General features: G+C 70.7%; 45 protein-coding genes and 1 riboswitch. Of the genes, 26 read left to right on the top strand and 19 right to left on the bottom strand.

Annotated features, from left to right (window positions below):
- Positions 1 to 198 precede the first annotated feature (198 nt).
- A complete protein-coding gene (locus tag ACFVW8_RS18585) occupies positions 199 to 876 on the top strand; it encodes a TNT domain-containing protein (protein WP_389691213.1) in 678 nt (225 codons plus the stop codon).
- Between the two features lie 7 nt (positions 877 to 883).
- Entirely contained in the window at positions 884 to 1,120 is a 237-nt protein-coding gene (locus ACFVW8_RS18590) for a hypothetical protein (protein ID WP_389691215.1), read from the top strand.
- Between the two features lie 63 nt (positions 1,121 to 1,183).
- On the opposite strand, the gene ACFVW8_RS18595 is transcribed toward ACFVW8_RS18590, so the two are convergent.
- The 6 genes from ACFVW8_RS18595 to ACFVW8_RS18620 form a co-directional block, all read right to left on the bottom strand.
- The gene (locus ACFVW8_RS18595; protein WP_389691217.1) at positions 1,184 to 2,149 is read right to left on the bottom strand and encodes an ABC transporter substrate-binding protein; all 966 of its coding nucleotides are present in this window, start codon (positions 2,147 to 2,149) and stop codon (positions 1,184 to 1,186) included.
- A 1-nt stretch (position 2,150) separates the two neighbouring features.
- Entirely contained in the window at positions 2,151 to 4,115 is a 1,965-nt protein-coding gene (locus tag ACFVW8_RS18600; RefSeq protein WP_389691293.1) for an ABC transporter permease subunit, read from the bottom strand.
- Between the two features lie 88 nt (positions 4,116 to 4,203).
- Complete coding sequence (locus ACFVW8_RS18605) at positions 4,204 to 5,253, bottom strand: glycine betaine/L-proline ABC transporter ATP-binding protein (RefSeq protein WP_389691219.1); 1,050 nt, start codon at positions 5,251 to 5,253, stop codon at positions 4,204 to 4,206.
- Positions 5,250 to 6,788, bottom strand: coding sequence for a GMC family oxidoreductase (locus ACFVW8_RS18610; RefSeq protein ID WP_389691221.1), 1,539 nt, complete (start codon positions 6,786 to 6,788; stop codon positions 5,250 to 5,252). The genes ACFVW8_RS18605 and ACFVW8_RS18610 overlap by 4 nt, the downstream gene beginning before the upstream one ends.
- A gap of 15 nt (positions 6,789 to 6,803) precedes the next feature.
- Entirely contained in the window at positions 6,804 to 8,288 is a 1,485-nt protein-coding gene (locus ACFVW8_RS18615; RefSeq protein WP_389691223.1) for an aldehyde dehydrogenase family protein, read from the bottom strand.
- 222 nt (positions 8,289 to 8,510) lie between these two features.
- Positions 8,511 to 8,918, bottom strand: coding sequence for a hypothetical protein (locus ACFVW8_RS18620; RefSeq protein WP_389691225.1), 408 nt, complete (start codon positions 8,916 to 8,918; stop codon positions 8,511 to 8,513).
- Positions 8,919 to 9,141: 223 nt separating this feature from the next.
- On the opposite strand from ACFVW8_RS18620, the gene ACFVW8_RS18625 reads away from it, so the two are divergent.
- The gene (locus ACFVW8_RS18625) at positions 9,142 to 9,879 is read left to right on the top strand and encodes an SAM-dependent methyltransferase (protein ID WP_389691227.1); all 738 of its coding nucleotides are present in this window, start codon (positions 9,142 to 9,144) and stop codon (positions 9,877 to 9,879) included.
- A gap of 22 nt (positions 9,880 to 9,901) precedes the next feature.
- Here ACFVW8_RS18625 and ACFVW8_RS18630 read toward each other — a convergent pair whose 3' ends face one another.
- Positions 9,902 to 10,585 (bottom strand): TetR/AcrR family transcriptional regulator, encoded by a 684-nt coding sequence (locus tag ACFVW8_RS18630; RefSeq protein WP_389691229.1) that lies wholly within the window; start codon positions 10,583 to 10,585, stop codon positions 9,902 to 9,904.
- 137 nt (positions 10,586 to 10,722) lie between these two features.
- Here ACFVW8_RS18630 and ACFVW8_RS18635 point away from each other — a divergent pair, with 137 nt between their 5' ends.
- Both ACFVW8_RS18635 and ACFVW8_RS18640 read left to right on the top strand, forming a co-directional pair.
- The gene (locus ACFVW8_RS18635) at positions 10,723 to 12,228 is read left to right on the top strand and encodes a DHA2 family efflux MFS transporter permease subunit (protein ID WP_389691231.1); all 1,506 of its coding nucleotides are present in this window, start codon (positions 10,723 to 10,725) and stop codon (positions 12,226 to 12,228) included.
- On the top strand, positions 12,225 to 13,052 hold the full coding sequence (locus ACFVW8_RS18640; protein WP_389691233.1) for an SDR family NAD(P)-dependent oxidoreductase: 828 nt from the start codon (positions 12,225 to 12,227) through the stop codon (positions 13,050 to 13,052). Before ACFVW8_RS18635 ends, ACFVW8_RS18640 begins: the two co-directional genes overlap by 4 nt.
- Before the next feature lie 67 nt (positions 13,053 to 13,119).
- Here the strand turns inward: ACFVW8_RS18640 and ACFVW8_RS18645 are convergent, their stop codons facing one another.
- A complete protein-coding gene (locus ACFVW8_RS18645) occupies positions 13,120 to 14,307 on the bottom strand; it encodes an MFS transporter (protein ID WP_389691235.1) in 1,188 nt (395 codons plus the stop codon).
- Positions 14,308 to 14,408: 101 nt separating this feature from the next.
- On the opposite strand from ACFVW8_RS18645, the gene ACFVW8_RS18650 reads away from it, so the two are divergent.
- Complete coding sequence (locus ACFVW8_RS18650) at positions 14,409 to 14,624, top strand: hypothetical protein (RefSeq protein ID WP_389691237.1); 216 nt, start codon at positions 14,409 to 14,411, stop codon at positions 14,622 to 14,624.
- Between the two features lie 115 nt (positions 14,625 to 14,739).
- On the opposite strand, the gene ACFVW8_RS18655 is transcribed toward ACFVW8_RS18650, so the two are convergent.
- Both ACFVW8_RS18655 and ACFVW8_RS18660 read right to left on the bottom strand, forming a co-directional pair.
- On the bottom strand, positions 14,740 to 16,533 hold the full coding sequence (locus tag ACFVW8_RS18655) for an ABC transporter ATP-binding protein (protein ID WP_389691239.1): 1,794 nt from the start codon (positions 16,531 to 16,533) through the stop codon (positions 14,740 to 14,742).
- A gap of 91 nt (positions 16,534 to 16,624) precedes the next feature.
- Entirely contained in the window at positions 16,625 to 17,866 is a 1,242-nt protein-coding gene (locus ACFVW8_RS18660; RefSeq protein WP_389691241.1) for a benzoate/H(+) symporter BenE family transporter, read from the bottom strand.
- Positions 17,867 to 18,024: 158 nt separating this feature from the next.
- Here ACFVW8_RS18660 and ACFVW8_RS18665 point away from each other — a divergent pair, with 158 nt between their 5' ends.
- Positions 18,025 to 18,594 (top strand): helix-turn-helix domain-containing protein, encoded by a 570-nt coding sequence (locus ACFVW8_RS18665; RefSeq protein ID WP_389691243.1) that lies wholly within the window; start codon positions 18,025 to 18,027, stop codon positions 18,592 to 18,594.
- Positions 18,595 to 18,680: 86 nt separating this feature from the next.
- On the opposite strand, the gene ACFVW8_RS18670 is transcribed toward ACFVW8_RS18665, so the two are convergent.
- From ACFVW8_RS18670 to ACFVW8_RS18685, 4 genes are all read right to left on the bottom strand, one after another.
- Positions 18,681 to 19,961 carry a VWA-like domain-containing protein gene (locus tag ACFVW8_RS18670; protein WP_389691245.1) on the bottom strand — a complete coding sequence of 427 codons (1,281 nt, stop codon included), beginning with the start codon at positions 19,959 to 19,961 and terminating at the stop codon, positions 18,681 to 18,683.
- Positions 19,958 to 21,223, bottom strand: a complete 1,266-nt coding sequence (locus tag ACFVW8_RS18675) for an AAA family ATPase (protein ID WP_389691247.1) — start codon at positions 21,221 to 21,223, stop codon at positions 19,958 to 19,960. The genes ACFVW8_RS18670 and ACFVW8_RS18675 overlap by 4 nt, the downstream gene beginning before the upstream one ends.
- Positions 21,224 to 21,395: 172 nt before the next feature.
- Positions 21,396 to 22,814 (bottom strand): hypothetical protein, encoded by a 1,419-nt coding sequence (locus tag ACFVW8_RS18680; protein WP_389691249.1) that lies wholly within the window; start codon positions 22,812 to 22,814, stop codon positions 21,396 to 21,398.
- A gap of 124 nt (positions 22,815 to 22,938) precedes the next feature.
- Positions 22,939 to 23,697: an IclR family transcriptional regulator gene (locus tag ACFVW8_RS18685; protein ID WP_389691251.1), complete on the bottom strand. Its 759-nt coding sequence runs from the start codon at positions 23,695 to 23,697 to the stop codon at positions 22,939 to 22,941.
- A 244-nt stretch (positions 23,698 to 23,941) separates the two neighbouring features.
- On the opposite strand from ACFVW8_RS18685, the gene ACFVW8_RS18690 reads away from it, so the two are divergent.
- Both ACFVW8_RS18690 and ACFVW8_RS18695 read left to right on the top strand, forming a co-directional pair.
- Positions 23,942 to 24,298, top strand: a complete 357-nt coding sequence (locus tag ACFVW8_RS18690; RefSeq protein ID WP_389691253.1) for a VOC family protein — start codon at positions 23,942 to 23,944, stop codon at positions 24,296 to 24,298.
- A 152-nt stretch (positions 24,299 to 24,450) separates the two neighbouring features.
- A complete protein-coding gene (locus tag ACFVW8_RS18695; RefSeq protein ID WP_389691255.1) occupies positions 24,451 to 26,835 on the top strand; it encodes an ATP-binding cassette domain-containing protein in 2,385 nt (794 codons plus the stop codon).
- Between the two features lie 56 nt (positions 26,836 to 26,891).
- Here the strand turns inward: ACFVW8_RS18695 and ACFVW8_RS18700 are convergent, their stop codons facing one another.
- Positions 26,892 to 27,599 carry a glutathione S-transferase family protein gene (locus ACFVW8_RS18700; RefSeq protein WP_389691257.1) on the bottom strand — a complete coding sequence of 236 codons (708 nt, stop codon included), beginning with the start codon at positions 27,597 to 27,599 and terminating at the stop codon, positions 26,892 to 26,894.
- 351 nt (positions 27,600 to 27,950) lie between these two features.
- Positions 27,951 to 28,096, bottom strand: a riboswitch (SAM riboswitch).
- 558 nt (positions 28,097 to 28,654) lie between these two features.
- Here ACFVW8_RS18700 and ACFVW8_RS18705 point away from each other — a divergent pair.
- The 9 genes from ACFVW8_RS18705 (at position 28,655) to ACFVW8_RS18745 (ending at position 37,680) form a co-directional block, all read left to right on the top strand.
- Positions 28,655 to 29,659 (top strand): amino acid ABC transporter permease, encoded by a 1,005-nt coding sequence (locus ACFVW8_RS18705; protein WP_389691259.1) that lies wholly within the window; start codon positions 28,655 to 28,657, stop codon positions 29,657 to 29,659.
- A 98-nt stretch (positions 29,660 to 29,757) separates the two neighbouring features.
- Positions 29,758 to 30,522: an amino acid ABC transporter ATP-binding protein gene (locus ACFVW8_RS18710; protein WP_389691295.1), complete on the top strand. Its 765-nt coding sequence runs from the start codon at positions 29,758 to 29,760 to the stop codon at positions 30,520 to 30,522.
- A 101-nt stretch (positions 30,523 to 30,623) separates the two neighbouring features.
- The gene (locus tag ACFVW8_RS18715) at positions 30,624 to 31,649 is read left to right on the top strand and encodes an ABC transporter substrate-binding protein (RefSeq protein WP_389691261.1); all 1,026 of its coding nucleotides are present in this window, start codon (positions 30,624 to 30,626) and stop codon (positions 31,647 to 31,649) included.
- An 85-nt stretch (positions 31,650 to 31,734) separates the two neighbouring features.
- On the top strand, positions 31,735 to 32,541 hold the full coding sequence (locus ACFVW8_RS18720; protein ID WP_389691263.1) for a GNAT family N-acetyltransferase: 807 nt from the start codon (positions 31,735 to 31,737) through the stop codon (positions 32,539 to 32,541).
- A 149-nt stretch (positions 32,542 to 32,690) separates the two neighbouring features.
- Positions 32,691 to 32,768 (top strand): putative leader peptide, encoded by a 78-nt coding sequence (locus ACFVW8_RS18725; protein ID WP_389691297.1) that lies wholly within the window; start codon positions 32,691 to 32,693, stop codon positions 32,766 to 32,768.
- A gap of 74 nt (positions 32,769 to 32,842) precedes the next feature.
- Entirely contained in the window at positions 32,843 to 34,057 is a 1,215-nt protein-coding gene (locus ACFVW8_RS18730; protein WP_389691265.1) for an LLM class flavin-dependent oxidoreductase, read from the top strand.
- Between the two features lie 19 nt (positions 34,058 to 34,076).
- A complete protein-coding gene (locus ACFVW8_RS18735; RefSeq protein WP_389691267.1) occupies positions 34,077 to 35,450 on the top strand; it encodes an NtaA/DmoA family FMN-dependent monooxygenase in 1,374 nt (457 codons plus the stop codon).
- On the top strand, positions 35,447 to 36,538 hold the full coding sequence (locus tag ACFVW8_RS18740) for an LLM class flavin-dependent oxidoreductase (RefSeq protein ID WP_389691269.1): 1,092 nt from the start codon (positions 35,447 to 35,449) through the stop codon (positions 36,536 to 36,538). The genes ACFVW8_RS18735 and ACFVW8_RS18740 overlap by 4 nt, the downstream gene beginning before the upstream one ends.
- Before the next feature lie 14 nt (positions 36,539 to 36,552).
- Complete coding sequence (locus ACFVW8_RS18745) at positions 36,553 to 37,680, top strand: LLM class flavin-dependent oxidoreductase (protein WP_389691271.1); 1,128 nt, start codon at positions 36,553 to 36,555, stop codon at positions 37,678 to 37,680.
- Between the two features lie 58 nt (positions 37,681 to 37,738).
- Here the strand turns inward: ACFVW8_RS18745 and ACFVW8_RS18750 are convergent, their stop codons facing one another.
- The gene (locus ACFVW8_RS18750; protein WP_389691273.1) at positions 37,739 to 38,338 is read right to left on the bottom strand and encodes a TIGR03086 family metal-binding protein; all 600 of its coding nucleotides are present in this window, start codon (positions 38,336 to 38,338) and stop codon (positions 37,739 to 37,741) included.
- A 14-nt stretch (positions 38,339 to 38,352) separates the two neighbouring features.
- The gene (locus ACFVW8_RS18755) at positions 38,353 to 39,180 is read right to left on the bottom strand and encodes a helix-turn-helix domain-containing protein (RefSeq protein ID WP_389691275.1); all 828 of its coding nucleotides are present in this window, start codon (positions 39,178 to 39,180) and stop codon (positions 38,353 to 38,355) included.
- Between the two features lie 88 nt (positions 39,181 to 39,268).
- On the opposite strand from ACFVW8_RS18755, the gene ACFVW8_RS18760 reads away from it, so the two are divergent.
- A complete protein-coding gene (locus ACFVW8_RS18760) occupies positions 39,269 to 39,637 on the top strand; it encodes a nuclear transport factor 2 family protein (protein WP_389691277.1) in 369 nt (122 codons plus the stop codon).
- A gap of 34 nt (positions 39,638 to 39,671) precedes the next feature.
- Here ACFVW8_RS18760 and ACFVW8_RS18765 read toward each other — a convergent pair whose 3' ends face one another.
- Positions 39,672 to 40,586, bottom strand: a complete 915-nt coding sequence (locus ACFVW8_RS18765) for a serine hydrolase (RefSeq protein WP_389691279.1) — start codon at positions 40,584 to 40,586, stop codon at positions 39,672 to 39,674.
- A complete protein-coding gene (locus ACFVW8_RS18770; RefSeq protein ID WP_389691281.1) occupies positions 40,583 to 41,455 on the bottom strand; it encodes a LysR family transcriptional regulator in 873 nt (290 codons plus the stop codon). Before ACFVW8_RS18770 ends, ACFVW8_RS18765 begins: the two co-directional genes overlap by 4 nt.
- Before the next feature lie 244 nt (positions 41,456 to 41,699).
- Between ACFVW8_RS18770 and bla the strand changes: the two genes are divergently transcribed.
- The 7 genes from bla to ACFVW8_RS18805 all read left to right on the top strand — a co-directional run bounded on the left by bla (position 41,700) and on the right by ACFVW8_RS18805 (position 48,974).
- Positions 41,700 to 42,617 carry a class A beta-lactamase gene (gene bla / locus ACFVW8_RS18775; protein WP_389691299.1) on the top strand — a complete coding sequence of 306 codons (918 nt, stop codon included), beginning with the start codon at positions 41,700 to 41,702 and terminating at the stop codon, positions 42,615 to 42,617.
- Positions 42,618 to 42,710: 93 nt separating this feature from the next.
- The gene (locus ACFVW8_RS18780) at positions 42,711 to 43,586 is read left to right on the top strand and encodes a glycosyltransferase family 2 protein (RefSeq protein ID WP_389691283.1); all 876 of its coding nucleotides are present in this window, start codon (positions 42,711 to 42,713) and stop codon (positions 43,584 to 43,586) included.
- A gap of 287 nt (positions 43,587 to 43,873) precedes the next feature.
- Positions 43,874 to 44,635 carry a DeoR/GlpR family DNA-binding transcription regulator gene (locus ACFVW8_RS18785; protein ID WP_389691285.1) on the top strand — a complete coding sequence of 254 codons (762 nt, stop codon included), beginning with the start codon at positions 43,874 to 43,876 and terminating at the stop codon, positions 44,633 to 44,635.
- A gap of 121 nt (positions 44,636 to 44,756) precedes the next feature.
- A complete protein-coding gene (locus ACFVW8_RS18790; RefSeq protein WP_389691301.1) occupies positions 44,757 to 46,121 on the top strand; it encodes an ABC transporter substrate-binding protein in 1,365 nt (454 codons plus the stop codon).
- Entirely contained in the window at positions 46,118 to 47,101 is a 984-nt protein-coding gene (locus ACFVW8_RS18795) for a carbohydrate ABC transporter permease (RefSeq protein ID WP_389691287.1), read from the top strand. The genes ACFVW8_RS18790 and ACFVW8_RS18795 overlap by 4 nt, the downstream gene beginning before the upstream one ends.
- Positions 47,098 to 47,988: a carbohydrate ABC transporter permease gene (locus ACFVW8_RS18800; protein WP_389691289.1), complete on the top strand. Its 891-nt coding sequence runs from the start codon at positions 47,098 to 47,100 to the stop codon at positions 47,986 to 47,988. The genes ACFVW8_RS18795 and ACFVW8_RS18800 overlap by 4 nt, the downstream gene beginning before the upstream one ends.
- Complete coding sequence (locus ACFVW8_RS18805; protein WP_389691291.1) at positions 47,985 to 48,974, top strand: zinc-dependent alcohol dehydrogenase family protein; 990 nt, start codon at positions 47,985 to 47,987, stop codon at positions 48,972 to 48,974. The genes ACFVW8_RS18800 and ACFVW8_RS18805 overlap by 4 nt, the downstream gene beginning before the upstream one ends.
- The last annotated feature ends 86 nt before the right edge of the window (positions 48,975 to 49,060 follow it).

Here is a 49,060-nt window from a genome sequence, read left to right on the forward strand (position 1 = left end):
CCGTAATCCCTGGTGGATCAGCGCGCGGCGTCAGATGCGGTGCATCGCAAGGCGCCGTAGCTGTCGTCGCGCGCCCGCCAGGGGTTACGGGACAGCCCTCAGGTACGCGGAACGGCATGGTGTCGAAACCGACGGTGGTCGTGCGGATACTCTTTGTCACCTCACTGATAGATCATCAGTACTTGAGGGGACATCTGAATGCACCGCATGCGCACCGTACTTGCCGCTCTCGGTATCACGGCCGGACTGATCACGGCCCCCGCTGCGAGCGCCGCGGCGAAGCCGCAGAACCGGCCGGCCGACGCCACGGTCCGGCACGAGCCCTGCACCGGCGAGTTCCACGACGACGCGCGGCTCGGCCCCCAGTGGCTGCCGAACAAGAACCAGGCCCCGGTGGGTCCGCTCCTGAAGGGCTACAAGCGCACCGGGGGACTGTCCCCGCAGGCCTTCCTGAAGAAGTACTGGGAGGGGCCCGCCGACTCCGGCAGCTGGAAGTACCCGCCCAACGACGGCTTCGGCGAGGTCAACGGCCAGATCGACAAGGAGCCGACGAAGCTGCGTCCCGGCCAGCGTCTGGACCGCTTCGGCTCGGAGTACGGCGGGTACCTGGCCCCCGCCGGTGACTCGTACGCCGAGCGGGCGCTGCCGCCGCAGAACCTCAACACCCGTGAAGCGGCCTTCCCCTGCGACTACCGGGTGTACAAGGTCGCCAAGCCCTTCTGGGTCTGGCAGGGCAGCATCGCCCCCTGGTTCGAGCAGTCGGGCGGCGGCCGGCAGATCAAGCTCGACGCGGTCTTCCTCGACCCGGGCCAGGGCGAGCGGCTGAACGTCAAGTGGCTGCTGGAGCACGACTATCTCGCTCCGGCCGGCGCGTAGGACCGGCGTGGAACGCCGGGAGCTGCGGGCAGCGCTGAGCGCGGCGGGAGTGGCCGACGGCTACTACCGCATCGAGGGAGTCCATGAGCCGGCTCCGACCCCGCCCGACTTCCTGTTCCTCCGGCAGGCATCCGACGGGGCCTGGGAGACCGGGGCGTACGAACGCGGCAGCTACGAGGTGATCGCCCGTCACCCGAGCGAACCGGCCGCCTGCGCCCACCTGTTCCACCTGCTCGTTCCGTAGCGCGCCGGCACCCGCGACGCACAGGCCGGCCGGACGGATCCCGTCCGGCCGGCCTGTGCGTCGTCAGCGGGGAATCCAGGCCCGCCACGTCTTCTCGTTCTCGGCCACCCACTTCTTCGCCGCGTCCTGGGGCGACATCTTCTGGTCGGCGATCATCATGGCCACCTTGTTCTGTTCCTCGGTGTCCCAGGAGAACTTCTTGAGGAACCGGGCCGCCTTCCCGCCGCTGCCCGCGAAGCGGGAGTTGAGGTACTTCTTCAGCGGCGTCTGCGGGTAGGCGCACGCGACCTTCTTCGCGTCGGCGTCGCAGCCGTCCTTGTACGCCGGCAGCTTCACCTCCGTCATCGGCACCTTCTCGAACAGCCACTGCGGCTTGTACCAGTAGGAGAGGAAGGGCTTCTTCTCCTTGGCGAACTGCTGGATCTGCGTGATCTGCGCAGCCTCCGAACCGGAGAACACGACCTGGTAGTCGAGGTCGAGGTTCTGCACCAGGGCCTTGTCGTTGGTGACGTACGACGGCGACCCGTCGAGCAACTGGCCCTTCCCGCCGCTCTCCGCCGTGCGGAACTCTTTGGCGTATTTGTTGAGGTTGTGCCAGTCGGTCACGTCGGGATGCTGCTTGGCGAAGTACGTCGGGACGAACCAGCCGATGTGGCCGGTGACCCCGAGCTCGCCGCCGGGGCTGATCGTCTTCTTGTCCTTGACGTACCTGGCCTCCTGGTCCGGATGACCCCAGTCCTCCAGGATCGCGTCCACCCGGCCCTGGCTGAGGGCGTCCCAGGCAGGCACCTCGTCGATCTGGACGGTGTCGACCCGGTAGCCCATCTCGTGTTCGAGGAGGTACTGGGCCACGGCGACGTTCGCCTGGGCGCCGACCCACGACTGCACGGACAGGGTCACGGTCTTCGCGCCCTGCACGTTGGCGAACGGCGAGGACTGCTGGGTCATGTCCGCAGCCCCGCAACCGGCCACGGCGACCAGCGCGGTGGCGGAGGCGAGGGCGATGAGTGGAGTGCGCGGACGAGCCATGTCAGGCCCCCTTTCCGAAGTGGCGTGCCGTCGGCTGGGTGACGCGGTCGAGCATCAGGCCGAGAAGGACGATCGCTGCGCCGGCGACCAGACCGGTCGCCAGGTCGCCCTGCGCGAGTCCGAACACCGCGGAGTAGCCGAGCGCACCGCCCCCGACGAGGCCGCCGATGACCACGACGGCGAGCACCAGGACGACGCCCTGGTTGACGGCGAGGAGCAGCGCGGGCCGTGCCAGTGGCAGCTGGACCTTCAGCAGCTGCTGGAAGCCCGTCGCGCCGAGGGAGCGCGAGGACTCCATCGTGACCGCGTCGACGCCGTTCAGGCCCTGGGTGGTGATGCGGACGACGGCGGGCAGCGCGTAGACGACCGCGGCGGCCACCGCGGGTGCACGGCCGACGCCGAACAGGGCGACGACGGGGATGAGATAGACGAACTGCGGCATCGTCTGGAAGACATCCAGCACCGGACGCAGCATCCGTTCCACCCGTTCGCTGCGGGAAGCGGCGACACCGACGGCGAAACCGACGACCAGGGTCACCACGACACCGGCCAGCACCTGCGAGAGCGTGTCGAGCGCCGGGTCCCAGACATCGAGCACTCCGACGGCGGCCATCGCGAGTACGGCGGTCACGGTGGTGCGCCAGGTGCCGATCAGCATGGCGAGCACGGCGACCAGCAGGAGCACGGCCCACCAGGGCAGCCACTGCAGTCCGTCACGCACCGGGTCAAGGATCCAGGTGGTGAAGTGTCCGGCCCAGTCCGCCGTGCCGCCGACGACCGGCACGCCGGAGTACAGGTGGTCGGTCATCCAGTCGACGGCCCGGTTGACGGGCTCGGCGACAGCCACCGTCCCGCCGTCCGGCCAGGTCGTCCCGGAGACGAGGCGCGCCACGACGGCGACGATCACGGTACCGGCCGCCGCGACGGCCCAGCCCAGCCGGGCGGAACCGGCCCGCGGCGCGGAGCCGATGTTGTTGCCGGCCGCGCCGGTGACCCGGTCGAGGACCACGGCGAGCAGCACGATCGGGATGCCGGCCGCGAGCGCGGCGCCGACATCGACGGAGGCGAGCGCCTGGTAGACGCGGTCACCGAGTCCGCCCGCACCGATCACGGAGGCGATCACGGCCATCGAGAGGGCCATCATGATCGTCTGGTTGAGGCCGAGCAGCAGTTCCCTGCGGGCCAGCGGGAGCCGGGCCGTCAGCAGCCGCTGCCGGCCGGTGGCACCGAGCGAGGCCGCGGCCTCCATGACGCCCGCGTCGGCGTTGCGCAGGCCGAGCGCGGTCAGCCGGGCCATCGGAGGCGCGGCGTAGACGACGGTCGCCAGCACGGCGGCCGGCACCCCGATCCCGAAGACGAGCACCACCGGCAGCAGATACGCGAAGGCCGGCATCACCTGCATGGTGTCGAGCACCGGCCGCAGCAGGCGGAAGATCCGGTCCGAAAGCCCTGCGGCCAGGCCGAGGAGCGCTCCGAGCACCACCGAGACCAGGACCGCGACGACCATCAGCGCGAGGGTCTGCATGGTGGGCACCCACATGCCGAGCAGCCCGCAGAGCAGGAACGCGACGACGCCGGACAGTGCGAGCCGGACGCCCGCCACCCGCCAGGCGACCAGTCCGACGGCTGCCGTGACCCCGGCCCAGCCGGCGGCGAGCAGGACCAGGTAGACGCCGCGTACCGAGAGCACGACGGCGTTGCTGATGTGGCCGAAGAAGTAGAGGAACAGCGGGTGCGTGTCGCGGTTGTCGATGATCCAGTCGCTGACGCTGCCGAGCGGACCGGTGAGGTCGACGGTCAGGCCGCCGGGCCACTCGCCTCCGCCGACGACGAACGTGCCGAGCACCAGCAGCACGGCCGCTGCAGCGAGCAGGAGGCCGGTGCGGTGCCGTGCGAGGGAGGCGAAGGCCCCGGAGCTTGTGAGCCCGGTGGGACGCGCGGTGGTGGTGGCGGTCATCGCGGCCACCTCCCGCTCGGGAGGGCGGGTGTCACGGCCGGCTGCGGACACGGTGCGACGGGGCGGCCCGGCGGGGCCGGTGAACGGGTTATTCGCATCACGCCGCCTCCTTCACAGCGGGGACCCCGGCCACGACACCGAGCAGACACGCGTGGTCGACCACGCCCAGGCAGCGGCCCTCGTCGACCACTCGTGCGGTCTCGCCGCTGCGGACGACCGCCTCGATCGCCTCCGAGACGGTGGTGCCGGGCGTCAGCGCCGGACCCGATTCGCTCTCCGCGCCGTCTGCGGGGCGCATGGCCGCGCGTACCGTCATGACCTGTTCGCGCGGAACGTCACGCACGAAGTCCCGGACGTAGTCGTCGGCCGGCGATCCCACGATCTCCTCCGGCGTGCCCAGCTGCACGATCATCCCGTCCCGCATCAGCGCGATCCGGTCGCCCAGCTTCAGCGCCTCGTTGAGGTCATGGGTGATGAAGACCATCGTGCGGCCCTCCTCGCGGTGCAGGCGCACGACCTCCTCCTGCATGTCCCGCCGGATGAGCGGGTCCAGTGCGCTGAACGGCTCGTCGAACAGCAGTACTTCGGGATCGACGGCAAGCGCCCGGGCCAGCCCGACGCGCTGCTGCTGACCACCGGAGAGCTGGCCGGGACGGCGGTTCTCCAGTCCGTCCAGTCCGACCTTGCCGATGAACTCCGCGGCCCGCGTGCGCCGTTCGGCCCGGCCCATGCCCTGGATCTCCAGTCCGTACGCGACGTTGTCGAGGACCGAACGGTGCGGCAGCAGGCCGAAGTGCTGGAAGACCATCGCGGCGCGGTGGCGGCGCAGTTCACGCAGCCGCGCCGCGTTCATGGACAGCACGTCCTCGCCGTCCATGGTGATCTCGCCGGAGGTCGGCTCGATCAGCCGGGTGAGGCAGCGCACGAGGGTGGACTTGCCGGACCCGGACAGCCCCATCACGACGAACGCCTCGCCCTTGCGGACGTCGAACGAGACATCACGCACGGCGGCGGTGCACCCGGTGCGCCTGCGGAGTTCGGCGGAGTCCAGCGCGGCGAGTTCGGGATCGCCGGACACGCGCTCGGCCCGGGGGCCGAAGACCTTCCAGAGGTTGTTCACGGAGAAGACGTGCGGCGGTGTACTCATCGGTCTTGACCCCCAGTAGTGGCGCGGAGCAGATCTGCGCATTTCTCCCCGACCATCAGCACCCCGATCATCGGGTTGACGGTCGGCATGGTCGGGAAGACCGACGCGTCGGCGATCCGGACGGCGTCGAGACCGCGGATCCGGAGATCGGGTGCGACCACGGCGAGCGCGTCGTCGGCCGCGCCCATCCGGCATGTTCCGGCCGGGTGGTAGACGGTGTGCGCGACCTTGCGCGCGTACTCGCTCAGGTCCTCGTCCGAGGTGATCTCGGGCCCCGGGCAGACCTCCCGCTTCAGCCAGCCGGCCAGCGGTTCCTGTGCGGCGATCTCACGGGCGATCCTGATCCCGTCGACGAGAGTCTGTCCGTCGTAGTCCTCCGCGTCGGTGAAGTAGCGGAAGTCCAGGGCGGGTTTGACCTCGGGGTCCGGGCTGGTCAGATACAGCCGGCCGCGGCTCCTCGGCTTCGGGATGTTCGGCGTCATGGACACCCCGTGCGGGGGACGTTCGTAGCCGAGCCGCTCAGGATTGTCGGTGAACGGGATCTGGTAGAAGTGGAACATCAGGTCGGGCCCCGGACTCTCGGGGTCCCGCCGTACGAACAGCCCGGCGTCGCTGTCCATCGCGGAGTTCTCGGGTATCGGCCCGTGCGTCTCCCAGACGATGACCGACTCGGGGTGGTCGAGCAGATTCTCGCCCACACCCGGCAGGTCGTGCACCACGGGGATGCCGAGCTTCTCCAGCTCCGCGCGGTGACCGATCCCGGAGTGCATCAGCAGCCGTGGGGTGTCCACCGCGCCCGCGCACACGATCACTTCGCGCCGGGCGCGTACGAGCCGCTCCTCGCCGTCCGCGGTGCGCACCTGCACACCGGTCGCCCGGTTGCCGTCGAGCTCCAGCCGGAACGCCCAGGTCTCCAGGGCGATATGGAGGTTCGGCCGGTCGAGGAAAGGGTGCAGATACGCGACCGACGCGGAGGAGCGCTTGTTGTTCTCGGGATGGTAGGCGAGGTCGAAGAAGCCCACGCCGTCCTGGAAGGCCGCCTTGTTGAAGCCTTCGACGCGCGGCACTCCGAGCGTCGTCTGTGCCGCGTCGACGAAGTCACGGGCGATGGCGTTCCGGTCGGCCTCGTCCACGGGGACGATGTTGTTGCGCAGCCGCGCGAAGTACGGGTCCATCGATGAGGCGTCCCAGCCGCCCGCGCCCGCTTCGGCCCACTCGTCCCAGTCGGACGGCAGCGGTTTGAAGGCGATCAGGGTGTTGTGGGACGAGCATCCACCCAGCACCCGGGCCCTGCTGTGCCGGATGTTCGAGTTGCCGCGCGGCTGCTCGGTCGTGGGGTAGTCGTAGTCCAGCTCCCCGCCGAGGAGGCCCATCCAGCGGCGCAGGGTCAGCACGTCGTCCCGACCGACATCGCTCGGTCCGCCCTCGATGAGAGCGACGGTGACGTCGGGGTCCTCGGTGAGCCGGGACGCGATCACCGAACCCGCGGTCCCGCCGCCGACGATGACATAGTCGTAGTGGGTCATGTTCTCCATCGCCTCTGCTCCCGGTCAGCCCGCGAACCAGCGCACCGGGCGCGGGGCGAGGTTCTGGTAGATGTGCTTGGACTCGCGGTACTCGGCGAGACCCGTCGGGCCCAGCTCGCGCCCGATGCCGGACTTCCCGAAGCCGCCCCATTCGGCCTGCGGCAGGTAGGGGTGGAAGTCGTTGATCCAGACGGTGCCGTGGCGCAGCCGGGCGGCGATCCGGCGGCCCCGGCCCGCGTCCGACGTCCAGACGCCGCCGGCCAGTCCGTAGTCCGTGTCGTTGGCGAGCAGCACGGCCTCGTCCTCGGTGGTGAACGTCTCGACGGTCAGGACGGGTCCGAAGACCTCCTCGCGCACCACGCGCATGGAGCGGTCGCAGTGGTCCAGAACGGTCGGCCGGTAGAAGTAGCCGGGACCTTCGGGGCGCTCACCGCCCGCCCGCAGCACCGCGCCCTCCTTGAGCGCGGAGGCGACGTACTCCTCGGTCCTGGCGAGCTGCTGCGCGGAGACGAGCGGACCGCACTCGACACCGGCATCCGTGCCGCGGCCGATCCGGATCAGTTCGGCGCGCCGGGCGAGTTCGGTGACGAACCGCTCGCGGACCGACTCCTCGACGATCAGCCGTGATCCGGCGGAGCAGACCTGGCCGCTGTGGATGAAGGCCGCGTTGAGCGCCTGGTCGACGGCGGTGTCGAAGCCCTCCTCGGTGGCGCAGGCGTCCGCGAACACCACGTTGGGGTTCTTGCCGCCGAGTTCGAGCGCGACCTTCTTGACCGTGTCGGCCGCGGCCCGCATCACCTTCGTGCCGCTGCTCAGCCCGCCGGTGAAGGACACCAGGTCGACATCGGGGTGGTCCGCGAGCCGGGCGCCGACGGTGGCACCGGGGCCGGTGACGATGTTGGCCACACCGGCCGGCAGCCCGGCCTCGGCGAGCAGGGCGATGAGGGCGACGGTGGTCAGCGGGGTGATCTCACTCGGCTTGATCACAAAGGTGTTGCCCGCGGCGAGAGCCGGAGCGATCTTCCAGCTGGCCTGGAGCAACGGGTAGTTCCAGGGCGTGATGAGTCCGCAGACGCCGACGGGCTCATGCACGACGACGCTGTGGATCTCCTCGGACCCGGCATCGACGACACGGCCGCCGCTCTCGTTCATGACGAGGTCGGCGAAGTAGCGGAAGGCGTCGCGTACGCAGTCCACGTCGACCCGGCCCTCTTCGAGCGTCTTGCCCGCGTCACGGCTCTCCAGAGCGCCGATCCGATCCCGGTCGCGCTCCAGCAGACCGGCCACGCGCCTGAGCAGCGCCGCCCGCTCCGCGACCGGAGTGTGCGGCCACGGTCCCGCGTCGAAGGCGGCCCGGGCCGCGGCGACGGCGGCGTCCGCGTCGACGGCGTTCCCCTCCGATACGACGGCGAACGCGGTCGCGTCGACGGGGTCGAGGATGTCGCGAGTGGCGCCGGATGCGGCCGCTCGCCACTCTCCCGCTACCTGGATCGTGTGTTGTGCCGACACGTCGTGTGCTGCCCTTTCGGTGGCCGTACGTCTGACGCCGGGTGAACCCCGGCGGTCTGGCCCTCTTCCCCGGAAGGCCGAAGCCATGCGCGTAGACCGCCCCGAAGTGACCCGGCTCACGGAATTCGCACGTCAGGGAGGTGGGTGGGCAGCGAAAAGGGGTTCCGGGGCCGTGGTCCTGGAACCCCTCCGGGTGCGGTGTGCGGAAAACGCCGTCCGCCTTCAGCGGTGGTGGCAGTTCCAGTGGCCCTTCACCCAGTGGGTGTCCCAGTGGCCGGGGAGGTACACGTTGCTCCAGTGACCCGTGTGCCACTGACTGTGGCTGCTCCAGTAGCCGTGGTGCCAGGTGCCGTGGTGGTCGTGGTAGCCGGGATGCCAGGTCCTGTGGACCGAGTGGTAGCCCTTGTGCCACTGCTTCTGCCAGTGCCCCTTGGCCCAGTGCCTCTGCCAGTGGCCCTGCTGCCAGGTGCACCGGTCGTGGTGACCGGTGGTGTACGCGGTGGCCGAGACGGGAGCCGGCACGGGAGCGGCTTGGGCCGTGCCGGCGGTACCCAGCGCTGCGGCACCCGCGAGCAGGCCCGTCGCCGCGGCACCGGCCAGCACACTGCGGATCCGGGTGGAAACGGTCATCGGACACACCTCCCTCGTTTGGAGCGGACTGGAGCGGAGCCCCGAGTCGGATTGCATGAAATGCAGGGAAAATATAAATATAGCCCCATTTGGGTCAATCGGGTGTGGTATGACCGAGCTGGCGGGGCGGCCGTGCGCGCCGCGCGGAGATGCTTCCGCACCCTGGGAGAGGCCCGGCGGAAAAGCAGGTGCGTGCGGCCATCGGCGCTGTCACGATGCGCCGGTGAATCGAGAAGAGATCTCCAAAATCGCGCACACCCACCACCCGATCAAGTCGCCGCTCGACGACGACTCGGTACGTCAGCTGCTGGACCACGGCCTCCCGCGCGGCGACGAGCGCGTGCTCGACCTCGGCTGCGGCACCGGGGAGTGGCTCATCCGCGCACTGTCCGCCCGGCCCCATCTGCGGGCCGAGGGCGTCGACATCTCCGAGATCGCCCTGGCGGACGCCCGTGCGCGGGCGACGGAGCTCGGGGTGGAGGGCCGCCTGGCGCTCCACTCCACGCCGGCCGGCGACTTCGTCTCCCCGCACACGTTCGACCTGGTGCTGAGCTTCGGAGCCGCTCACGCTTTCGGAGGGCTGCTCCCCACCCTCGCGGCGGCACGCGAACATCTGGCCCCCGGCGGCCGTGTCCTGGTCGGTGACGGGTTCTGGGAACGCGAACCCTCCCAGGAGGCCATCGAGATGCTCGGCGACTTCGCCGACCTGGCAACGACCGTGGACCGTGTCGTCGCCGACGGCTGGACGCCTGTCCACGGGCACGTCAGTACGCGTCAGGAGCTCGACCACTACGAATGGTCCTGCTGGGGCACGCTGGCCGACTGGGCACTGGACCACTCCGCCGACCCGGACGGGCCCGAGGCGCTCGCCCTCTCCGCCACCCGCCGCTCCGAATGGCTGCGCGGCTACCGCGACACCTGGGGCTTCGTCAGCCTGGTCCTGCGCCGCACCGCCGACTGAGGCCGCTGGTCGCAACCGGCCCCTACGGGGCGGGAACCGACGCCCCGTAGGCCCGCAGGAAAGTGCGTACGGCCGACCGGCCCACCTGGCGGACCTCCGCCTCCGGGACGTCCCGGGTGCCGAAGTGGGACCGGACCTCCAGAGGGCCGGTCAGCAGGGCCAGGAATTGTTCGGCCGCCTCCGCCGGATCGCAGTGGCGCAGCCGCCCCGACAGGGCCAGCCGGGCCAGCCGGTCGGCCAGCGCCTCCCTCAGCCGGCACTCGCGGCGCGCCCAGGCGACCTCAAGAAGCTCGGGAAACTGTGTGATCTCCGCGTGGAGCAGCCGGCGCAGAGCCCGTGACTGCGCGTCGCAGCACCGCAGCAGGAGCCGGTGTGCCATGTCTTCGAGTGGTGCCGACAGATCGGCCGCGGCCGTCGGCGAAGCGCCATGCGTCCCGGAATCGATGGACAGTTCGGCCACGACGGCCAGGTTCTTGGTCATCACATCGTCGGCCGCGGCCTCCATCGCGCTGCGGAACACGTTCTGCTTGTCGGCGAGATGGTTGTACACCGTGTGCTTGGCGACTCCCGCGACTTCGGCGATCTCCTCCATGCAGGCCCGCGCGTAGCCGCGCTGGGCGAACACCGTGAAGGCAGCGTCCAGGATCGCCTGCCGCTTGTCGATGCGACCCCGGGACGGCGGCCTGGGAGTCCTTGTTCCGCTCACCGCGTCATCGTAGCCGCCCACCTCCCCGTGTGCACCAGCGAGTGCAATTTGATGGGATCGCCCGTTGATGCAGCCCTAGTTGGTGCTTTAAAGTGCACCAGCCAGTGCAACTTGCCTCGATTTCATCGGAGACAGCCATGGCGCATGCGCCGGACGCACATCTGGACCCAGCCCTGCGGCGGCTGACCGGCACGATCCTGCTGGGCGGAATCATGGGGATCCTCGACGGATCGATGATCGCCGCCGCGGCCGACACCCTCGCCCGGGACTTCAGTACCTCGCTCGCCACCATCAGCTGGGTGTCGACCAGCTATCTGCTCGCCCTCACCCTCACCATCCCGGTCACCACCTGGGCGGTGGACCGGTTAGGAGGCCGACGGCTGTGGCTGCTCGGCCTGGTGGTCTTCCTCGCCGGTTCGGTGGCCTCCGGCCTTGCCTGGAACGTCGGGGCCCTGATCGCGGCCCGCGCCGTGCAGGGAATCGGCGCCGGGCTGCTCGATCCGCTGATGCTCACGCTGCTAGCCCGCGCCGCCGGACCGGCCCGCACCGGACGGGTCATGGGCCTGATGGGCGTCGTCGGCTCCAGCGGCCCGGTGTTCGGACCGGTCGCCGGCGGCATCATCCTCCAGAGCGCCGACTGGCGTTGGATGTTCCTGGTCAATGTGCCCATCGGCCTGGCCGCCCTGCTGCTCGCCCTCAAGATCCTGCCCGAGGACGATCCCGGCACCGCCTCCCCGGCAGACCGGCTGGACATCCTCGGGCTCGCGCTCATCGGACCCGGCATGGCAGCCGGCGTCCTCGCCCTGTCCCAGTCTGCGGAGAGGGCCGCCTTCGTCGTTCCGTCCGTGCTGGTCCCGCTCGCCGTCGCCGTACTGCTGCTGGGCGGATACGCCCTTCACGCCCTGCGCCGACGAGAGGCGGGAGGCGGCGCGCCACTCATCGACCTGCGCCTGCTGGGGCGTCGCGGCTTCGCCCCCGGTGTCGTCATCGCCTCGCTCGCCGGCCTCGCGACGTTCGCCAGTCTCTTCGCCCTGCCGCTCTACTACCAGCAGGTCCGCGGCCACGACAGCTTCGCGTCCGCGCTCCTGCTGATCCCGCTCGGCATCGGCTCCGCCCTCTCCATGCCGCTGGCCGGCCGGCTCTCCGACCGCGTCGGTACCCGGGGACTCGTGCGGGGCGGCAGCGTGCTCGCCCTGCTGAGTGCGGTCGCCCTGACCCGGGGCGGAGCGCAAACGGCCGAAGTCTGGCCGGCAGCCGCCGCGTTCACCCTCGGAGCGGGGCTCGGTGCGGTCGGCGCGCCCACGATCGCCTCCGTCTACCGCACCCTGCCCGCGCGGCTGGTCCCGCAGGGGAGCTCGGTGCTCTACATGCTCAACCAGTTGGGCGCCTCCGTCGGCATCGCGGTCGTCGCACTCGTGATGCAGACGGCGGGCGACGGGGGCCCGGTGCAAGGATTCCGCTCCGCCTACTGGGTCGTCGGCGTGGCACTCGCCCTCGCCCTGGCGGCGGCCACCTTCCTGCCGGGCCGGCCCGCACCGGCCCCGGGCGCGGTGGACCCCCAATCCGACGGCGACGACGTGCCGGACGCCGGCACGCCCGCCCGCAGCACGGTATCCACCCATGTACGAGGAGAGAGCGAGTGAAGACTCTGGTCATCGCGGGCGGCACCGACGGCATCGGCAAGGCGCTCGCCGAGCTGTGTCTCCGCAGGGGCGACAGGGTCGTCGTCATCGGCCGCGACCCCGGCAAGGGCCGTGGCTTCCTCGACGCCGCCCGAGCGGCCGGGGCCGCCGAACGCGCCTTCTCCGTCACGGCCGACCTCAGCCTGCTCGCCGAGACGTCCCGGGCGGCCGACGAGATCCGGGCGGCGCTCCCGTCGATCGACGCGCTGGTGCTCTGCGCCCGCCACTACCGCTCGCGCCGCACGGAGACGGCGGAGGGATACGAGGAGAACTTCGCCCTGTTCTATCTGAGCCGCCGCCTGCTGGGCCAGGAACTCGCCGGGCATCTCGCCCGCGCCGCGCACCCGGTGGTCGTCAACGTGGCCGGGCCGGGAGCGGGGCTCGAACTCGTGCAGTGGGACGATCTCCAGCTCCGTCACGGCTACCACGGTGGCGCCGCGCTGGGCCAGGGCGGAAAGCTCAACGATCTCCTCGGCGTCTCGTACGCCGAGGAACACGGGCCGGCCGGCATCCGCTATGTGCTGATCCACCCAGGCGTCACCGCCACCGGCTTCGCCGGCGCGTACGACTCCGCGACGCTGGACCACATCCGGTCCATGCAGCGGCACGCCAAACCCGTCGAGGAGGCGCTGCCGCCGATCGTCGTCGCGATCGACACCCCGCCGTCCGAACCACTCAGCGCGTACGTCGAAGGCCGCCGCATCTCCGTCGGCACACAGGGCTTCGACCCGGAGGCCGCGCGCCGGCTGAGCCGCCTCACCGACCGGATGCTCGCACGGAACTGACGTGACGTCCGGCGGGCACCCGAACGGGGGACGGGTGCCGCACGCCGGCCGGGCCCGGTGCGACCGGTCAGACGCCCGGGGGCGGTCTGAGCGCGGAGTACGTCCCCGCAGCGGCCGCCAGAAGCAGCACACAGCCCGTGAAGACGAGTCCGGCCTCGCGCAGGCCGAGCCATGCGGCGATGGCCCCGACCCCCACCACCGGCACCGAGATCCCGGTGTACGCGACGACGAAGAACGCCGAGATGGTGCCGCCGCGGTGCTCTGCCGGGGCCGCACCACTGACCAGGGTGAGTGCCGCGCGGAAGGCGAGGCCCTGGCCGGTGCCGCCGCACAGCGCGCCCAGTACCAGCAGGAGCAGCGATTCCGCGATCAGTGACGACGCCACCAGCAGCAGGCCGGCCATGAGGATGCCGCAGCCGACGGGGAGCGCGAGGCGTGCGCCGATACGGTGCGTCAGGGACTGCCCGACGGTCGAGGCCAGGAACACGGAGAACACCACGGCCCCGGTGACGGCGACGTTGTGCACTCCCAGCGTCTGCGCGGCGAAGCTCGGCGCGACCGCGGTGAACAGGCCGAGCAGCGCGAAGCCGGCGAAGGCCGCCAGCGAGGCGGGCACGAACACGCTTCTCACCTCGGGTGGCACCGCCACCCCCTGCGGTGCCGGCCGCGGCCATCTCTTCGGCTCCGCCACGGTCTCCGGCAGGAACCAGGTGATCACGGATGCCACCGCCACCAGGCCCAGGTGGACCCAGAACGGCAGCGTCAACGGCCAGGACGTGTACTGCGCGAGCAGCCCCGACAGCAGGGGTCCGCAGCCCAGACCTCCCATGTTCGCGGCCGTGGCGGCGAATCCGGCCCGCGCCTTCTGCCGGGGCGCCGCCAATTCGATGACCGCCGCTGTCGCCGCGCCGCTCAGCAGGCCGGCCGCGAAGCCGGACAGCAGCCGGCCGGCGAAGAGCAGCGGCAGCCCACGCTCCAGGAGAAAGCATCCGGCGCTCGCGGCCGAGAACACCATCGCGCACAGCAGCACGGGTCTGCGGCCGACCTTGTCCGAGTAGTTGCCCGCCAGGAGCAGCACGGTGATGACAGCGACGGCGTAGACGGCGAAGACAACGGTCACCATCAGCTCGGAGAAGCCGATCTGTTCCTGGTAGAGCCCGTACAACGGTGTGGGCAGGGTGGTGCCGGCCATCCCGATGGCGAACACCACGGCCGCGGCCAGGTAGCCCGGCCGCCGGTCATCACGTGTGTTCACTGCACGCTTGCTGACGATCACACGGGTCACCTTATGATCGGCCGCCGGGATGCACCGGCGTTGGCTGCGGCCGTGTCACGGAGTGGACGGGAGTGCGGAGCGTGGAGTTGACCGTGGACGGCGAGAGGTTCACCGTGACCCGGCGGGCGGGCAGCCCGGGAGTGTATGACTTCGACTGGAAATCGGGTCCGAACACGGGCTACGGGTTCATGACGGCGGTGCACGGGGGCGCGTCCCTGGAGAGGACGGCCCTCGAAGAGGCCGCTCGGGGGTTCCTGAGAGAGGTGGACCCGGCGACCGGGTACCTCGCGGAGTAGCGGAGCAGCAGCGGCGCCCGGGAGGCCGGCCACCCGGGCGCCCGGTTCCGCCCGTCCCGGAACCAGGGGTACCGGGTGAATCAGGCGTACCGGCTGGGCGGGACCGGCTTCCGCGTCACGGGTGGGCCGGCTGGAGACCCGCGTACACCCCGTCCCGGTCCAGCAGTTCGTTGTGCGTCCCCACCTCCGCGATCCGGCCGCCCTCCATCGCCACGATGCGGTCGGCGCCCTGGATCGTCGAGAGACGGTGGGCCACGACGAAGACGGTCCGGCCGTGCACCAGGCGGGAGAGAGCCTCCTGGACGAGAGCCTCCGAGCGGTTGTCCAGTGCGGATGTGGCCTCGTCGAGCACCAGCACCCGGGGGTCACGGATCAGCGCCCTGGCGATGGCGAGCCGCTGCCGCTGCCCGCCCGAGAGCCGTGCGCCGCGCTCGCCGACGACCGTGTCCAGACCGAGGGGCAGATCCCGTACGAACTCCAGCGCGTTGGCATCCTCCAGGGCGCGCATCAGCGTGTCCTCGTCCGTGTCCCCCATCCCGTACGTCACGTTGTCGCGGATGCTTCCCTCGAACAGGATCGACTCCTGCGGCACCACCGAGAGGAAGCGCCGGTAGCTGCGCAGATCGAGCCCTGCCATATCGGTCCCGTCGAGCATGATGCGGCCGGAGGTGGGGCGGATGAAGCCGATGAGCAGGTTGAGAACGGTGGATTTCCCCGCCCCCGAGGCGCCGACCAGGGCGATGGTCTCGCCCGGCCGTGCGGAGAGGGTGAACCCGTCGACCGCCGGGGCCGCGTCGTCGTAGGCGAATCCGACGTCCTCGAAATCTATCCGGCCGGTGACCCGCTCCACCTGTGCCTTTCCGGCATTGCGTTCCAGGTCGGGCGCCTGGAGCACCTCTCCCGCCGAACGTACCGACTCCAGGCCCTTGGTGAGCACGGGGGCGAGGCCGAGCAGTGTGGTCACGGAGCCGGTCAGCACGGTGAAGAAGGAGCTGAGCATCACCACGTCGCCCGCGGTGACCGGCATCCAGCCGTGGTACGCGACCAGGGCGGAGCCCGTCAGGCACAGCACGCCGAGCGTGTTGAGGATGACCCAGGCCAGCGACCCGAAGCGGCCGTTGAGGGTGTCCAGGCGCAGACCGGCCGCGAAGACCTGGCGCAGCGAACCGTCGACCCGGACGAGAGCGGTGCGTTCCAGGCCGTGGGCGCGGGTGATGGGGATGAGTGTGGTCATCTCCCCGACCCGGGAGGAGAGTTGCTCCACCTCGCGGCGGAAGGACTCGTTGTGGCTGCGCAGCCGTGCGCGCAGTTTCATCACCAGGAACCCGGCCGCGGGCACCACGATCAGGAAGACGGGCAGGAACGCGGGGACGCGCACGCCGATGACGACGAGGCCGCCGACCAGCGTCACGACGGCGCCGAGGCCCATGTCGGCGCTCTGCTGCATCATCTGTTCCACCGACTCCACGTCGCGGACCACCTTGGCCTGCAGGACGCTCGAACTGACCCGGGCGTGGTAGCCGATGGAGAGCTGCTGCATCCGACGGCACAGCGCGGAGCGCAGGGTCGTGCCCATCCGGCGGATGCTGCCGCCCAGGAGCCGTACGTACCACTGGTGGAGCGGGTAGTTGATGACGAGGATGAACAGCAGGACGCCGCTGGATTCCCAGAGCCCGGACTCCGGACCGTGCTGGATGACCACGTCGAGGACGGTGGCGGTGATCAGCGGGAGCAGCCAGATGGGGCTGTGCTTCACGACGAAGACGATGACCGCGAGCGCCAGCCGGCCGCGGTCGGGTCGGAACAGGTGGCCGAGGGTGCGTACCGGATTCTCACCGCGGTAGCGGTGGTCCAGGTGGTCGAAGGATGCCAAGGATTCGGCAGAGACGGGGGTAAGCGCTTTCGGCATGGAGTCCATCCCATCGCGCTTCCTCCGTGCGCGGCAACCCCGCCGAACGGGGGAGCGTGGGGTGCCGGAGGCCCGGCGGGCCCGGCAGGCGTTACGGGACGCGGAGTTCGCGTGGCGAGGGTTCGGCGGCGGGAGACGGTACGGGATCCTTGCGGCCGGGCCGCCCCATCGAGGCGATGGCGCTGGTGATCAGGCCGGCCAGCAGGCCCCAGAACGCGGATCCGATCCCCAGGAGGGTGACTCCGGAGGCCGTTGCCAGGAAGGTCACGACAGCCGCCTCCCGCGACGACTTGTCGGACAGGGCCGTGGACAGCGAGGACTCGATGGTGGCGAGCAGACCGATTCCGGCGATGGCCAGGACCAGTGCGTGCGGCATCGCCGTGAGCAGTGAGGCGACGGTCGCGCCGAGCAGGCCGACGCAGAGGTAGAAGACACCCGCCCAGACGGCCGCCAGGTAGCGCCTGTCGCGGTCGGGGTGTGCCTCCTCGCCGGTGCAGATGGCGGCTGTGATGGCGGCGAGGTTGAGGCCGAACGCGCCGAACGGCGCCAGTGCGGCGTTGGCCGCTCCGGTCCACGTCATCAGCGGGGACACCGGCACGTCGTAGCCGGCCCCGCGGATCACCGCGACGCCGGGCAGATTCTGCGATGCCATCGTGACCACGAACAGGGGTGCTCCGACGCTGACAAGGACCTTCCAGTCGAACTCCGGGGTGACGAAGACCGGTGTGGCCACGGCGAACCGGACCTGCCCCAGCTGCCACCCTCCGGTGAACGCCGTGGCCACCACGCCCGCGGCCAGCGCCAGGAGCACCGAGTAACGGGGGAGCAGCCGCCGGCCCAGCAGGTAGAGCACGAACATCGGGAAGGCGACGGCGAAGCTGCCGTGCATCGTGCTGAACAGCCCGGTGCCGAACCGCAGCAGAACCCCGGCCAGCAGCGCGGCCGCCAGTGGCACCGGGATGCGGCCCATGACGCGGCTGAACCACCCGGTCATCCCGCTGACCAGGATGAGCAGCCCGGAGAAGACGAACGCACCGACCGCCTGCGCCATGGACACACCACTCAGGCCGGTCGTGAGGAGCGCCGCTCCGGGCGTCGACCACGCGGTGACGACAGGGGCCCGGTAGCGCAGCGAAAGGCCGATGCAGGTGCAGGCCAGGCCGACGCCGAGTGCGAGCATCCAGGAGGAGATCTCACGCGAGTCCGCTCCCGCCGCCTTCGCGGCCGTGAAGACCAGGGCCGCCGAGCTGGTGACGCCCACCATGACGGCGATCAGTCCGGCGGCCACGGCCGAGGGCGGTGCGGCCGAGCGGATGCGGGTGATCGCGAACATGAGTGAGCCACTTCCCCTGTGCGGTGCGGGGCGCCGCCGACCAGGAGACCGGCACCGGCGCGCCACGGCGTGTTCCATATACGGAACGTTCTGTTTGTGGAACACTAGAGAGGCGGGCTGACGCCCGTCAACCGGGAATGCGGAGTGGACGGACGCCGATGGGACTGAACGAGGACCTGGGGCGCAGGCTGCGGGCACTGCGGCAGGAACAGGACCTGTCCCTTTCGGAGTTGTCCCGGCGCTCCCGGGTGGGGAAGGGCACGCTCTCCGAGCTGGAGAGCGGCCTGCGCAACCCCACGCTGGAGACCTTGTACGCGCTCACCACCGCGCTCGGCTGCCCGCTCAGTGCCGTGCTGAGCGACCCGGCGCCGGAAAGCGGCTCCGGCGCGGAGCTTCCCGGTGTCTCGGGCAGTGCCGTCACCGCGCTGCTGCTGGAGCGGCACGAGGACGCGGCCGCGGTGACCGACGTGTTCCGCGTGACCATCCGTGCGGGGGCCACCCAGGAGTCCGCGGCGCACGTCCCCGGGACGGGGGAGAGCCTGATGGTGCTCGCCGGTACCGCCGTGGTCGGCCCGCCGCACGACGCCCGCGCCGTCGGCCCCGGGGCGTCCGCGCACTGGCCGGCCGATGTGCCCCACATCTACCGCGCACCGGACGGCGATGTGCAGGGCATCCTCTTCGTGCGCTACCCGTCGGCCCTCCGGGACGGCGAGGACTCCGGGCCGTGACGGGTGCGCCTCCAGCAGCCGGGCCGTGGCACCCGCAGGCGGAGCGCGACGGGGACTCGCGGCATCCGCGCGGCTTCCGACGGGGCTCACCGGCCGCCGGGAGCCGAGCCGATGACCACCGTTCGCGCCCAGTCGGGCGGTGTGTCCGGTACGTAGTCGGGATCGTCCTCACTCCATGACGACCCGTGTGAGTCCTGCCGGGAGAACAGGCCCACCACGGTCCGGCACCCGGGCCGGGTGTCCGGCCAGGGCGTCTGCCCGTCGGTGAGGACCACGATGACGTCCGGGCGGGGCCGTGACCCGACCGCCTTGGCGAACCCCGAGCGCAGATCCGTACCCCCACCGCCCGTCAGAGGGATTCCCTCGGCACGGCACAGGGGGTGCACGACGCCGGCGGCCGCGTCGCACGAGAGGACGGAGACCAGGTCCCGACGGCCGCCCACGGCGCGGGAGATGGAGGCGACCTCGAGGAGCGCGCTGCCCAGTTCGGTGTCACTGACCGAACCGGAGGTGTCAATGATCACGGAGACCCGGGGCGGGCGGCGGCGGAGGCTCGGCAGCACGGCGCCGGGGACCCCTGCCGAGCGCCGGGACGGGCGGCCGTAGGTGTAGTCCTGGCCCGCGCCGGATCCCGAGGCCGCCGAGCGTACCGCCGCGCCGAGCAACTCCCGCCATGCCTGCGGCGGGTGGAACGCCTCCTCCGCCCAGCGCTGCCATCCCCCGGGCGCGCTCCCCGGGTGGCCCTTGATGCCCTCGGCCACCCGGAACCGGACCATGTCCTGCTCCTGCGCGCTGAGGCCGTGCGCGCCGTCCGGCCCCAGATCCCACTCCCGCTCAAGACCGTCGGCGCCGCTGCCGCAGTCCAGCCAGACGAGTTCCCGGGTGTGCGGCCCCAGCCGGAACTGCCGCAGGTAGTCCTCCATGAGCTCGCCGTCGTGGAGTCCCATGGACTCCGGGTCGACAGCGCCCTCGGGCCGGGCCAGCCCCTCGCCGAACACGTCGTCGTTGATCTCGCAGTCCGCGGCGATGTTCATCCGCAGCCGGTCCCCGGGACCGGTCAGTCCACGCTCCCGCGCGACCCGGTCGCCACGCCCGTGATGGTCGCGCAGCAGATGCGAGACCTCGTGCACCCACACCCCGGCCAGCTCCTCCACGGGGGTCGCCGTCACGAACGCGGGGGAGACGTAGCACCGCCAGTGCCGGTCGACGGCCATCGTCGGAACCCGCCGCGACTCGACGGTGTGCAGGGCGAAGAGCGCCGTCGCCAGGTAGGGGCGGACGCGGGCGGCGTGCAGCCGGGCCGCGAAGAGCTTGTCGAGATCGAGTGCTGCCGGAGTTCCGGGCGTTGCCGGTGTCCGGGGTGTCATCGGCGGCCCTGCGCGGCGGCCGCGGTGCGGGCCGCTGCCCGGTCCGCCCGCCGGGAAAGTGACACGACTCCGGCCAACTGCTCGATCGACGGGGGAACGTCCCAGTCGTCCTGGCGCAGTGCGGCCAGCGTGGTCGCGGGGACGACCACCAGATCCGGCGCCCCCGACTCCAGCGCCCGCACCAGAAGGGCCCACGCCGCGTCCCAGCGGGACTTCTCCGGGCGGTTGCGGACCGCGGCCACCACCCCGTCGAGGACGGCCTGGCGCAGATCCCCCCGCTCGGGCAGGACGGCACCTTCCGGGTCGGCGAGCAGGGTCTCGGGATCGGGAAGGTCCATCCGGTCCAGGCTCGCCAGCAGCTCCAGCCCGGGACCGTCCCCCACCGTGCCCCTGACCAGTGAGGACAGCACGTCGCGCGAGGAGCCGGCCGCAGTCGCGAAGGCGATCAGGGACAGCGTCATGTCCCAGCTCCGGGGCGAGGGCCAAGGACCGCCCCGGCGGGCCTCGTTGCTGGGCAGCCGGTGCACCAGAGTGGGGCGGGCAGTGAGGAGGCCGCACACGGCGCGGCGGGCGAAGTCCACCGCCTCCGGGAGCTTCTCCGGAGCGAGCCGCGGCAGCGTCGCCCGGGGCCAGACCCCTCCGAGACCGCGCACCACCACCTCGTGGTCGTGGGTCCACTGGAGGTGGACGAACCGGTTGGCCAGCGGCGGGCTGAGCTCCCAGCCGTCGGCCGCCGACGACCGCGGGTTGGCGGCGGCCACGATCCGTACCCCGGGCGGCAGTTGCAGCGAGCCGATCCGCCGTTCGAGCACCAGGCGGAGCAGGGCGGCCTGAACGGCCGGGGGAGCGGTGGACAGTTCGTCGAGGAACAGCAGACCGCGGCCGGCCCGCACCAGCCGCACGGCCCAGTCCGGCGGGGCCATCGGAACACCCTGTTCGGCGGGGTCGTCCCCGACGACGGGCAGTCCCGAGAAGTCGGACGGTTCGTGGACGCTGGCGATGACCGTGGTCAGCGGCAGATCCAGGGCCGCGGCAAGCTGTGTCAGAGCGGCGGTCTTGCCGATTCCCGGCTCGCCCCACAGGAGCACCGGCAGGTCGGCTGCGACGGCCAGGGTCAGTGCCTCCAGCTGTGCGTCGGGACGCGGTTCGGTGCGGGTGTCGCGCAGGAGAGTCAGCAACTCACCCGCGATGTCGAGCTGGCGGACAGCGGTGACCGTGGCGGTGGCGACGTCGGTCGTGGCGAACGGGGCACATGTGGTCATGTCTCATCACCTTTGGGGTCGTGGTGGGGCGCCTGGCGCGGAGGACTACCGGTCCGTGATGGGGCGCGGCTCGTGGGTGTGGAGGGCTACGGGTCCGTGGCGGGGTGCGTGGATGCGGAGGGCTACGGGTCCGTCGTGGGGGCTCGTAGGTGTGGAGGGCAGGGTCCTCGGGTCAGCGGAAGGACGCGAGGCGCGGGCGTGGGAGCGGGCCGCGGGCAGGGGAGCGGAGATGGTCCGGATGGATCCGGTCGTGCCCGGGGCCGGGAGCCCCTCCGGTCAGGCCTGCCCTGAACAGCCCGTAGGCGACCCGCCGTCGCGCGGCCGCCTCCAGTTCATCCCGCAGGGCGCCGTTTCGAAGCATGGCGTCGGGGCCCAGCAGCCCCTCGACGACAGCCAGAGCCCCCGCGGTGTCGCCGTGGACCAGCCGTTCTCTGACGCCGGCCAGGCAGTGCGGCCGGCGGTGCGCCTCGTCGATGGCCCGAAGGCAGGGGAGCGGCGTGCCGGTCAGCGCGACCAGCAGTTCCTCGCGGCGGATCTCCACCGGATCGTGGTCGAGCGCCGCGAGCACCCCGTCGACCAGACCGATCCGGTGCCGGGCTCCACGGCATTCGACGAGGCGCGGTTCGTCCGACCGCTCCGGAGCACGGCGGGGACCCGTCGGTGCATGGTCGGGCACGAGCGCCGAGGCGACCAGGGGGTGCAGCTGCCCCGCCCCGATCGCACCGGCTCGGAGCAGTTCCAGGTCGGGCGGTACCCAGGTCGCCGCGTCGGGCAGGAGGGGCAGTGCGCGCACGGCACCGGCCGCAGGCGCCGCCGAGATCCGCAGCGCGGGTGGCTCTTCCCCGGCCGCCGCCCCGACCGGGTCCAGGAGCAGCCGCCGTGGCCCGCACCGCACGCCGACCGGACCGGTGTGCAGCCCCTCGGCGCGCAGCAGGATCCCGGCCTCGTCCGCCCACCGGTCAACGGCGGACCGCCGCAGCAGCGAACTCGATCCGAGCGCCTCCGGATTCAGTACGCGGCGGACGCCGGCGGATGCCGGACCGGCCCCGGACCTGGCCCGCAGCTCGTCGGAGCGGCGCGCATCCCAGAGGTGACGGTGCAGATCCAGGCGGAACCGCCGGTCGGGACGGGGGTGGGGATGCCCGCGGGCACCGGCACCGCAGAGCGCTCCGTCCCACAGCGCGAGGCTGATCCGCTGACCGCCGTCCGCCCGGGCCGGCGGCGTCCGGACCACGAGCTGCACCGGGCCCGGACTGGCCTGCCCACCGGCGTCGTACCGGGCCAGCGCGATGGTCAGCCCGGGACGCAGCAGCCCGTCAGGAGCGATCCTCGGCAGATGCCAGCGCAGCAGATCGGGCGCCAGATGCCGGAGATCGGCCCGGACCCGGGCTGCGAGGTCGCGGCCATGAGCGGATGCCACGGAACGCAGATTCAGATCTACGTCGATGCCTGCGGCGGCGCACGCCCCGGCCCAGTCCCCGGCGGAACGGCGGACGGTCGCTGTCTCGATCATGGAGGGCGGCACGGCGAACTCGCGCACGCGCAGCCAGTAGGAAAAGCGGGAATCCCTGTTCGCGGTATCGGTGAGCATCAGCACTCACCTTGCGCGGACGGGTCCCCCAATCTGTGAACAGAGTGTGTCGTCATCGCGGTGATCGTAACGCTCCCGGCGGATTCTTTCCAGGGATTACGGTCGAACTGCCGAGCGGAGGGGCTCAGTCGGGAAGCGAGAGCCCCATGGTCACGCGCATGGCCGACGACAGCAGCTCTGCCCGGACCCGGCTGGTCCGGTACATCCGGTCCGACCGGAACGAGATGCCGAGTGAACCGATCCGGTCACCGCTGTACACGGGCACCGCGACGCAGGTCGTACCGCGCGCGTACTCCTCCCGGTCCATGACGACCGGCGCCGCGGGCGAGGAGTCGAGCTGACGCAGCAGCTCCTCCCGGCGCGTGATCGTGCGGGGTGTGAGGTCGGTCAGCGGGTGCCGGGAGAAGTACTCGGCGCGGGCCTTCTCGTCCAGCTCACGGAGCACGGTCTTGCCCAGGGCCGTGGCGTGCCCGGCGTCCTGGAAACCCACCCAGAGGTCCACGCGGGGAGCCCGTGCGCTGTCGACGATCTCCATGACACGGATCTCGCCCTCCTCGTACACCGTCAGATAGACCGCGGCCGAAAGATCATTGCGCAAGGACGTCAGAACGGGGCGGACGCGATCCAGCAGCTCGGGTCCGTGGCGTCCGGCACTCAGGAGGCCGTGGCTGTGGTCGGGGGTGAACAGGCCGTTGTCCAGCTCGGTCAGATAGCCGTCCTGCGCGAGAGTCGTCAGCAGGTCCTGAACCGTGGCCATGGGCAGCCCGGCCTCCCGCGCCAGCTGCTGGACCGGCACTTCTCCCGCGTGTGCCCCGGCGACCTCCATCACTCGGAGAGCACGCTTCACGTACGCGGTGAGTCCGGGGCCGGCCTCGTCACCCATGCCCCTAAGCATGGACCCGGCGCCGGAAGGCGGCAATATGTCCCAGGCATGACGCCTGACCTGGGGCGGAGCAAGAGGGGAAGAAGTATCGCGGGGGATCGGGACGGACGGGCGGACCGATCAGGAACGAAGAAGCGCGGCCCTTGAGCCGCGGCTAGCGTGAATGACGGACACCGGCCGGCGGCCCCGCCCCGGCACGACCGTCCCGCCCGGCCGAACCGGCCCACGAACCACAGGAGTGACCGTGACCAGCTCTTCCACCCAGGGAATCAAGACCGTCCTGCACCCCGTGTCCGACCTGGCGGCGGCCAAGGCCGTGTACACCGCCCTGCTCGGGGTGGCTCCGCAGGCCGACGAGCCCTACTACGTCGGTTACGAGGCGGGGGGCCAGCACATCGGGCTGGTGCCGGGCGGCGGACCGCAGGGTATGACCGGGCCCGTGGCGTACTGGCACGTGCCGGACATCGAGGCGAAGCTGGCCGAGGTGACGGCAGCGGGTGCCACCGTGCGGGAACCCGCGCACGACGTCGGTGGCGGCCGCCTGGTGGCCACCTTCACCGACCCCGACGGCAACGTGCTCGGACTGCTCCAGGACAGCTGAGCACCGAACCGCCCGGGCGGGCCGGCGGAGTGTTGCCACGGCCGCGCCGACGAAGTAAGAATGCGTACCGCTCGCAGCCGGTCGGACCGAGCCGGACGATGCCTACGGGGCCGCGACGACGGCCCCGGCCGAAAGACGGGGAAACCATAAGCATGACCACCAGGACGGACGCGCAGTCGCCCGCGCCGCACGCTGCTGACATCCATGACGTGATCCGGGTGCACGGTGCGCGCGTGAACAACCTCAAGGACGTCAGCATCGAGATCCCGAAGCGGCGGCTCACGGTGTTCACCGGTGTCTCCGGATCGGGCAAGACCTCCCTGGTGTTCAACACGATCGCCGCCGAGTCGCAGCGGCTGATCAACGAGACCTACAGCGCCTTCGTCCAGGGCTTCATGCCGACCCTGGCCAGGCCCGAGGTCGACGTCCTGGACGGCCTCACGACCGCGATCATCGTCGACCAGCAGAAGCTGGGTGCCGATCCGCGGTCCACCGTCGGCACGGCCACCGACGCCAACGCGATGCTGCGCATCCTCTTCAGCCGGCTCGGGAAGCCGCACATCGGACCGCCCGGCGCGTACGCGTTCAACGTCCCCTCGGTCCGGGCGAGCGGTGCCATCACGGTCGAGCGCGGCGCCAAGAAGGCGGTGAAGGCGACCTTCAACCGCACCGGCGGGATGTGTACGCGCTGTGAGGGCCGGGGAACCGTCTCCGACATCGACCTCACCCAGCTCTACGACGACTCCAAGTCGCTCGCCGAGGGTGCGTTCACCATCCCCGGCTGGAAGTCGGACAGCTTCTGGACCGTCCGGGTCTATGCCGAATCGGGCCTGCTCGACCCGGACAAGCCGATCCGCAAGTACACCAAGAAGGAGATGCAGGACTTCCTCCACCGGGAGCCGGTCAAGGTCAAGGTCGAGGGAGTGAACCTCACCTACGAGGGACTGATCCCCAAGATCCAGAAGTCGTTCCTGTCCAAGGACAAGGAAGCCCTGCAACCGCACATCCGGGCGTTCGTGGAGCGGGCGGTCACCTTCACCACCTGCCCCGAGTGCGACGGCACCCGGCTGAGCGAAGAGGCCCGGTCGTCGAAGATCGAGCGGATCAACATCGCCGACGCCTGCGCCATGCAGATCAGCGACCTCGCCGCATGGGTCCACGGCCTCGACGAGCCCTCGGTGGCGCCCCTGCTCACCGCGCTGGGGCAGACGCTCGACTCGTTCGTGGAGATCGGTCTCGGCTACCTGGCACTCGACCGGCCGTCGGGCACGCTGTCGGGCGGTGAGGCGCAGCGCGTGAAGATGATCCGCCACCTCGGCTCCTCCCTCACCGACACCACTTATGTCTTCGACGAGCCCACCGCCGGCCTGCACCCCCACGACATCCAGCGGATGAACAACCTGTTGCTGCGCCTGCGGGACAAGGGCAACACGGTGCTCGTCGTGGAGCACAAGCCGGAGACGATCGCCATCGCCGACCATGTCGTCGATCTCGGACCCGGTGCCGGTACGGCGGGCGGAACGGTGTGCTTCGAGGGCACCGTCAAGGGGCTGCGGGCCGGGGGCACGGTCACGGGCCGTCATTTCGACGACCGGGCCACGCTCAAGGAGGCATTGCGCAAGCCCACCGGCGCGCTGGAGATCCGCGGCGCGCAGGCGAACAACCTCTCCGACGTCGACGTCGACATCCCGCTCGGGGTCCTCACCGTCGTCACCGGCGTGGCCGGCTCCGGCAAGAGCTCGCTGATCCACGGATCGGTCTCGGGCCTGGACGGTGTGGTGTCGATCGACCAGAGCGCGATCCGCGGTTCGCGACGGAGCAACCCCGCGACGTACACCGGCCTGCTCGACCCGATCCGCAAGGCGTTCGCGAAGGCCAACGGCGTCAAGCCGGCACTCTTCAGCGCCAACTCCGAGGGTGCCTGCCCCGGTTGCAACGGGGCGGGCGTCATCTACACCGACCTCGCGATGATGGCCGGCGTCGCCACCGTCTGCGAGGAGTGCGAGGGGAAACGGTTCCTGGCCTCGGTGCTGGAATACCGCCTCGGCGGCCGCGACATCAGTGAGGTGCTCGCGATGTCGGTGACCGAGGCCGAGGAGTTCTTCGGCGACGGCGAGGCGCACACCCCGGCCGCACACCGCATCCTCGGCAGGCTCGCCGACGTGGGGCTCGGCTACCTCAGCCTCGGTCAGCCGCTCACCACGCTCTCCGGCGGCGAGCGGCAACGACTCAAGCTCGCCACCCACATGGCCGAGAAGGGCGGCGTCTACGTCCTTGACGAACCGACCACCGGCCTCCACCTCGCCGATGTCGAGCAGCTGCTCGGCCTGCTCGACCGGCTCGTCGACTCCGGCAAGTCGGTCATCGTCATCGAGCACCACCAGGCGGTCATGGCACACGCCGACTGGATCATCGATCTGGGGCCCGGAGCAGGTCATGACGGCGGCAGGCTCGTCTTCGAGGGGACCCCCGCCGATCTCATCGCCGACCGCTCCACGCTCACCGGCGAGCACCTCGCGGCCTACGTCGGCGCCTGACCCGGGTGGCGCAGCGGGGGTCCCGACGGGACCCCCGCGTCTGGCGTGCACAGGCGTCAGGCGCAGTTGACGTCGAGCGGGTCGGCGCACACCGAGAACAGCACCATGTCGTCACCGCCGGGGAAGGCGGGGTGCTCGCCGAGACGGCGTACGTAGCCCCGGAGCCGGGGATACGTGGCGAGTGCGGCCGGGCCGAGATGGACGAGCGCCACCCACAGGTCCACATCCGCAGCCGTCAGCCCTTCGCCCAGGACGTGGGGCCGCAGGGTGAGGTACTGGTCCACCAGGTCCAGCGCCGCCGATCGTTCCGACGGCCCGGCGAAGGGGGTGACGTCCTGGTCGAGCAGGTCACACAGGGCGTCGATGTCCGCGGCGAGCTCAGTCGGGCGCAGCGCGGAGGGGCAGGCCTCGTCGTGGCCGGAGAGCAGGCCCGCCAGGTCGCGGAGTATGTCGGGAGTGTGGTTGCTGACGATCCGTCCGCTCCAGCGGTCGCACAGCGCGGGCGCCGTCAGCGGCCCGTCGTAGTGGTGCATCGTGGCCTCGTACGCACTGCGCAGCGAGGCGAGGGCTTCGGGTGTCTCGGCGGGGTGTCCCACGAGTGTGGTGGCGACCGAGTCCTGGAGACCGAGCAGGCCGAGAGTGATCGAGATACGCAGCGAGCGCGGACAACGGGCCGACAGGAACAGCTCGTAGCGGTGCGGAGCGGGGTAGAAGCCGCCGGCCAGACCGACCCCGATGCGGCTGTGGATGCGGGAGGACGGCACGGCCACCTGAGGACGAGGAGGCGTGGCACACGGACTCGGTCCGGATGGGATCGAGCTGCACGTGATCGAGTTGCCTGTGCTGGAACTGCGCGAAGCTGTCTCGGGCATGACTCTCCCTATGGGGATCCCGGTGGGAACGAGGAAGCCACCGCCGCCTTGTGGGCACCAGCGGCCGGATGTGGAACGACTGCGCTTTTGTGCCGGTCCGGACCGCGAGGTGCGGGCCGGCACGCGTCCGGGATTCCGGGCTAGTAAGCGCTGGAGACACGCAGCAGATCGATGTGCAGGCGCCTCGTCAAGCCGTTCCTGGACAATTCCCACCCGTCCCGACTCCGGGGCTCGCGAGACGCGAGACCACGCTTGTCCCGCCACACCGGCGGGACCCGGTCGTCACCCGGGGCACCCCGTCGCGGTGGAAGGGTTGCCTGCCAGCGAGCCGGGGCCGATGACCCCGTGAGCAGGACCGATCCTGCACGGGGGCGCTGACAATCGTGACCGTCCACGCCAGTTTCGGTCCGCGGCGTGACGCCGTCAAGAAGGCCGTACGGGCCGTCTCGCCTGGTGGTCACGGGCGTTGACATTCCTGACGGTGCATGCCTAACTTGCGGCGCGGAACGCCTCCGGGCGTCAGTGAAAAGCCCTGGCTCGCCGGCCGGCGGCCGGCGGCCCTCGCACGGGGCCCCCAGGTGGGACCGGACCGGATGAAGTCCGGCAGGCGCGAGGCCCCGCGGGGGCGGAATGGTGACGGTGAGAGCGATGCACGCAGCTGAGGGGATGGCCGCCTGGCGGTCCCGCGGCCGCGTGATGCTCTGCGCCGACCGCTCCGTCGACCTGCAGCGCGTCAGCAGCGCACTGTGTACCGCCGCCTGTCGCGGCCTCTGTCTCTGTCGAGGCTGACGGTCCTCTGATTCCCTGACGTCCACCGCTGTCGCGGTGTGCCCTCGCCCCGTCCGGCCCCGTTCCGTGCTGTACGCCCTGCCGCGCCGAGTCGTCCCGGCCGGCGCGGCGGCGCTGCCGTCCGCGGTCCGGGCTGTCCGCATCCGCTGGAGCCCTCCGTGAGTGATTCCCCCGGCCTCGCTGTGTCCTCCGGGTCAGCGCCGCCCGCCGAGGCGGAACCCCGCCTCGATCCACCCGCCGAACCGAAACCCCTGGCCCCGCAGCGGGTCCGGCCGCTGCTGCGTCCCGGCCGCTGGATCGTCAGCGCCGTCGTGCTCGTGCTGGTCGCCCAGATCATCCACGGCCTGGTGACCAACCCCTTCTACCAGTGGGACCGGTTCCAGTACTGGTTCCTGCGCCCCACCATCCTCGAAGGCCTCCTTGTCACCCTTGAAGTCGCCGTATACAGCGCGGTGTTGGGGCTCATCGGCGGTGTGCTGCTGGCCCTGGCCAGACTCTCCCCGAGCCCGGTGCTGCGCGCGGTCAGCTGGGTGTACACCTGGCTGTTCCGATCGGTCCCGCTGATCGTGATCCTGCTGTTCCTCTACAACTTCAGCGCGCTCTACCGGACGCTGAGCGTGGGAGTGCCGTTCGGCCCGGCGTTCTTCAGCTTCGACGAGTCGCGCCTCGCCACCGACATGGTCGTCGCCGTGATCGGTCTCAGCCTGAACGAGGCGGCGTACGCCTCCGAAGTGGTGCGTGGCGGCATCCTCTCCGTCGACCAGGGCCAGCACGAGGCGGCATCCGCCCTCGGCCTCCCGAAGCGGTACCAGTTCGCGAAGATCGTCTTCCCGCAGGCCCTGCGCTCCATCACCCCCAACTACGTCAACCAGCTGATAGGCCTGGTCAAGGGCACCTCGCTGGTGTTCTACGTCTCGCTGCTCGACCTGTTCGGCTCCGTACAGAGCATGGGCAGCACCTATCCCGGCGACATTGTGCCGCTGCTGCTGGTCGCCACCGCCTGGTACCTGATCCTCACCAGCGTGGTGTCCGTCATCCAGTTCTACGTCGAGCGGTACTACTCCCGGGGCGCGCTGCGCACCCTGCCGCCGACCCCGTTGCAGAGGCTGCGGACCGGCCTGGGCGAACTGCGGGTCAGGGTCCGGAAGGAGACGGCGATATGACCGCCAAGGCGACCGGGCCGGCGGAGCCGACCGATTCGGCCGGGGCAACAGGGACGGCAGACACGGCGCCGGCGGCCGACGCCGTCGGGACGCCTGCGATACGCCCTGCCGCTGTCGAAGTGCACGATGTGCACAAGTGGTACGGCTCCCAACGCGTCCTGGACGGTGTTGCGCTGACCGTGCGGCCCGGGGAGGTCATGGTCGTCCTCGGACCGTCCGGCTCAGGCAAGTCCACTCTCCTGCGGGTGATCAACCACCTGGAGAAGCCCGAGGTCGGCCACGTCAGTCTGAACGGGGAGCTGATCGGCGTACGGAGGCACCGCGGGCGGCTCAAGGAGCTGAGCGAGCGGGCCATCCTCGTGCAGCGCAGCCGCATCGGGTTCGTCTTCCAGAACTTCAATCTCTTCCCGCATCTGACCGTGCTGGACAATGTGGCCGCTGCTCCGGTGGCGACCGGAAAGCTGACCAGGCCCGAGGCCCGGGAGGTGGCCCGCGACCTGCTCGCCCGGGTGGGGCTCGCGGACCGGGCCACCGCCTATCCGCGTCAGCTGTCCGGCGGCCAGCAGCAACGGGTGGCCATCGCCCGGGCCCTCGCCCTGCGGCCCGGGGTCATCCTCTTCGACGAGCCGACCTCCGCGCTCGACCCCGAGCTGGTCGGCGAGGTGCTGGCCGTGATCAAGGATCTGGCCGGCAGCGGCACCACTCTCCTGGTCGTCACGCACGAGATCGGCTTCGCCCGCGAGGTCGCCGACCGGGTGGTCTTCATGGACGGCGGCCGGATCGTCGAACAAGGCCCGCCCGAGCAGGTGCTGGACCACCCGCGGCACGAGCGGACCAGGGACTTCCTGAGCAAGGTGCTCTGAGCCCGCCCCGCCCGTCACACCTACCCGGCCCCTCGTACCTGGGCCGCGCCCCGACGCCCCTGCGCCATACACCCTCACCGCATCCGACAAGGACAGCCACCATGCGCACCCTCATCCTCCGCAGCAGATTCCGCCGCGGTCTGGCCGCCTCCGCCGCCTTCGCCTCGCTCGCCGTCGGGCTCGCCGCGTGCGGCGGTGACGGCGACGCCGCGACCAGGACCGACAGTGCACCGGCCGGAACGGTCACCGTCGGCGCACTCTCCAACGGCGCCGCCGAGGAGACCGAACTCAAGGTGCCCGAGGTGAAGTCGATCAGCGCCGAGCTGCCCAAGTCGGTGGCCGGCAGGGGCAAGCTGGTGATCGGCGTGGGCGCGCTGCCGGCCGGCTTCCCGCCCCTCGCGTACGTGGGCGAGGACCAGAAGACCCTCACCGGCGCCGAACCCGATCTCGGCCGGCTGGTCGCTGCGGTCCTCGGGCTGGAGCCCGAGCTGAAGAACTCGACCTGGGAGAACATGTTCGTCGGCATCGACAGCGGCAAGGTCGACGTGGCCCTGTCGAACGTCACCGACACCGAGGAGCGCAAGCAGAAGTACGAGTTCGCCTCCTACCGGCAGGACAACCTCGCCTTCGAGGCCTTGAAGAAGAGCACCTGGAACTTCGACGGCGACTACCGGAATCTGGCCGGCCGGACCGTCGCCGTCAGCGCAGGCACCAACCAGGAGAGGATCCTGCTGGAGTGGAAGGCGAAGCTGGCGAAGGAGGGCAAGAAGCTCACCGTCAAGTACTACCAGGACAACAACGCCACGGCGCTCGCTCTGTCCAGCGGGAAGATCGACCTCTCCTTCGGCCCCAACCCCGGTATCGCGTACCACGTCACCCGGACCGCGAAGACCCCCAACCCGACGCGTACCGCAGGCACGTTCTCCGGTGCGGGCGCGACTCTCCAGGGACTGATCGCGGCAACCGCGAAGAAGGACAGCGGACTGGCGAAGCCGCTCGCCGACGCGATCAACCATCTGATCAAGAACGGCCAGTACGCCAAGTGGCTCGCCGCCTGGAACCTCTCCAACGAGGCCGTGCCCTCCTCCCTGGTCAACCCGCCCGGACTGCCGCTCGACAACTCCTGACCCGCGCCCCCGCCGAGGGGCGGCGCCGCCACGAGCCGGCCGCGCCGTCCCGGCCACGTCCCAGATACGGAGACTCAGCACCGCCATGTCCACCAGCGTCCATCACGCTCCGCCGCCGAGACCGGCACCGCCGCACATCCTGGACAACGCCGCCTGGGCCGCGCTGACCGGTCCGCACGCCCACCTCGCCCAGCGGATCGGCGGGGCCGCCCGCTACCCCACGGACGTGTCACCGTTCAGCGCCCTCAGGGACCCCGCCGACCCGCGGGCCTGGGACGATCTGGCCACCCTGATCGGGCCGGGCAACGCCACCCCCGTCTCCGGAGCACGCACGGTGCCCGGCGGCTGGACGGTCGAAAGCAGCGTTGACGGCGTCCAACTGGTCGACACCGCCCTGCGCGCCGGACCCGCCCCCGAAGCGGAACGGCTCCGGCCCGCCGACGTACCCGAGATCCTCGACCTGATCGCCCTCACCCAGCCGGGCCCCTTTCTGCCCCGCACCATCGAACTCGGCAGCTACCTGGGCATCCGGCACCACGGACGGCTGATCGCCCTGGCCGGAGAACGCCTGCACCCGCCGGGCTGGACGGAGATCAGCGCCGTCTGCACCCACCCGGACCACCGGGGCCGGGGCCTGGCCACCCGGCTGGTACGTGCGGTCGCGGCGGGCATCCGGGAACGCGGCGACACCCCCTTCCTCCACGCCGCCGCGAGCAACACCCGGGCGATCGGGCTCTACGAGTCGATCGGATTCACCCTGCGCCGCCGCACCAGCTTCCTGCTGGTCCGCGCCCCGGGAGGACAGCCGGAGCCGCGCGGACCTCGGAACGCGGAGCCGAAGCCACAACGGGCGCCGCAACAAGGTGCCCGGCAGCCGGAAGAAACGGCGTAGCCGTGCAGTTGTGCTTGAGGACGACCGAGCGGCGCCCCTCAGGGGACCGCGAGCGCGAGGGCGGCGAGGACCCCTGGTCCGGCCGCGCCGGAAGGGCGGAGGTGAGGCAGGTGCGAACCATGTCACGCCGCCCCGCCGTGCATCGCGCCATGCCGCGCCGCCCGCTCCTGTACTCCCGGCAGCACATCGATCTCCTGCGTGTCGCCGGCGCGCTCTGTTGTTCCTGACCTGTTGCCCTCGCAGCCGTACCCCGCGTCGGGGGCCGGCTTCCTCGTACGGCCGATCAGGAAGGCACCTCCCCGTGTCCTCGTCACCCACCCCTTTGCATCTCGCCGTGGCCCTGGACGGCGCGGGCTGGCACCCCGCCGCCTGGCGCGAACCCGTCTCACGGCCCGGTGAACTGCTCACCGCCGGCTACTGGACCGACCTGGTCACCGAGGCCGAGCGCGGACTGCTCGACCTTGTGACCATCGAGGACGGTCTCGGCCTCCAGTCCTCTTCCCACACCGAGCCGGACGGGCGCACCGACCAGGTCCGCGGGCGGCTGGACGCCGTCCTCATCGCGGCGCGGGTCGCCCCGCTGACCCGGAACATCGGGGTGGTCCCGACGGTGGTGGCCACCCACACGGAGCCGTTCCACATATCCAAGGCCATCGCCACCCTCGACTACGTCAGCACCGGTCGCGCCGGCCTGCGTCTGCAGGTGACCGCCCGACAGCACGAGGCCGGGCACTTCGGCCGCCGCGCCTTCCCCCCGTTCGGCATCGAGGACTACCGCACCCCCGCCGGACAGGAGCTGGTGAACGGCCTGTTCGACGAGGCCGCCGACTACGTCGAGGTCGTGCGACGGCTCTGGGACAGCTGGGAGGACGACGCCGAGATCCGGGACGTGGCCACCGGACGCTTCATCGACCGGGCGAAACTGCACTACATCGACTTCGAAGGCACGCACTTCCGGGTGAAGGGGCCCTCGATCACGCCCCGGCCGCCCCAGGGCCAGCCGATCGTCAGCGCCCTCGCGCACGCCACCGTGCCATACCGGCTGGTGGCCCGCTCCGCCGACATCGGCTACGTCACCCCGCACGACGCCGACGAGGCCCGTGCCGTCGTCGAGGAGATCCGTGCCGAACAGGCGGTGGCCGGCCGCGCCGACGAAACCCTGCACATCTTCGGCGACCTGGTGGTCTTCCTGGACGACGACCCCGCCGCGGCCGCCGCCCGCCGGGAGCGCCTGGACGCCCTCGCCGGTGAGCCGTACACCAGCGATGCCCCGGTCTTCGCCGGAACACCCGCCCAACTGGCCGATCTGCTCCAGGACCTCGCGGTTGCCGGACTGACCGGATTCCGGCTGCGCCCCGCCGTGGCCGGCCACGACCTTCCGGCGATCACCCAGGGACTGGTCCCCGAACTCCAGCGCCGCAACGCCTTCCGCCGGGGATACGAGGCCGACACCCTGCGCGGACTGCTGGGGCTCACCCGCCCCGCCAACCGCTACGCCGCCACCGCGACCGCCTGAGCCGGAAGGACCCCCGATCATGAGCAAGCCGCTCAAGCAGATCCATCTCGCGGCCCATTTCCCCGGAGTCAACAACACCACCGTGTGGAGTGACCCCGAGGCCGGCAGCCATATCGACTTCAGTTCCTTCGCGCACTTCGCCCGGACCTCCGAGCGAGCGAAGTTCGACTTCCTGTTCCTCGCCGAAGGGCTGCGGCTTCGCGAACAGGGCGGGCAGATATACGACCTGGACGTGGTGGGACGCCCCGACACGTTCACCGTCCTCACCGCGCTCGCCGCCGTCACCGAGCACCTCGGCCTGACCGGCACCATCAACTCGACCTTCAACGAGCCGTACGAGGTGGCCCGCCAGTTCGCCAGCCTCGACCACCTCTCGGGCGGACGCGCCGCCTGGAACGTGGTCACTTCATGGGACGCCTTCACCGGTGAGAACTTCCGTCGTGGCGGATTCCTCCCGAAGGAGGAGCGCTACTCCCGGGCCAAGGAGTTCCTGTCCACCACGAACGAACTCTTCGACTCCTGGCACGGTGACGAGATCCTCGCCGACCGGCAGACGGGCACCTTCCTCAGCGACGCGAAGGCCGGCGCCTTCGTGCACCAGGGGCAGCACTTCGACATCGAGGGCCAGTTCAACGTCCCGCGCTCCCCGCAGGGGCGGCCGGTGATCTTCCAGGCGGGCGACTCCGAGGAAGGCCGTGAATTCGCCGCGTCGAGCGCGGACGCGATCTTCAGCCGGTACGCCACCCTCAAGGAGGGGCAGGCGTTCTACACGGACGTCAAGGGCCGCCTCGGCCGGTACGGCCGCCGCGCCGACCAGCTGCTGATCCTGCCCGCGGCCACCTTCGTCCTCGGCGACACCGACGCCGATGCGGAGGAACAGGCCCGAGAGGTACGGCGCCTGCAGGTCAGCGGCGCGACCGCGATCAAGCACCTGGAGTTCGTCTGGAACCGGGACCTGTCCGGGTACGACCCGGACGGGCCGCTGCCCGACATCGACCCCGACCTCGGCGAGCACACCATCGCCCGCGGCCGCGCCCAGGTGCGGATGTACCGCGATCCGCTGGCCACGGCCCGCGAGTGGCGGGAGCGCGCGGCCGCCAACAAATGGTCCATCCGCGACCTGGTCATCGAGACCGGCAACCGCCAGTCCTTCGTCGGCTCCCCGGCCACCATCGCCACCACGATCAACGACTTCGTCCAGGCCGACGCCAGCGACGGCTTCATCCTCGCCCCGCACATCACCCCGGGCGGCCTCGACGCGTTCACCGACCGGGTCGTCCCGCTGCTCCAGGAACGGGGCGTGTACCGGACGGAGTACGAGGGCACCACCCTGCGTGACCACCTCGGTCTGGACCACCCCGACGACGCGCGCGGCGAGCGTGAGGCGTCATGAAATTCCTCGCCATCACCCTGATCGTGCACGGCCAGCACCCCGTGACAGGGGTGAAGAAGCCGACCAGCGACCGCTTCCGCGAAGTGCTCGACAACGCCCTGCTCGCCGAGGAACTGGGCTTCGACGGCTTCGGCGTGGGGGAGCGGCACGAGCGGCCCTTCATCTCCTCCTCGCCACCGGTCGTACTCAGTCACATAGCCGCTCTCACCTCCCGGATCCGGCTGTTCACTGCCGTCACCACGCTCAGCCTCCTCGACCCGGTGCGCGCCTACGAGGACTATGCGACGCTGGACCATCTCTCCGGCGGACGGCTGGAACTGATCATCGGCAAGGGCAACGGGGCCGCCCAGCGGGATCTGTTCCAGGTCACCCCCGACGACCAGTGGGACCGAAACGCCGAGAGCTATGAGGTGTTCCGGCAGATCTGGCGGCAGGACAAGGTCACCGCCGCGACCCGCTTCCGTCCGGAACTCAAGGACGCGGAGGTGTGGCCCCGCCCCCTCCAGCAGCCGGTCCGGGTCTGGCACGGCAGTGCGACCAGCAGGGAGTCGGTGGATCTGGCCGCCCGCTACGGCGATCCGCTCTTCTCCGCCAATGTCACCAACCCCATTGAGCCCTACGCCGAGTTGATCCGCTACTACCGCGAGCGCTGGGAGCACCACGGCCACGATCCGGCGGACATCGCGGTCGGTGCGGGATCGGCCGGCGTCTATGCGGCCCGGACCTCACAGGAGGCAGTCGCCGCCTACCGGCCGGTGTTCGAGGGGAACCTCGCCTTCCAGAAACAGCTGGGTGTGGAACCGGTGTTCGCCACCCTGGAGGACTTCGTGGAGCGCAGTTCGGCGCTGATCGGCAGCCCGCAGCAGATCATCGAGAAGGTGCACCGCTACCACGAACAGTTCGGGCACACCGTCCTCCACCTGCACGCGGACGCAGGGGGTCTGACGGATGGTCAACACCGGGACTCGCTCGCGCTCTTCCAGTCGGACGTGGCGCCGGTACTGCGCCGGGAGATCCCCGATCCGCCGTTTGCCTGGGGGCCGGTCCTCGCCGGGCCCACACCCGTAGCCGTTCCCGCCGACCACTGAGGAGGCCTCCCGTCATGTCCGACATTCCGCTCGGGGTCCTCGACCTGGTCCCGGTCTCCTCCGGCTCCTCCGCCTCCGAGGCGCTGCGCAACTCCATCGACCTGGCTCAGCGGGCCGAGAGCTTCGGGTACGCCCGTTACTGGTTCGCCGAGCACCATCTCAACCCGGGCGTGGCCGGTACCTCGCCCGCGGTCGTCCTCGCCCTCACGGCCTCCGCGACCTCGGCCATCAGGCTCGGAGCGGGCGCCGTCCAGCTCGGCCACCGCACCGCCCTGTCCACGGTCGAGGAGTTCGGCCTGATCGACGCGCTGCACCCCGGACGGCTGGATCTGGGCCTCGGCCGTTCCGGCGGCCGGCCGCCCGGCGGGGCCGCCACTCCGCAGCCGTCCGCGACCCCGGTGGTCGACGGCCGCACCCCCAACGGCCTCCGCATCCCGGCCCGTTTCTCCTTCGAGCACCTGCTCGGCTCGCCCCGCATCGCGCTCCAGCGCAAGCTGCTCCAGCAGCCGCAGGCCGAATCGCAGGACTACGGCGAGCAGATCGACGACATCCTGGCACTGCTGGCGGGCACGTACCGTTCGGCAGACGGTATCGAGGCCCATGCCGTCCCGGGCGAGGGCGCCGACGTTGAGCTCTGGATCCTGGGCAGCAGCGGCGGCCGGAGTGCCCAGGTCGCGGGACGGGGCGGGCTCCGGTTCGCCGCGAACTACCACGTCAGTCCGGCCACCGTGCTGGAGGCGGCCGAGGGTTACCGCGCCGCGTTCCGGCCCTCCGACGTCCTCGACAAGCCCTACGTCAGCGTGTCCGCGGATGTCGTGGTCGCCGAGGACGACGAGACCGCCCGCGAACTGGCCACCGGCTACGGCGCCTGGGTCCGCAGCATCCGTTCGGCCGAGGGCGCCATCGAGTTCCCCACGCCGGACGAGGCCCGCGCCCACGTCTGGACGGACGCCGACCGGTCCCTGGTCCAGGACCGGCTCGACACCCAGTTCGTCGGCTCCCCGGACCGGGTCGCCGGCCAACTGGCCCAGCTCCAGGAGGCGACCGGCGCGGACGAGCTGCTGATCACCACGATCACGCACGGGCACGCGGACCGGGTCCGGTCGTACGAGCTGCTGGCCGAGGAGTGGCGCAAGAGCTGAGCTGCAGCCGACGCCGCTCCGGTTCGCCCTGACAGGCCCGGAGCGGCGTCGGGATGGTTCAGGACGGGCTGCCGGCCTTCCAGTCCGCCCGGCGGCCCAGGTGGTTGAGGAGCGAAGCCGCCTCGTCCGCCGCCGGCGCCGGTGTGATCGCCGGGCTGAAGGCGAAGCCGCGCAGGGGTTCCACCAGGGCGTTCGCGACCGGCAGCAACGCCTGTGCGAGCGAAGGCTTCAGAGTCGACGGCCCGTCGGTCGCGACGGCGATGTCCCAGGCATGGACGGCCAGGTCGAGGGCGGCAGCACCCACCGCCAGCTCGGCGGAGAGCTGGAACGGGGGCAGCGGCACCGGCACCTCGGAGCTGTCGGCGCTGATCCGGCCGAACGCGTCGGCGGATGCGGACAGCGCCGCCTCCAGCAGTTCGGCGGGGGAGGCGCCGTCCAGGGAGCCGGAGGGGGAGAACGGGTCGTACGACGGTCCCGGACCGCCCGTGATCTTCGAGACATAGGCGAACTGGTCGCCGATGGCGTGCTGCAACACCTGGGTGACATCCCATTGTTCGCACGGGGTCGGCAGATGCCAGCCGTTCGCCGGCACACCCGCGACGGCGGCGCGTATCGAGTCGTGGGCTTCCTGGAGTACGGTCCACTCGGTTCTCGTCATGATCTTGACGCTACTCAAGGGCGCCGGGGGTGTCCCGGTGTTCGGGCAATTCCGGTGCCCGGAAACGGCCTTGTGCCGGCGATACCGCGCAGGAGGTCCGCGCTGTCGGCGTCCGCGGGATAGTAGGACTCGATCGAGAGCTCTTCGAGGGTGATGTCGTGAGGGGTCCCGAACGTGGTGATGGTCGAGAAGAGCCGCAATTCGAGGTCGCCGAATCGGAAGATCATCGGAATCGCCACTTCCGACTCCAGCGGGGGGACAGGGCCGTCGGGCGCAGCTTCCGCGAAGAACTCGTCGTACAGGGCGCCGACCACCGGATCACCGGTTCTGGCCGCCTGACGTGACAACCGGGCGCGGAAGAAGGAGCGGACTTCGGTGAGGTTGACGATCCGGGAGGCGAGACCTCGCGGATCGAGCCCGAGCCGCACCATGTTGACCGGGGGGACAAGCAGTTCGGGATCGACGTCGCTGAGGAAGATGCTGACGGACGCGTTGGCCATCATGATGTTCCAACGCCGGTCCACGACCAGGGCCGGATACGGCTCGTGCGCCTGCAGAACCTGGACCAGGGATCCCCGTACGGCCGACATGTCCGGCGCGTCGAGCGGCCGCTCGCTGTAGCGCGGCGCGAACCCGGCCGCCACCAGCAGGCGATTGCGATGCCGCAGCGGTACGTCCAGGTGAGCCGCGAGCCGCAGCACCATGTCCGCGCTCGGCCGGGACCGGCCCGTCTCGACCAGGCTGACGTAGCGGGCCGAGACATCCGCCGCCAGCGCGAGATCGAGCTGACTCAGCCGTCGCCTGTGCCGCCACCCGCGCAACAGCGCGCCTACCGTCTCCACGGCGCCGACCCTAGCCGTACAGTCCGACCACGGTCCATGAACTCCGAGTTCATCGACGGGCCCCGGCCCTGTCACGACACTTGTGGGCATGAGCACTGACTGCAAGCAACTGGTCCTCACCTGCCTGGAGTCGTACGGCAAGGCTGATTTCGAAGCCGTCGCAACGCTCCTGCGCGACGACTACGTGGATCACGGACTGCCGTTCCGGACCTCCACGAGAGCCGACTGGATCGAGGTGGCGCGGAAGCTGCCCCTCGCGGAGCTGCGGACTGACATCCGCCGTCTCGTGGCGGAGGGCGACTACGTGACGATGTTCTCCCGGCGGTGGCTGCCCGGGGGCGGACTCGACATCGCGGTGGCCGACGTCTTCCGCGTACAGGACGGTCTGATCGCGGAACGCTGGGAGGTCGTCGAACCGATCCCGGCCGACTCGCCGGATCCGGTCGCGGAACTGTGACGTGCCGGCCGGGGTGCCGGGGGCCCGGACGCCCTCAGGTGCCCTCGTTCCCCCGCAGTTCCTCCACCGCGGCCCGCGCGGCGGCGCCGATCACGGCGTCGGCGCGCGGCAGTCTGCTGTCGGCCCGGGCCGCCTGGGTGAACACCACCGCGGTGTAGGTGCTGCCGTCGGCGAGTTCGACGACACCGGCTTCGTGACGGAGTGAACCGAAGGTGCCGGTCTTGCCGTAGACGGTGACGTCGTCGTAGGGAAACCCGGAGGCGAGCCGGTGCGTCCACGGCTGACGGCGCATGACCTCACGCATGAACGCGCAGTGTTCGCCGGAGGCTGCCCGGTCGGTCCAGATCGCCCGCAGGAGCTGGGCCATGTCCGCCGGTGTGCCGGACGCCTTGAAGGCAGGGTCGTACACCCCTGCCGGTACGACGGTGTCGTTGTCCGCCACCCGGGCCAGGGCCGCGTCGAGCGACGGCGCTCCCGTCTCCGCGACCAGTCGGCTGAACGTGCTGACGACACCGCCATGGATACGGGTGTCCGGCATGCCCAGGTCGCGGCAGACGGCGTCGACCACATCGGCGCCGACCGCGCGGAGGACAGCGGCGGCCGCGGTGTTGTCGGAGACGGTCATCATCAGCGTCACCAGATCGCGCAGTGACATGGTGACGGGGTCGTGGAGGATCGAGATGCCTGTCGGACCGGGGACCCGGTCGGTGGATTCCAGGGTCACCCGGTGGCGCGGGTCGAGCCGTCCCGCGTCCGCGAGCCGGCAGAAGGCGGCCATGAGCGGCACCTTGTAGACCGAGCCCAGGGGCAGCTGTTCGCCGGGGTCGATGACCACGCGGGCCGAAGGGCGGTGCAGTTCCGCCACGTGCAGCCAGCCCCGTACTCCGGCGTCGTCGAACATGGTGCGGATGGTGCGCTCCACACCGCTGCCACGCCGCGGCCCACTCACGGTGCCACCTTCCGGGCCAGGGCGTCCTCGAGCAGCCGGGCCGCCCCGGCGGTCTCCTGCGCACCCGGACGCCGGGGGTCCCAGGCCACCCGGAGCCGGAGGGGAAGCGGCGGATCCATTGCCGTGCGGCGCTCGACGCCGGACGCGGTCAGCGCCTCGTCCGCCGTGACGAGTACCGCCTGACCCGCCGCCACGAGTGCCAGGCCGGCGCGCTCGTCGGAGACGACCACGGTCTCCACCCGGCGGCCGCGGCTGGCCAGGGTGTCGATGAACAGGTCGTGGGCCGCGGGGGCTTCGGCACGCGGACGTACCGCGACGGGCAACGGCGACGCCGCCGCGTCGCCGGTCCGGTGGACGCCGGAGGGGGACAGCACCCAGGTGGGCAGCAGGATCACCCGGCCCGCGGCGAGGCCGTGCAGTACCGACGGATGCCGGATGACGGCGATGTCGACCCGTCCGGCCGTGAGGTCACCGAGCAGCGTGGCCGTTGATGCTGTGATCATGCCAATCCTGGCGCGCTCGCCCGCCCGGACCGGTGCGGCCGCCACCTCGGCTGCCAGCGGTGCCGGAACCTCCGGGGCCAGCCCGATCCGCAGCCGCCGGCCGTCGGCCTGCTCGCGGACACCGGTCTCGCGGAGCTCCGCGAGCGCGGTCAGGGCGCGGCGGGCGTGCGGGAGCAGCAGAGCTCCTTCCTCGGTGAGGAACACTCCTCGTTCACGGTCGAACAGGCGGACTCCGAGCAGCGTCTCCAGCCTGCGCAGGCCCTGCGACAGCGGCGGCTGGGTCATTCCCACGCGCTGGGCGGCGGCACCGAAGTGTTCCTCCTCCGCCAGGGCGACGAAGATTTCCAGGTGCCGTTCGGTGAGCACTCCGTGCCTCCTGGCGTGCGGTGATATGGCATGTGAATGAGGGTGATGGCGAGATGGTATTCGACATGCGGTCCGGTGACGGACTTGACTCCAGGACGGGGCAGGGCGCACCCGGCTCCGCGAGGGACTCGGTCGGTCGCTCCGGGGCCGAGCGCAGGCCCCCACCGACGCCGGGGGCCGTCTCCGGCGGGGCCGATGAGGCCGGACTCGTAGCGGAGGAAGCACTTTGGACACGCGCACCCCCATCCCTCGCCGTGCCGTACTGGCCGGACTCGCCGCCCTGCCCCTCGTCGGCTGCGCGACCGGCACGGACGCCGCCGCACCGAAACCGTCCGGGCCGGCCACGCCCACGAGCCCTTCCACGACCCCGGCCGACCCCCGCACCGAGCGCGCGTTCCGCGAACTGGAGCGGCGGTTCGACGCCAGGCTGGGGGTTTACGCGCTCGACACCGGCAGCGGGCGGACCGTCGCCCACCGGCCCGACGAACGCTTCGCCTACGCCTCCACCTGCAAGGCACTGCTCGCCGGCGCCGTGCTGGACAGGAACTCCCTCCGGCAGATGGACCGGCTGGTGCGCTACAGCCGCGACGATCTCATCAGCGCCTCGCCGGTCACGGAGCAGCACGTCGACAGTGGAATGACGCTGCGTGAGCTGTGCGACGCCGCCGTCCGCTACAGCGACAACACCGCGGCCAACCTTCTCTTCCACGAACTCGGTTCCCCCCGCGCCCTGCAGGACGCCCTCCGCTCGCTCGGTGACGACGTCACCCGCTGCGACCGCTACGAGGCCGTGCTCAGCGAAGCCACCCCGGGGGACCTCCGTGACACCAGCACACCGCGCGCCCTGGCCACCGGCCTGCGCGCGTACGTCCTCGGCAGCACGCTCCCCGCGGACAAACGGGCCGTGCTGACCGACTGGATCAGGCGCAACACCACCGGCGACCACACCATCCGCGCCGGTACTCCCGACGGCTGGCAGGTCGGCGACAAGACCGGCACCGGCGGTTACGGCACCCGCAACGACATCGCCGTCGTCTGGCCGCCAGGCGCCGCCCCGATCACCCTGGCCGTCCTCTCCCGCCGCGACACCAAGGACGCCGAACGCGACGACGCGCTCATTGCCGGGGCCGCGAAAGCCGTGTTCGGCGCCCTTGGACAGTGAGCGCGGGGCCGGCGGCGGAGTCCGGTCGGCGGGGCGTGCGCCGCCGGGCCGGGACTAGGATCAGCACCTTCCCGACCGCTGGAGTACGCCGCCATGTCATTGCCACGCCTCGGAGTCGTCATCGTCACCATGGGCACCCGCCCCAGGGAGCTGGACGATCTGCTCGCCTCGGTGCGGAAGCAGGACGTGCCTGCCGCGAGAGTCGTCCTGGTGGGCAACGCGACACCCCTCACCGACATCACGGCGGACGTCACCAAGATCCCCCTGACGGAGAACCTGGGCTGCCCCGGCGGCCGCAACGTCGGACTGAAGGTGCTGAGCGAGTCGGGCGAGGTCGACGTCGTCGTCGAACTGGACGACGACGGGCTGCTCATCGCCGACGATGTGTTCCGCCGGGTGCAGCAGCTGTTCGGGGACGACCCCGAGCTGGGCATCGTCGGGTTCCGGGTCGCCGACGAGCACGGAGTCACGGAGCGTCGCTGGGTGCCCAGGCTGCGCGCCGACGATCCGATGCGGGGCGGTCCGGTGACCGCATTCCTCGGCGGTGGACACGCCTTCTCGATGCCCATGCTCAACGGGATCGGTCTGTGGCCGGCGGAGTTCTTCTTCGGGCACGAGGAGTCCGACCTGGCCTGGCGCGCGCTCGACGGGGGCTGGAGAATCCTTTACGAACCCGGACTCGTGCTCCAGCATCCGAGGACGTCCCCGGCCCGGCACGCGACCCACTACCGCTTCACCGCCCGGAACCGCGTCTGGCTGGCCCGCCGTCGGCTTCCGGTCCCGCTCGTCCCGGTCTATCTCGGTGTGTGGATTGTCCTCGCCATGGTGAGGATGCGCTCGGTGGCCGGGGTCAAGGCCTGGTGGGGCGGCTTCGTCGAAGGTCTGCGGACGCCGTGCGGCCCGCGCAGACCGATGAGGTGGGGCACGGTATGGCGTATGACCCGGCTGGGACGCCCGCCGGTCCTCTGAGGGCCCCGGCGGCGTCCGGCAGAAACGGGCAGCGACTCGGGCCCCGGTGGGAGACGGTCGACCGCCGCGGGCACCGTTCGGGCACGATCATCGCGTCAATCGGGCACCGGTCCGCACGAGTACCACCGCTCCATATGGTGTGACCAGCCGATACGCCCTCGGTGAAACGGGCACAACCGGGCACAGGCGAAGCAGTGAAGAGCCTGGTCGCGGTGGGTCCCTTGCTTGTACAAACGACTCATGAGCCCGAACGGGGCCTGAGCCGCAGTAAAACAGGGAAGTGTGCCGTGGACACCGACGAGCGCCGACGAGAGATCCTCCAGATTGCCCGCCGCGACGGGTCGGTGGAAGTGACCGCGCTGGCCGGGACGCTCAAGGTGGCCAAGGAGACCGTCCGGCGTGATCTGCACACCCTTGAGGAGCACGGTCTCGTACGCCGTACCCACGGCGGCGCCTATCCGGTGGAGAGTGCCGGTTTCGAGACGACGCTGGCTGCGCGCACCAGCCGCCTCGTCCCGCAGAAGTCCCGGATCGCAACGGCCGCGGCCGACCTCCTCGGCGATGCGGAGACGGTCTTCGTCGACGAGGGCTACACACCGATGCTCGTCGCCGAGGCGCTGCCCCGGGACCGGCCGCTGACCGTGGTCACCGCGTCCCTCGCGGTGGCAACCGCCCTCGCCGACGCGGACAAGACCACCGTGCTGCTCCTCGGGGGACGGCTCCGCGGCTCGACGATGGCCACCGTCGACCACTGGACGACCCGGATGCTCGCCGGATTCGTCATCGACCTGGCGTACGTAGGGGCGAACGGCATCTCCCGTGAATACGGCCTGACCACCCCTGACCCGGCCGTGAGCGAGGTGAAGGCCCAGGCCATGCGCAGCGCCCGCCGCAGGGTCTTCGCCGGGATCCACGCCAAGTTCGGGGCCGTGAGCTTCTGCCGCTTCGCCGAGGTCGGCGACTTCGAGTACATCGTCACGGACACGGGTCTGCCCTCGGCCGAGGCCCAGCGCTACTCGCGCCTGGGCCCGCAGGTCATCCGGGTCTGACCCGCCACCCCGAGCACGCCCCACAGGAAAGCCCGCGTAGCCGGAACCCGCCCGTCAGCTCCGAACGACTGACATGCACCTTACAAATGAATCCTCGATGACGAGTGATCAGGAGAACCACATGCCCCACCTCAAGGAACGTCGAGTCAGGCTGAGTACGCGTCTGGGTGCGGGCGCCGCCCTTACGGCCCTGCTCGCCGGGTGCAGCGGCGCCGGCGGCGGCACCTCGTCCGGCGACACCGACTCGATCAACGTACTCATGGTGAACAACCCGCAGATGGTCGAGTTGCAGAAGCTCACCGCGGCCAACTTCACCAAGGAGACCGGCATCGAGGTGCACTTCACGGTGCTGCCGGAGAACGACGTACGCGACAAGATCACCCAGGACTTCTCCAACCAGGCGGGCCAGTACGACGTCGCCACGATCAGCAACTTCGAGGTGCCGTTCTACGCGAAGAACGGCTGGCTGCACCCGCTCGACGAGTACACGGCCAAGGACAAGGCCTTCGACCAGAAGGACATCCTGAAGCCGCTCCAGGAATCCCTCACCGCCGAGGACGGCAAGCTCTACGCCGAGCCGTTCTACGGCGAGTCGTCCTTCCTCATGTACCGCAAGGACATCTTCGCCGAGAAGAACCTGAAGATGCCGAAGAAGCCCACCTGGCAGCAGGTCGCCGACCTGGCGGCCAAGGCGGACGGCGCCAAGAGCGGTATGAAGGGCATCTGTCTGCGCGGCCTGCCCGGCTGGGGCGAGGTCATCGCCCCGCTGACCACGGTCGTCAACACCATGGGCGGTACCTGGTTCGACAAGGACTGGAACGCGAAGCTCGACTCGCCCGAGTTCAAGAAGGCCGTCCAGTTCTACGTCGACCTGGTGAAGAAGCACGGTGAGGCGGGCGCACCCCAGGCCGGCTACGCCGAGTGCCTCAACAACATGACGCAGGGCAAGACGGCCATGTGGTACGACGCCACCGCGGGTGCCGGATCGCTGGAGGCCTCCAACTCCCCGGTCAAGGGCAAGGTCGGATACGTGGCCGCGCCCGTCGAGAACACCGACAGCTCCGGCTGGCTCTACACCTGGGCCTGGGGCATGCAGAAGGCCTCCAAGAAGACCGACAGCGCCTGGAAGTTCATCTCCTGGGCCTCCGGCAAGGACTACGAGAACCTCGTCGGCAAGAAGGTCGGCTGGCCCAACGTGCCCGCCGGCAAGCGCGCGTCGACGTACTCCAACCCGGACTACCTCAAGGACGCCTCCGCGTTCGCGAGCGTCACCCAGCAGGCCATCTCCAGCGCGAACCCGCGTGACCCCGGCACCCAGCCGCGGCCTACCGTCGGCATCCAGTTCGTCGACATCCCGGAGTTCACCGACCTGGGCACCAAGGTCTCGCAGGAGATCAGCTCCGCCATCGCCGGCCGCCAGTCGGTGTCCGACGCCCTGAAGGCCTCGCAGGCACTCGCCGAAAAGGTCGGCAAGGAGCAGAAGTGAGTGCCTCCGTATCCACCCCGGAAGTCTCGCCCGCCGGTGCGCCCGGTGACACCGCCGCACCCCGCAGGACCGGAAAGGTCCCCGGCCGGGCCCGAGTCTGGGCCACCCGTGCCCCGCTGCTGCCCGCCCTGATCTTCCTGATCGCCGTGACCCAGCTGCCCTTCGTGGCAACGGTCGTGGTCTCGTTCTTCGACTGGAACTCGCTCTCGCCCGACTCGCGCAGCTTCAGCGCGTTCTCCAACTACGGCGAGGTGTTCAGCGACCCGAGTCTGCGCGACTCGGTGTTCACCACGGTCCTGCTCACGGCGAGCGTCGTGATCGTGAGCGTCGTGCTCGGGCTCCTCCTCGCCCTGCTGCTGGACCGCAAGTTCATCGGCCGTGGGTTCGTGCGAACCTTGCTGATCACGCCCTTCCTGCTGGTGCCCGTCTCGGCGGCACTGATGTGGAAGCACGTGCTGTACAACCCCGAGTACGGCCTGCTGAACGGCGGCTGGGCCTGGTTCACCGGACTGTTCGGCGTCGACAGCCCCGCACAGCCCGACTGGATCTCCGACATGCCGCTGGCCGCGGTCGCCACCGCCCTCGTCTGGCAGTGGACCCCGTTCATGATGCTCATCCTGCTCGCCGGGCTGCAGAGCCGGTCAGCCGAGCAGATGGAGGCCGCACGGCTGGACGGTGCCAACGCCTGGCAGATGTTCTGCTTCCTGACGCTGCCGCATCTGCGTCGCTACCTGGAGCTCGGCGTGCTGCTCGGCTCGATCTACATCGTGCAGAACTTCGACGCGGTGTTCACCATCACCGCCGGCGGGCTCGGCACGGCGAACCTCCCCTACACGATCTATCAGACCTTCTACCAAGCTCACGAATACGGACTGGCGTCCGCCGCGGGAGTGGTCGTGGTGATCGGCACCATCGTCGTCGCGACCTTCGCCCTGCGTGTGGTCTCGTCCCTCTTCAGTGAGGAGGCGAACCGCGCATGAGCACCCTGACCGCTCCACACACCGCCCGGGCGGGCCGTGCCGACCACGCACGGGCGGCACGCAGGGGCAGGCGACGCTCCACCGCCCTCGGACTCGTCGCCTGGGTCGTCGGCATCGTCTTCTGCGCACCCGCGCTCTGGATGCTGCTCACCTCCTTCCACTCGGAGGCCGACGCCGCGACCAACCCGCCGTCGCTCGGCGCGCCCCTCACCCTCGACGGCTACCGGGTGTTCTTCGGTGCCGGCGGAGGAGCGAGCCCCTGGCCGCCGCTGATCAACTCCGTCACCGCATCGGTCTTCTCCACGCTCTTCGTGCTCGTACTCGCGCTCCCCGCCGCGTACGCGCTCTCCATCAAGCGAGTGGAGAAGTGGACGGACGTGATGTTCTTCTTCCTGTCCACGAAGATGCTGCCGGTCGTCGCGGGTCTGCTGCCGGTGTACCTGTTCGCCAAGAACACCGGGATGCTGGACAACATCTGGTTCCTCGTCATCCTCTACACGTCGATGAACCTGCCGATCGCGGTATGGATGATGCAGTCGTTCCTGGCCGACGTGCCGGTGTCGATCATCGAGGCCGCACAGGTGGACGGCGCCCGGCTGCCCACGGTGCTGGCCAGGGTGGTGGCGCCGGTGGCCGCGCCCGGAATCGCGGCCACCTCCCTCATCTGCTTCATCTTCAGCTGGAACGAGCTGCTCTTCGCCCGGGTGCTCACCGGGGTGACGGCCCAGACCGCTCCCGTCTTCCTGACGAGCGTCGTCACCAGCCAGGGGCTCTTCCTCGCCCAGCTGTGTGCCGCGTCCGTCGTCGTGTCCCTGCCGGTGCTCGCCGCCGGCTTCGCCGCCCAGGACAAACTCGTCCAGGGCCTTTCTCTTGGAGCTGTCAAATGAGGGCTGCGATCATCGAGTCCATCGGCAAGGTGTCGGTCGAGACCGTCCCCGACCCCACCCCGGGCCCCCGGGACGTGATCGTCGCCGTCAGGGCCTGCGGACTCTGCGGCACCGATCTGCACATCCTGCAGGGCGAGTTCGCACCCGCACTGCCGATCATCCCTGGCCACGAGTTCGCCGGCGAGATCGTGGAGACCGGCTCCGAGGTGACCGAACTGGCCATCGGCGACAAGGTCGCCGTCGATCCGTCGCTGCACTGCCACGAGTGCCACTACTGCCGCAGCGGGCGCGGAAACCTCTGCGACAACTGGAACGCGATCGGGGTCAGCAAGCCCGGCGGGGCCGCCGAGTTCGCCGTCGCTCCCGTGGCGAACTGCGTGAAGCTCCCGGACCACGTCGACGTGGCCACCGCGGCGCTGATCGAACCGCTGTCCTGCGCCGTGCGGGGCTACGACGTGCTCAGCTCCACGCTGGGAGCCAAGGTGCTCATCTACGGTTCCGGCACCATGGGGCTGATGATGCTGGAGCTCGCCAAGCGCACCGGCGCCGCCACCGTGGACATCCTGGACGTCAACCCGGACCGGCTGACCACCGCGGTCAAGCTCGGCGTCTCGCGCTCAGCGGCCTCGGCGGACGAGCTGGAGACGGTACGGGGCTGGGACGTCGTCGTGGACGCCACCGGCAACGCGGGCGCCATCCAGGACGGCCTCGGCCGGGTCGCCAAGGGCGGCACGTTCCTGCAGTTCGGCGTCGCCGACTACGCGACCAAGGCCGTCATCGAGCCGTACCGGATCTACAACCAGGAGATCACGATCACCGGCTCGATGGCCGTGCTGCACAGCTACGAGCGCGCCGCCGCACTGTTCGCCGGGGGAGTCATCGACCCCGCGGTCTTCATCAGCGACCGGCTGCCGCTGGAGCAGTACCCGGAAGCGCTGGAGCGGTTCAAGGCGGGCCTGGGCCGCAAGATCGTGGTCGAGCCGTGACCGGTGGTCCCGATGCGGTCCTGGTGATGGGCGAGGCGCTCATCGACCTGGTGCCGTCCGCGGAGGATCCGCGGACGCACCGGGCC

It is taken from the genome of Streptomyces sp. NPDC058221 (genome assembly GCF_042882365.1).
Classification (GTDB): domain Bacteria; phylum Actinomycetota; class Actinomycetes; order Streptomycetales; family Streptomycetaceae; genus Streptomyces.

Coding starts and splice junctions, on each gene's coding strand:
- ACFVW8_RS18585 (WP_389691213.1), top strand. CDS start 199: ATGCACCGCATGCGCACCGTACTTGCCGCTCTCGGTATCACGGCCGGA.
- ACFVW8_RS18595 (WP_389691217.1), bottom strand. CDS start 2,149: ATGGCTCGTCCGCGCACTCCACTCATCGCCCTCGCCTCCGCCACCGCG.
- ACFVW8_RS18605 (WP_389691219.1), bottom strand. CDS start 5,253: ATGAGTACACCGCCGCACGTCTTCTCCGTGAACAACCTCTGGAAGGTC.
- ACFVW8_RS18610 (WP_389691221.1), bottom strand. CDS start 6,788: ATGGAGAACATGACCCACTACGACTATGTCATCGTCGGCGGCGGGACC.
- ACFVW8_RS18620 (WP_389691225.1), bottom strand. CDS start 8,918: ATGACCGTTTCCACCCGGATCCGCAGTGTGCTGGCCGGTGCCGCGGCG.
- ACFVW8_RS18635 (WP_389691231.1), top strand. CDS start 10,723: ATGGCGCATGCGCCGGACGCACATCTGGACCCAGCCCTGCGGCGGCTG.
- ACFVW8_RS18655 (WP_389691239.1), bottom strand. CDS start 16,533: ATGCCGAAAGCGCTTACCCCCGTCTCTGCCGAATCCTTGGCATCCTTC.
- ACFVW8_RS18660 (WP_389691241.1), bottom strand. CDS start 17,866: ATGTTCGCGATCACCCGCATCCGCTCGGCCGCACCGCCCTCGGCCGTG.
- ACFVW8_RS18665 (WP_389691243.1), top strand. CDS start 18,025: ATGGGACTGAACGAGGACCTGGGGCGCAGGCTGCGGGCACTGCGGCAG.
- ACFVW8_RS18670 (WP_389691245.1), bottom strand. CDS start 19,961: ATGACACCCCGGACACCGGCAACGCCCGGAACTCCGGCAGCACTCGAT.
- ACFVW8_RS18675 (WP_389691247.1), bottom strand. CDS start 21,223: ATGACCACATGTGCCCCGTTCGCCACGACCGACGTCGCCACCGCCACG.
- ACFVW8_RS18680 (WP_389691249.1), bottom strand. CDS start 22,814: ATGCTCACCGATACCGCGAACAGGGATTCCCGCTTTTCCTACTGGCTG.
- ACFVW8_RS18685 (WP_389691251.1), bottom strand. CDS start 23,697: ATGGGTGACGAGGCCGGCCCCGGACTCACCGCGTACGTGAAGCGTGCT.
- ACFVW8_RS18695 (WP_389691255.1), top strand. CDS start 24,451: ATGACCACCAGGACGGACGCGCAGTCGCCCGCGCCGCACGCTGCTGAC.
- ACFVW8_RS18715 (WP_389691261.1), top strand. CDS start 30,624: ATGCGCACCCTCATCCTCCGCAGCAGATTCCGCCGCGGTCTGGCCGCC.
- ACFVW8_RS18720 (WP_389691263.1), top strand. CDS start 31,735: ATGTCCACCAGCGTCCATCACGCTCCGCCGCCGAGACCGGCACCGCCG.
- ACFVW8_RS18725 (WP_389691297.1), top strand. CDS start 32,691: ATGCCGCGCCGCCCGCTCCTGTACTCCCGGCAGCACATCGATCTCCTG.
- ACFVW8_RS18735 (WP_389691267.1), top strand. CDS start 34,077: ATGAGCAAGCCGCTCAAGCAGATCCATCTCGCGGCCCATTTCCCCGGA.
- ACFVW8_RS18740 (WP_389691269.1), top strand. CDS start 35,447: ATGAAATTCCTCGCCATCACCCTGATCGTGCACGGCCAGCACCCCGTG.
- ACFVW8_RS18745 (WP_389691271.1), top strand. CDS start 36,553: ATGTCCGACATTCCGCTCGGGGTCCTCGACCTGGTCCCGGTCTCCTCC.
- ACFVW8_RS18750 (WP_389691273.1), bottom strand. CDS start 38,338: ATGACGAGAACCGAGTGGACCGTACTCCAGGAAGCCCACGACTCGATA.
- ACFVW8_RS18760 (WP_389691277.1), top strand. CDS start 39,269: ATGAGCACTGACTGCAAGCAACTGGTCCTCACCTGCCTGGAGTCGTAC.
- ACFVW8_RS18780 (WP_389691283.1), top strand. CDS start 42,711: ATGTCATTGCCACGCCTCGGAGTCGTCATCGTCACCATGGGCACCCGC.
- ACFVW8_RS18790 (WP_389691301.1), top strand. CDS start 44,757: ATGCCCCACCTCAAGGAACGTCGAGTCAGGCTGAGTACGCGTCTGGGT.
- ACFVW8_RS18800 (WP_389691289.1), top strand. CDS start 47,098: ATGAGCACCCTGACCGCTCCACACACCGCCCGGGCGGGCCGTGCCGAC.
- ACFVW8_RS18805 (WP_389691291.1), top strand. CDS start 47,985: ATGAGGGCTGCGATCATCGAGTCCATCGGCAAGGTGTCGGTCGAGACC.